Below are 57671 nucleotides of genomic sequence, written 5' to 3'. Positions count from 1 at the left end.
TGCGCGGAATTTACGGATGCGTTCGCGACGTAGTGATTGATCGAAATCACCATGTAACAGCTGAGCAGATATATTCTGTGACTGTAACCAGTCGCAGACTTCTTCGGCACGGATTTTCTTATTACAGAATACCAGCGCACGATGGCAGGCAGGGGCATTTATGAATGCCAGTAACAAAGCTTGTTTATGTTCGCGGTTGTCTGCCAGATAGACTTGCTGTGTGACATTCACTGCAAGCTGATTAGCCGCATTTATATGAATTTCCTGCGGATCATTGAGCAATTCTTCGGCAAAAATCCTGACGCCACTACCTGCTAAGGTTGCTGAGAATAACCCTGCCTGAAATTTGGATTTGATCGCCGCCAGAGCCATCAATACATCCGGGCCCTGTCCCATATCCAGCATGCGATCCGCTTCATCAATTATCACCAGTTCAACGGCAGATAAATCGACTGATTCATCGTTCACCAGACTTAATAAACGACCTGGAGTAGCAATGATAATGTCACATTGGGCACTGGCATGTTGGACCTGCGCCCAAGGCGAAGCACCACCCGTCAGCATGGCTATAGTGGGTTTAAAGGCTTTACCTAACTGGTGAAACACATGTTGAATTTGAAATGCCAGTTCGCGGGTGGGAGCGAGGATAAGGATGCGCGCTTGATCGTGCTTATGTCGTTCATCATTCAGGCGTTGCAAAATTGGCAGAATGAACGCCGCTGTTTTACCGGTGCCGGTAGCAGCACAGGCTAGTACGTCCTGGCCTGCCAACAATGCCGGAATTGCCAGCTGCTGGACTTCAGTAGGTTTTTCAAAACCGCTGTCGCGCACGGCGGCAATCAATTCATCATCAAGGAACAGATCGTCAAATGTCATGGTGTTTATCTTATCAGTCGAAAGGCCTGTGGGATCACAACAGGCGAAGAAGTGGCGGGCAATATACCACAATATGAAGCACTCGCCCGAACGCGGCCGTCTTAAGTTAAGTGGTTAACACCAGCAAACAGCCAGCAATCATCACTCCACAGGCGGCCATGCGGCGAAGAATATGTTTCTCATGAAAAATTCGATAACCGAGAAATACCTGTAGCACCATGCTGAGCTGGAATAACGCCAGCGAATAGGCCACCAATAATTGTGAGAATACCAACATCGTGGTGTATTGCATTAAAAAGATGCATGCCCCCAGCCAGATAAAATGGGTTTGATGCTTTTGCGCCGATTGCCAATCCATACGCCAACGTTTGCCGCCAAATTGGTAATACAGCCCGATAGATAAAGGTAAGCCGAACAAACACCAATACAGTGTGGTGGCTAAAGCGCCACCGCTAACTACGGCTGTTTTGAGGGGCAGGGTGCCAATTGAAAATAACAATATGGATAAAAACCGATACTGCACGCCCCGTTGTTTAAACAATTGCCAAAGCCTATTGGATTGCGTTGTCGTGGCGGGGGGAAATAATAAAAAACTGCCAAGCAAAATAATAATGACACCACTGAAACCTTGCAGGCTGGGTACCTCGCCCAGAAATATCAGGGCAAGCAGCATGGAAAATACCACTTTATAGGCGTTTAGTGGACCAAAAACAGACAAATCCGTTTTCGACAGCGACAACACTAGAAACAGTGTGCCGGCCATATCCAAAAAAGCGGCAAGCAGAATGTTGATCCAGAATTGGTTTTGAATAGCATCATGCTCGACCCATGCCAAAAGTGGCAGGCTCAGCACTGCCAGAACCAGATAGGAAAGCATTACAATAAAAAGTGAATGCAAACCCAGATGAGTAAATTTTTTCTGGAAAACGTTTGCCGCTGCTGAGGCAAATACTCGCCCCAAGACGATCAGTAGCTCCATTACTGAACGGGATTTAACGGCAGATAATTATTTTCATCATTGGTTTGATAAGCATTAAACAGCTGGTACTGGGCATCCTGATCAAAACTGAACACGATAAAATGATCCTTACGTGGCCCCATTTCCATCCCGGGTGTTCCGACTGGCATCTGTGGCACTGAAAGACCTTTTATATGGGCGGGCTGATCAATCAATAACTGTTTTATATCATCAGCAGGCACATGACCCTCAATGACATACTCATCAATCACGGCAGTGTGGCATGAAGCCATATTATCGGGAACACCCAGTTTGTCTTTGATTTGGCTCATGTTATTACTGATGGTATCGATCACGACAAATTGATGCTTTTCAAGATGTTCAATCCATTTGTGACAGCATTGGCAGTGGGCATCACGATAAACGGTAATGGTTTGGGGGGCTTCCAGCTGTAAGCGGGCCTGATCCCATTCGCTGGCATAAAGCGTCGCAGTAAAAGCCAGATTCAGTAGTAAAGTCAGGCCGTATAACAGCCACGATTTAAAGGCACTCAATCATAATCTCCTGATCCTGGCTGTTTTTCTCAACATATTCTAAAGCCCATAAAGTTGACTTATTATTTTCAACATTAATCATCTGTGGCAATTCGATACAGTTAATGCCCTGGCTTTGGAATTGTTCACGTTCCATTTCTGACAATAGCTGTGGGTTAGTCCAGAGGGCCGAGATGTCATCACTGATTTCAGCCTGAAACGCTTCCAGTCCGTCACGGGTAAAAATAATAAGTACCATACTTATGGGATATCCAAATAGGCTTTTTCAGAAATGGTGGCCCAATCTTCATCTTGTTCGCGAAAGTTTTTATACGCTTCATGAACACGTTTGAATTTTGGGTTTTGAGCTGCTTCGTCAGCCAGGGTTTGTTCAGTAATTTCTTTCAGTGTATTCAGCACATCAGAGGGGAAAGGTACAATATGAATATCCTCACGCTGGCGTAATTCTGCCAGAGCAGCCACATTCTTCTGTTCCATTTCGGATGCCATCAGCAGGTTTTCAGCTTTAGCGGCGTTTTCAATAATCGCTTGTAAATCGGGTGGCAATAAATCCCAGGCACGTTTATTAATACTCAGCTCAAGCACGGCACCTGGTTCTTGCCAACCTGGATAGTAGTAATATTTTGCTGCACTATGCAGCCCCAGACGTTGATCATGGTATGGCGCAATCCACTCGGTAGCATCAATGGTATTGCGTTCCAGTGCGGTATAAACTTCACTACCTGCCAATAGAATAGGGTTGCCACCAGCCTTAGCGAATACTTTGCCACCTAAACCGGGAATGCGCATTTTCAGACCCTGTAGATCGGCCGTAGAGGTAATTTTTTTATTAAACCAGCCGCCCATTTGGATGCCGGTATTCCCTAGCGGGAATGGCACGACATTATAGGGTGCGTAAACTTCACGCCACAGATCCAAACCACCGCCATGATATAACCAGGCATTCATGCCGCGTGGGGTCATGCCAAAAGGAACCGTAGAAAAAAACTGCGCTTCAGGGACTTTACCTGCCCAGTAATAAGCACTGCCATGGCCCATTTCTACTGTGCCCTGTGATACTGCGTCAAATGTCTGCAACGCTGGAATTAATTCACCTCCAGCAAATACTTTTACTTTAAGCCGCCCATTGGACATGGCCTCAAGATTCGCGGCAAAGCGTTCAGCGCCTTCCTGTAAAACGGGAAAGCCAGGAGGCCAGGCTGTGACCATTTTCCAACGATAGATTTTACTGGTATCAATTTCTTCGTTGAAGGGGCTCGAGTCGTCCGCACCGCAGGCGGAGAGTAAGCAGATACTTACCAGAATGGCCAAGTGTCGTGTAAAAACAGATAATTGCATTATGGTTTTCCTGAATTACAAGGTTTCAAGGTTGGCGTAGGCCAAAACCAGCCATTTGCTTCCAGCTTGTTTGAAATTCACATGAACCCGAGCGTGGCTACCGTTGCCCTCTGTGTCAATAATGACGCCTTGGCCAAATTTCTGGTGCATCACCTGCTGTCCAGTTCTGAATCCATTATCATCAGCCGATTGGCTGCGACTGGCAAGTGCTGTGAGACCGGAGGCAGCCATATTTTGTTGCGACCGTACCTGGTGAACCCGCTCAACTGGAAGTTCGCTGAGAAAGCGTGATGGCCGGGGATGCATTTCCTGCCCATATAAATAACGTGATTCTGTATACAGCAGGTAAAGGGTTTTACGGGCTCGTGTCATACCGACATAACAAAGCCGCCGCTCTTCAGCGAGTCTGAGAGGATCATCTGATGACTTTTGGCCTGGGAACAATCCTTCCTCCATGCCCACCATAAAGACAATTGGAAATTCGAGGCCTTTAGCTGAGTGCAAAGTCATTAGCTGCACGCAATCCTGCCATTGATCTCCCTGATTTTCACCCGCTTCCAGGGCGGCATGCGCAAGAAACGCATCGAGTAGGGGCATTTCCTCTTCATCATCGGAACGCATAAATTCACGGGTAGCGTTGATCAGTTCATCCATATTTTCAATGCGACCCTGACCCTTTTCGGTTTTATCCTTGGCAAAATGGGCGCGCAGACCACTTTCATCAATGACTAAGCCTGTGAGTTCATGTAATGACATGCTGTCATCTTCTGGCGTTAGTGAATCAATTAATGTCAAAAAAGCCGACAAGGCGTTACTGGCACGCGCGGGTAAAACTTTTTGCTGTAAAAAGTCGATAGCAGATTGCCACATTGACTGATTGGTTTCACGTGCATATTGCCGTAATTGGGTAAGTGTTGCAGCACCGATGCCGCGTGTTGGTGTGTTGACCACACGCTCAAATGCTGCATCATCGCGGCGATTACTGATCAATCTAAGATAAGACAGCACATCCTTTATTTCAGCACGTTCAAAAAAGCGCAGGCCACCATACACTCGATAAGGCACAGCTGATTGCATTAAGGCTTCTTCAATGACCCGTGATTGCGCATTGGATCGATATAACACTGCCACATCGCTGCGTTGTCCGCCCTGATTCATCCAATTGCGTACTTCCTGAACCAGGTAGGCAGCTTCATCACGTTCGTTGTATGCATTGTAGAGCTGAATGGGTTCACCATCAGCATCTTCAGTCCATAATTCCTTGCCCAGACGCTCACTATTATTGGCAATAACAGCATTGGCAGCAGCAAGAATATTACCGGTAGAACGATAATTCTGTTCTAACCGGACGGTGTTCGCGTCAGGGTAATCTTTATGAAATTTCTGAATATTCTCAATTTTGGCACCGCGCCAACCATAAATGGACTGATCATCATCACCGACTATGAATAAGTGTCCGGTCTGGCCGGCCAATACTCTTATCCACGCATATTGAATAGTGTTGGTATCCTGAAACTCATCAACCAGAATTTGAGAAAAACGTTGTTGATAGTGCGCCAGAATATCGGGTCTTCTCAGCCATAACTCGTGACTGCGCAAGAGTAACTCCCCGAAGTCTACTACACCGGCACGCTCGCAGGCTTGCTCATAAGCCAGATAAATCGCCAACATATTTTGCGAATAAGGATCGTCTCCGGCTTGGAGGTGTGCAGCACGCAATCCTTCGTCTTTCTGCCCGTTGATATACCACTGCGCTTGTTTCGGGGGCCACTGCGCCTCATCCAGCGACATACCGCGAATGATACGTTTAATCATCCGTAACTGATCATCACTGTCGAGAATTTGAAAGCCCTGGGGCAATCCCGCCTCTTGCCAATGAGAACGTAATAAGCGATGTGCTAAGCCATGAAAAGTGCCGACCCACATTCCACCAATCGGATAACCCAGCATTTGCTCGATACGACCACGCATTTCGGCCGCGGCTTTATTGGTAAAGGTCACTGCCAGTATATTGGCAGGAGATAAGTTTTCTGCTTGAATCAGCCAGGCAATCCGATGAACCAGAACGCGGGTTTTACCACTGCCGGCTCCAGCAAGAATCCGGGTATGGCCAAGCGGTGCGGCAACGGCTTCACGTTGAGGTTTGTTCAGATCATTTAGTAGTTCAGATACATCCATCAGTTTCGTAACACTTCGGAGTGGTTGACCGGTGCAGCGTATGCTGACAGGAATATGCGAGTTTGAGGTTGGAGCATCTCAGATACAACTATCCCCACACGCGGTGGGGATAGTGCAGCAGGAATATTAAATGTTGCTGTCGAGAAACGCAGCCAATTGAGATTTGGTCAATGCGCCGACTTTTGTTGCTTCGACTTCGCCATCTTTAAACAGCATCAATGTCGGAATACCACGAATGCCATAGCGAGGTGGTGTATCAGGATTTTCATCGATGTTCAATTTGCAGACTTTTAATTTGCCTGCGTATTCTGCGCCAATTTCTTCCAGCACCGGCGCAATCATTTTGCAGGGGCCGCACCATTCCGCCCAGTAATCGACTAATACAGGCATATCAGACTGTAGAACCAGGCTGTCAAAGTCGCCATCGGTCACACTAGTGACGTTTTCGCTCATGTTTTATCTCCAGTGGTATCTAAAGTATTGGACCGCTATACTCGCAAGCCAACATTGAGTAACATTTTTTCTTATCAGTAAAGGTAATGCAAGTATTTATATGAGTGCTCACCTCACCGACACGGCATTTTCATCGCTGCCACTCCATCCTCTCCTGCAGAAAGGCTTGCAGCAAGCCGGCTTTGAATTTTGTACACCGATACAGGCTAAATCTTTACCGCTATTGCTGGCAAACCACGATGTCGCGGGTCAGGCCCAAACCGGTACAGGTAAAACCATTGCCTTTTTATTAGCCACTTTTCAACGTTTACTCGCGACTCAGGATGCGCAAAATATTGTAACAAAGCAACCTCGCGCACTTATTTTGGCACCCACTCGAGAGTTGGCAATTCAGATTGTTAAAGATGCCGAATTATTAAATAGCCATGCCGGATTGCGCATTGTTATCGCGCATGGCGGAAAAGATTATCAACGTCAGCGCGATGCTATCAACGAGGGTTGTGATGTATTAATTGGGACACCGGGACGTTTGCTGGATTTTCATAAACAACGTGTCTTTAACCTCAATAGTGTTGAAGTCGTGGTACTGGATGAGGCCGACAGAATGTTTGATCTTGGCTTTATTAAGGATGTGCGTTTTTTTCTGCGTCGGTTGCCCAGTCCGGAAAAGCGTTTAGGCATGCTGTTTTCTGCCACATTAAGTTACAAAGTAACTGAACTCGCATATGAGCATATGAACAATCCGGAAAAAGTGCAGGTTGAGCCGGAAAAAATGATGGGGGATCGAATTGAAGAGTGGGTGTATTACCCATCTAATGAAGAAAAGATACCGCTTCTGTTAGCCTTGATTAAACGCATCCAGCCCTTACGCAGTATTGTTTTTGTTAATACAAAACAAGTTGCTGAGCGAGTATGGGGTTATCTGGAAGGCAATGGCTACAAAGCGGCATTATTATCCGGGGATGTGCCACAGAAGAAACGTGAAAGTTTATTGAAACATTTTCAGGATGGTGATTTTCCCTATCTGGTGGCTACTGACGTGGCTGCACGTGGCTTGCACATTCCGGAAGTCAGCCACGTCTTTAATTTTGATTTACCGCAAGATGCAGAAGATTATGTGCATCGTACAGGACGAACCGCCCGCGCTGGGGCCAGTGGTATCGCGATTAGTCTGGCCTGTGAGGAATATGCGTTTTCGTTGCCCGATATTGAGCAATATATCAAACATAAATTGCCAGTAGCACAAAGCTCGGATGAGCAACTGGAAACCCCGCAGCCTAGAGTTAAAGCCGAACGGAATCCTGCGCCACGCCATCGTGATAAACCACGTGGCGACAGTAGTAAAGATAAGCGACCTCGCCGCAACAAACGATCCAGCGGGCCAGCTAAACCGGTAAACTCGGATGCAAATCAATAGCAATTTACCGGTACTTTTCACCCCAGCCAGACCAGCGGATGAGTCGTCGGTTCGACTACCGGTGGTGTTTGATAAACAATCCGAATTCAGTCAGGTAAATCGTCAACCGGTTATCAGTCGCCCAGTGATTGAGGTGACTGATAGTAATGATAGTCAACAAGCCAGGTTTATTCGGAATTTTAGCCTGACCAATCGAGAAACCGAACGTGATTTAAATGCACAGACCCGTTTGCCCGCCCCGGTTCAAGCCTACTTACAGATAGAAGCCATCACGGATGTAACAACTCAGGAGAGACTATTTGATGCGATGGTTTAAGCTTGCCTTGATATGCAGTATTGTGTGGTTGATGTCGGCTTGTGTAGCCAATTCGGATGAAGGTTCACCTGCTTTTTCAACTTTCGCCAAAAGCAATATTGACGACATCATTGAGCTACACCAGCAACGGGTGATGCAGGATTTGAAAACGCTGACCATCAAACTGTATCAACGTAATCCTAATCAGCGACATGACCGTCATATGCGGACATTGGAAGATAGTGTGGCCAGGCTCTTTATGTATCCGGCACAGGTCGGTTTCGATAAATGGGATGGCTTTGAACCGACTGAAATTATCCGTCTGGCGCTGACGGAAGATTATGATGGTGACCGGGTGTTGGCTTTTACCGTAGGAATGCGGCGCATGCTCATGGCCTCATATAACAATCAGTCAGAATTTTATTATCTGACGACTATTGACCAGCAAAAGCTCTACAACAGTGCACGTAACATCGAAATTGCGGCGTGGATGCTGGCGGAGAGGCGAGATGTCAACGGGAAACGATTATTACTCAGTGACAGTTTGCAGGATGAGTCCAGAAATTTGAGTTTCCAACGTATTATCGGAGGCATGATTGCCACGCAGGATAATATCTCAGCCATCATCGCGCAGAAAGATGGACGACTGGTCAAAACTGTCGTGGTGCAAGCAGCCTCAATGATGTTTTTGCCGATATAACTGCTTATTTCGCGCCAATTGCCTGCAGCATAATACGGTTTTTCAGCCACTGTGATTTGTTGACTTGTCGCATCCCGGTAGTTCTTAACCAGCTGAGCGGACTGGCAGTCTGGGTAAACAGTCGATGAAAGCCATCCATAGAGAACTGCATGAGTAAATTTTCTGCCAAACGCTGTCGCTGGTATTTTTTTAATGTATGCAAGCTACCAATCTGTCGTTGATTCTGAACGGCCCAGGCAATAGTTTCAGCCAATGCCTTGGCATCCTGCAGTCCAATATTTACGCCTTGCCCGGCCAATGGATGAATGGTATGCGCCGCATCACCCAACAAGGCGAACCCGGGTTTCACGTAATCTCTGGCATGCGCTAATGCCAAAGGAAAACTGGCGCGTTCAGAAATCAGCTCAACTTTACCCAGTTGGTGTTCAAATGCTTCAGCCAGTCTCAATTCAAAACGATTTTTGTCGAGCACTTTGAGGTGTTCAGCCTGTTCTGTCGGTAACGACCAGACGATGGAGCATAAATGTGCATCATTCAAAGGTAAAAAGGCGAGCGGCCCGCCGGGTAAAAAACGTTGCCAGGCAGTCTTCTGGTGCGGGTGTTCAGTTCGAACTGTCGCGACCAGGCCATGTTGCTGGTAAGCCCAGCCTCGGCTGGAGATGCCTGCCTGTTCGCGTAATCTGGAATGTGCCCCATCGGCAGCAATGATTAATTCTGCGGTGAAAACCTTGCCATTTTCAAAAGTAATCTGGCCAGGCTGATAATGCTGCGGTTTTTCGGGGCAAATGAATTCAATTTGCGGATGCTTTCGAGCAACCGTAACGGCCTGTTGTTGAATAAGCTGATTTTCAACAATATGGCCCAGATAATCGATACCGATATCAGCAGCCGAGAATTGCAAATTGCTATGGGGTGTTTCCCATACCTGCATGGTTTCAAAAGGCCCCAGACGTGAAGTAAACAGGTCCTGCCAGACATGGATTTCAGTCAGGATTTGCTGACTGGCGGGATTTATGGCACTGACGCGTTGTAAAGGTGCATCATCGACTGCAACGGTTTCAGGCATGTTGGCTTCAACCAAAGCAATTTTCAAATCTGTTTGTTTTGCCAGCAGCAGAGCAAATGCACTGCCAACCATACCTCCGCCGACAACAATCACATCATAATTTTTTTTCATACCGGCAAACCTCTGGAGAGTCTGGACTGTTTGCCGCTAAGACCCATACTGGTTTTTGCCAAGTGATTTTTTAGCTTGGGAAGTCCATTGAGCAACGCCAGACCAAGTGAGCGGCCATGGCCAACTAAAAAGCTGTTATTACTAAACGTTTTCACCAGAAAATCGGTGGCATTTACGACGTTATCCTGATCCTGTTGTTGCCACTCACGATAGGCATCTAACACGTGAGGATGGCCAATATCTTCAGGATGCGAAGCGATTAATTCTGCCAGAACAGCGGCATCACGCAAGCCAAGATTAAATCCCTGGCCGGCAATAGGATGCAAACTATGCGCCGCATTTCCAATTAACACTACTCGACTTTGTACAGGCTGATGGGTTTGCATTAAGCCTAGCGGATAACTGTTACGTTGGCCGATCTTTTCAAAATGTCCGAGCCGATAGCCGAAGGCTTTTTGTAGTTGTTCCGCAAATTGCTGTTCATTGCTGGATAATAACGCCTTTTCCTCACCTGACTGAACCGTCCACACCAGACTGCAGCGCCCTTCGGACATGGGAAGTAAGGCTAGCGGACCATTTTCGGTAAAGCGTTCGTAAGCCCAATTTTGATGTGCCCGTTCAGCTACTACATTGGCAGTAATAGCTGTCTGCTGGTATTCACGTTGCCAACTGGTTAAACCCAGCAGATCGCGAATAGTGGAAAACTGTCCATCTGCACCAACCAGTAATTTTGTCGTGAAGTGTTGACCGTCAGATAACTGCACATCCACGGAAGTATCAGTTTGTCTAATGGCACGAACCTGAAGTGGTGTCAGAATGGTCAGTGAAGCATGGCGGTGCAAGGCTTGATTGAGTTGAATCCCCAATTGTTTTGCTGTTAACACCTGACCCAATGCAGGCACTTTTTCAGCCTTGGCGCGTAACCGGGTTACACCAAAATGTCCCCGATCTGAAATATGTATTCCATGAATGGCTGTTGCTTTATCGGCTAATTGAGACCAAAGCTGCATGGTTTCAAAAATTCGTTGCGAGCCATATGACAAGGCAATACCGCGATCATCAAAACCCGGCTGGTGATGCTCCAACAGATCCTGCGCTTCCACCAAGGCAATACGTAAGCCACTGTTTTGTAGCGCGAGAGCCAGGCTAGACCCCACCATCCCTGCCCCTATAATCAACAGATCAAAGTCGGTGTTCACGCGCTTCTGCCATCAAAGCTTCGATGTCATCAATTTCTTTGGGTGCGCCAGCGGTTAACACCTCATGTCCATCCTTGGTAACCAACACATCATCTTCAATTCGAATGCCTGTAAAATGCCATTTTTTATCGATATGTTCCGGATCACGGATATATAAACCCGGCTCGACCGTCAGCACCATACCTGGCTCCAACAGCCGCCAGGTTCCGCCGATTTTATAATCACCGACATCATGTACATCCATTCCCAGCCAATGACCGGTGCGGTGCATGTAGAATTCACGATAGGCCTGATCTTCAATTAACTGCTCAACATTACCCTGTAGCAGACCCAGTCTGACCAGACCTTCAGTAAGCACTTGAACGGCGGCTTCATGTGGTTGATTCCAATGATTACCTGGTTTAACCGCATCAATGGCAGCATATTGAGCATCCAGCACGATTTGATATAACTCACGCTGTTCAGAGGTAAATGTGCCATTAACCGGAAAAGTTCGGGTGATATCGGCGGCATAACACTGATATTCGGCACCAGCATCGATCAACAGCAAATCATTATTTTTCAATTTACTGTTATTTTCAATGTAATGCAGAATGCAGCCATTTTCACCGCCGCCGACAATAGAAGGGTAGGCCGGACTACGGCAGCCATTTTTCATAAATTCGTGAATCAGTTCAGCTTCGACTTCATATTCGAACTTACCCGGTTCGGTAAACTGCATCGCGCGGACATGTGCTTTGGCCGACACCTCGGCCGCATAGCGCATGCTCTTGATTTCCTGACTGCTTTTAAACAGACGTAATTCATTAAGGCAATGTTCCAACTCAATAATTTCTGTTGGTGAATGCTTGCCAGAGCGTGAGGCCTGGCGAAGATGATTGAGCCATCCCACCATATGCTGATCAAATGCCGGTTGATTACCCATGGTGTAATAGACTTTTTCCTTATCTTCCATCAGCCCCGGCAAAATATCATCCAAATCGGCAATCGGATAAGAATCGTCAGCATCATAAATGGCAATTGCACCTTCCTGACCAGCACGGTAGCCATCCCAGATTTCTTTATCCAGATCGCGCTCACGGCAGAAAATAATAAATTCTCCATGCTCCCGTCCGGGAATTAACACCAAAACTGATTCAGGTTCATCAAAACCACACAGGTAATGAAAATTGCTGTCACTGCGAAATGGAAAGTCCACATCACGATTACGCGGATGAACCAGCGAGTTGGGCAAAACAGCAATACTGTCGGGACCCATTATTTCCATCAGTTCCTGACGGCGTCTAGCGAATTCTTTTTTAGTCATTAATGTTCAATTATTTTGTCTTCAGGAGCAGCGGGATGGAGCTCGCCATAAAGTAAAAACAGTCCCATTCGGAGATATTCCACTAATTCTTCGTAGTTATTGTCATCATCATCGCTGGGTTGCAACTCAATATCATCAATCTGACTGATTTGAAGCACATCGGTCAGATATTCCTGACAATCTGCTGGCAATTCAGTTTCATTGGTCAGGCCGGAAACCCCTAAGCCAAAGACTAATCCCTGACACCAGTCACTCAAGGCCGCGAGACGTGAACCAATAGGGGCATCATCATCTGGCAGTTCCAATTGAAAATCAAAGTCGAGGCTATTGAGGGATTGAATCGTTTCATCAAACAAACCTAGCAGGTTTTGTTTTTCTTCTTCACCAGGTTGATAGTCTTCAAACAAGTCACTAAACCAGGTGTTGCGGTTGGCCTGAGAATCCATACACAACAAACCGCATAATGCGCCCTGTAATTCGGCTGTGCTGGCCGGGCCGTCGGCTGTCACGTTTTCTGGCGACAGGGATGGAAAATATAATTGAGACATAGAGATACAACCTGAAATTAAAAAACACATCATGCAGTTGTTGACCGGGTCAACGGCGCACGTCTATAGTTAGGCATTATTCTCGCATAGCCAAGACGCATATTAATGGATAAGAACCCGATTCAACAATTGGAACAGCAGCTGGATGAGCTGCTACGGGCCAGCAGACGCTTGCGTGAAGAGAATATGTTACTTCGTTCTCAGCAGGCAGCCTGGCTTAGTGAGCGCGCGCAATTAGTTGAAAAAACTGAAATTGCGCGTACCCGCATCGAGAATATGGTTAACCGTCTGAAGCAGCTGGATGAAGAACTATGACAGTACCCGTTCACGTCACGATACTTGGTAAGGAATATCAAGTTGCCTGCCCGGAAGATCAGCAAGATGCGCTAATTGCTTCCGCACGCATGGTGCATCAGAACATGGAAAAGATCCGCAATAGCGGTAAAGTCGTTGGGGTTGATCGTATCGCGGTCATGGCGGCATTAAATATTGCGCATGAGTTACTGACTTTGCAACAAGACGAAAGCCAGGACATCAAAAAAGTGAATGAAAAGATTTCCCAGTTGAAAGAGCGGGTTAGTGCTTTTATTAACGAAGATAGACAATTGGAATTATAAATTTCTGACGACTTGTTGAACAAATTTGCGTATCATTTAGTTAACCCTGCGGTGAGCGATAGCGACATGTGTTGTCTTGAGCCGATAAGCAAATGCTTTAGGAAACCAAATTTACGGGGTTGAAAAACAAGCCCGCTCCGACGGGAAGTTTGCCATCTCCATGCGGTTTCCCACTTGAACCAACAGGTTCAAGAACCCCGTTCGTAACGCCACTGTGGGGCCTTTCTTAAAGAAGTTTTCTATCATCTTTATCAGCGCATGCCGAGCTGATTTATTTTCATCAATAATTTGTTGAGCATGTCGCGCTCTTCCCGGCTTAGCGCATCGCTAAGTTGTTTTTCGTGCCTTGCCAATACTATCTCCAGCGCTTCCTCAATCAATTTTTTTCCTTTGTCTGTTAATTTGACCAGACGACTACGTTGATCATCCGCACATTGCCGACGACTTATTAAGCCTGATTTTTCAAGACTGTTGAGGACTTTAGTCAAGCCGCCAGAACTCACCAGATTAACCTGGCAAATATTCGACGGTGTCTGTTCATAAGGCGGTCCTTGCAGACGCAAGGAGGCTAATGCATCAAACTCACCAACATTTAGATTAAATTGCTCCATCACAATTTTGGCGTCAGAAAAAAACAACTCACGCGCACGAAACAGCCGTTTGATTGTTTCAGCTACAGCCAGATCTTCTCCATGCCAACAACTGCGCATTTGCTCGAGTGTCTCTTCAATACTTAATATTCGATCTGCCAAGTGATGCCCCTCCTATGTGGCAGAATTATGACAAAAAAATTAACTTGCACGTCAAAGAATCTTGCATTAACCTTTCCAGAAACCTTTCTAGAAAGAATTCTATGCTATTCCACTCGCTTTCACCAGCGAATAACAAAGGATCTGTCATGTCAGACTATTCTTCTCCATTGAAACCCGCATTCCTGCGGAGTTTGGCCATCACTGCTCTGTTTTCCTTCAGCTTGCTCAGTCCCGGCGCCAATGCAGAACAACCATTACCTCGTGTGCAGGTTGTCCAACCTGAAATTCGCGCGTTAACCGAGTGGAAAGAATTTACCGGTCGATTTGAAGCGGTTGAAATGGTTGAGCTGCGAGCCAGAGTAACCGGATATCTGGAAAAAGTTCATTTTAAGGACGGACAAATGGTCGAGAAGGGTGATCTGTTGTTTGAAATAGATCCCCGTCCGTATGAAGCCGCCGTTGCCAGAGCCAAAGCTGAACTGGCTAGAATGGAGAGTCAGCTTAAGTTAGCTGAGCTGGATACAAAACGGGGTGAGCGGCTGTTAACACAAAGTGCTATTTCACAGGAAGAAGTGGATACCCGTCGGGCCCGTTTTCAAGAAGCAAATGCCAATATGGCGTCCGCTGCCGCAGAGTTAAAAACAGCCCAGCTGGATTTGCAATATGCCAAGATTATTGCCCCCGTCAGTGGCCGAATTTCCAATCGACGGGTTGACGTCGGAAATCTGATCGGCAGTGGTGATAGTGGGGAAGCTTTGAGCACCATCGTCTCTTTGGATCCATTGCATTTTGTATTTGATGTCTCCGAAACGGAATATCTTGAATTGATTCGACTGCCAGGTGGGCAGGATCAACTTGCCAATGGCAGAAGCATGCCGGCCGAGCTCAAATTAATTGACGAAAAAGACTGGAGCCGTGAAGGTCGCATTGACTTTGTTGATAATCGATTAGATGAAAACACCGGCACATTGAGAATGCGGGTGGTAGTAGATAATGCCGATGGCGTATTACGTCCTGGTATTTTTGCCCGTTTACGATTGCCGATAAGCCAGAACGAAGAAGCCATGCTTGTTCCTGACAAGGCGATTGTGACCGACCAAACTGCCAAGATTGTCATGAGTGTCGATGCCGAGGGTAAAGTTATTCCCAAGCCAGTTGAGCTGGGCACATTACAAGGAGATATGCGGGTTATTCGCAGTGGCCTGAATGCATCTGATCAAGTTATCGTCGAAGGTTTGCTGAAAGCCCGTCCCGGGGTTGAGGTCAACGCGGTTCCATATCAAGCTGGTGAAGAGGCCACCAACGACGGACAAGACTCATGAAGTTCACACATTACTTTGTCGAAAGACCTATCTTTGCGGCCGTTATCTCCATCCTGATCGTATTGGTTGGCTCAATTGCATACAGTAATCTGCCGGTCGCCCAGTATCCTGAAATTGCGCCACCCAGTATTGCTGTCACCGCCACTTATCCCGGGGCAACAGCAGAAACTGCTGGTAATACCGTAGCAACGGTACTGGAACAGCAAATTAACGGTGTAGAGAACATGCTCTACATGAAATCCGAAAATACTTCAGATGGCCGCACATCACTGAATATTACTTTCAAGCCCGGGACCGATCTGGATACCGCTCAGGTCTTGGTTCAGAACCGGATTGCTATTGCAGAGCCATTGTTGCCAGAGGAAGTGACACGCCAGGGTATTGATATTCGTAAAAACTCTCCTGATTTGATGATGGTTATTCATATTCTGTCATCGGATGGCAGTCGCGATAATCTATATGTATCAAACTACGCCAGAACCCAGGTAGTCGATCGCTTAGCGCGTATTGAGGGTGTCGGTGAAGCGCGGATTGTTGCCGAACGTGCTTATGCCATGCGGATATGGATTGATCCTGAGCGTGCTCAGTCATTTGGTATGACCGCCACTGAAGTGGTGGCTGCACTGCGTGAAAATAATACACAGATAGCAGCCGGTACCATTAACAGAGAACCGATTGAAACCAAAGGCGGTTTTGAGTTGAGTGTGGAAACTCAGGGACGTCTGCTGGAAGAAGAAGAGTTCAGCAATATTATCGTTAAACGTGGTGCCGATGGGCGTACCGTTAGATTGCGTGACTTAGCCAGGGTAGAACTGGCAGCTCAGGACTATAACAATATTGGCTATCTGGATGACAGTCTGGCATTGCCGGTGGTTATTTTTCAGCGGCCGGGTTCCAATGCACTGGAAACAGCTCAGGCGTTACGAGCAGAAATGAAAGATATTGCGCAAAGTATGCCTTATGGCGTCGAATACCAAATCATTTATGATCCCACCGAATTTATTGCTAAATCCATTGAGAAGATTTATCACACCATTTTAGAAGCCATTGTTCTGGTTATATTGGTAGTGATGCTGTTCCTGCAAAGCTGGCGTGCGTCGATTATTCCTATTTTGGCGATACCGGTATCCCTGATTGGTACATTTGCCGTGATGTCTATACTTGGGGTCTCACTAAATAACCTGTCGTTGTTTGGCTTGGTATTGGCAATCGGTATAGTGGTCGACGATGCGATTGTGGTGGTTGAAAACGTAGAGCGTTATATCCGAGAAGGATTAACTCCCCGTGAAGCGGCCCATAAAACCATGGATGAAGTGGGCGGGGCATTAGTGGCGATAGCCATTGTATTGACGGCCGTATTTATCCCTACAGCTTTTATTACGGGAATATCCGGCGCATTTTATCAGCAGTTCGCACTGACTATTGCTACAGCAACGGTTATTTCGTTAATTGTCTCATTAACGCTGTCACCAGCTCTTTCCGCTTTATTGTTAAAGCCTCATGTTGAAGGACATGTACCTGGTGGAGTCTGGGGCAAAATCGGTTATCCATTCCGTGCTTTTGGTAATGGTTTTAACCGTACTTTTGAATGGATGGGTGATCGCTATTCTGCGATGACACGCAAACTGTTACGAATGATGACCATCATGTTGTTAATTTATATCGGTCTGATTGCATGGACTGGATATGAATTTAATAATGTCCCGACAGGCTTCATCCCTGAACAGGACCAAGGTTATCTCATTAACGTATTGCAGTTACCTCCTGGTGCAACTCTGGAAAGAACAGATGCTGCAGCACGCGAGGCATCCCGGCGATTGAGAGATGTTCCAGGTGTTGCACATGCCGTACTATTTGTTGGTCTGGATGGGCCCACCTTTACCAACGCCTCAAACTCTGCAGTTATCTTCACCCCTTTGGATCCGTTTGAAGATCGTATTGCCGCTGGTCTGACGATTGACGATATTGTGGCGAGTTCTCAGCAAGCTCTTTCTCAAGTGGATGCCGCCATGGCATTTGCCATCAAACCCCCACCAGTGCGGGGTATGGGTAACTCAGGTGGTTGGAAGTTGTATGTTCAGGATCGTGGTGGTCTCGGTCTTGAAAGGTTACAGGCGGTCACTAATGAAGTAATAGGTGCTGCTAATCAGAAAGATGGTTTATCTGCTGTGTTTACCTTTTTTAACTCGGGCACACCGCGAATTTATGCCGATATTGATCGGACTCGCGCGGAGATGCTCAATGTACCGGTAGGCAATGTTATCGATACGCTGGAGATCTATCTGGGCTCACGCTATGTTAACGATTTTAACTTTCTGAATCGGACATACCGTGTGGTGGCTCAGGCGGATGGCCCATATCGTGATGAAATTGAAGATATTGGTAAATTACGAACTCGCTCGGATAATGGTGCGATGGTGCCTATTGGAACAGTCGCCACATTTGAAAACATTACTGGGCCAATACGTTTGCCGCATTACAATTTGTATCCGGCAATTGAAGTGCAGGGAAATACCGCTCCAGGCTTTTCGAGTGGTGAATCGCTGGCCATTGTAGAACAGCTGATGGCCGACACCTTGCCCGAGGGAATCAGTTTCGAATGGACCGAACTGGCTTTACAGGAAAAATTGGCCGGTGACACGGCGTTTTTAAGCTTTTCATTAGCGGTAGTGTTTGTGTTTCTGCTCCTGGCAGCTTTATACGAAAGCTGGCTATTGCCATTGGCTGTTGTGCTGATTGTACCGATGTGTCTGTTGGCTGCGATTCTCGGGGTCAGTTTGCGAGGCATGGACAATAATATTCTGGTTCAAATTGGCTTTGTGGTATTGATTGGCTTGGCATCAAAAAATGCGATTCTTATCGTTGAGTTTGCCAAGCAAGCTGAAGATCGAGGGTTAAATCGTCTGGATGCTGCTGTAGAAGCGGCCCGTACCCGTCTTCGTCCCATTCTTATGACATCCTTCGCCTTTATACTTGGCGTGGTACCATTGGTAGTAGCTTCCGGTGCTGGTGCAGAGATGCGTCAGGCATTAGGAACGGCTGTATTTTTTGGTATGTTAGGTGTGACGTTCTTCGGACTTATTTTTACGCCGATATTTTATGTATTTTGCCGTTGGTTAGCCTCATTAAGAAATAAACGGGACGAGGATCAATCCAAGCGCGATGCTTCGATGGTTTCTGATGGTTGAACTCCATGTATCTGGACTAGTCTGATGGGTGTCACATTATTTTAGGAGGAAATATGAAACTATTGACGAGCATGATGATTGCGTTAGCTTCGTCGGCCGCTATCGCTGACACCCAGATTGAGCTTTTTGCGGTGGATAAACAAGGAACAGGTAAAAGTTTAGGAAATGTCTCAGTACATCAATCCGCATTTGGGTTGGTGTTTACACCGGATTTGAAAGAATTGGAACCGGGTCTGCATGGTTTCCATGTGCATCAGAATCCAAGTTGTGATGCGGCAGAAAAAGAGGGTGAAATGGTTCCTGCTTTGGCCGCTGGTGGCCATTACGATCCCTATGAGACCGGTAAGCATGACACGCCATGGGGTAGTGGACATGCTGGCGATTTACCACCGCTTTATGTCGCTGATGATGGAACCGCTACTCATCCCGTTTTGGCTCCGCGATTAACACTGAATGATTTAGATGGTCGGTCTTTGATGATACACGCGGGTGGGGATAACCACTCTGACCACCCTCAGCCATTAGGTGGCGGTGGTGCCAGAGTTGCCTGTGGTGTCATTAACTAATTTTGAATCACGCTCAGCATCAGACAGGAAGGATAATGGATATTTTGCATCCACCTTCCGGTCTGTTCGCTGCAGTGATTTGACCGTCATGAATTTCAATAGCCCGATGGGCAATCGTCAGCCCTAGTCCAATACCATTGTGCTGCTGATTATTGCGACTACGAAAAAAGGGCTGAAATATCTGCTGTAAATCCTGTTCTGCGATACCAGGCCCCTCATCTTCTATAACTATACGAAACTGTTTTGAGAATTTTTCAGCGGTAAGGTGAATCACACCATTGGCCGGGGAATATTTAATGGCGTTACGTAATACGTTTTCAATCGCGCTGTGAATAAGTTCAGCCCGTCCAAACAAACTGATTTGTTCAAAACTATTGTGGGTGATTTGAATATCCTTATTCTGCGCTTCAAAGCGGGCATCCTCAATAATATCCAAGAGTATTTCAGTGACATTGAAAAACTGTCGCTCATCGTTTTCGGTTGTCGGATTTTCTATTCTGGATAGATTAAGCAGATCACCAATTAAGTGATCAATCCGTTCTGACTCACGTTCCACGCGATCCAGCATTTTGGCAGTTTTGTCCGGGTTTTGCTGAGCGAGACCTATAGCAGCCTGCATTCGGGCTAATGGTGAACGCAGCTCGTGAGACACATCATGCAACAATCGTTTCTGGGCATTTAATAATTGACTTATACGGCTGGTCATATAGTCAAAGTTCTGACCGAGATCCGCTAATTCATCACGTCGTTTTCCCATTGCCGGACGAATTCGAGTTTCCAGCTTGCCATCAGCAACATCGTTGAATGCTTTTTTTAGGATGCGAATGGGTTTGGTAAACCACCAGGCCAGTAGGCCACTGAAAAGTAAACCGGATATCATCCACATGGTAAGCAGCATCAGAAATGGCGGTGGCTTGGGCGGTTTAGGCCGATCCATTCTCTGACCCAGTTTTTCGGGGGAGGGGATAAATAATAAAAGGGCTTGGCCATCCTCAGAGATCACTTGACGAACCGACCGCACTTTTTGGTCATCCAGTAATAATTGCCGTGTGGTAGAGAGTAACTTTGGGTCAATTGGACGACCCAGAATATCTTGATTGTCAGCAGTAACGGCAAAAAGCGTAATATTTTTGAGCTGATTCTCCTGTAGGTATTTTTTCAATGGAGCAATGCCGGCAAAACGGGTGATATCGACCGCGCTATCCACCAAATCGGCCGCTTTCCATCCCATTTCTACAGGGATAGCTTCAAAAGACTGGCGCTCGGCATTGTGACGTAACCACATTCCTGTGGCCACACCGATACTGGTGAGCAGTAAGGCCAGCAAAAATGCAAAAAAGAATTTCCAGAATAAGCTTCGCATTATTTAATCAACTGATAGCCTTTGCCACGTACAGTCTGAATATAGGAATGCCCATCTTGCTGTTGTCCTAATTTATGTCGAATACTGCTCATATGCACATCAATACTTCGATCAAAGCGAGCTAATGGTCGGCCCAACGCTGCTTCTGACAGGGCATTTTTACTGACTATCTGGCCAGCATTTCTTGCCAGAGCCTCAAGCAAGCTGAATTCAGTGCTAGTGAGTTCTAATATCGTGTCAAACCAAGCGGCTTTACGTTGGTGTGGCCATAACTGTAAAGGACCAATTTTAATAATGGTATCGTCCTGCTGATGCTGGCGCGTGATTTCACTACGACGTAAAATTGCCTTTATCCGGGCAATCAGTTCTCTGGGAGTGCAAGGTTTGGGTACATAATCGTCTGCGCCTGATTCGAGCCCCATGATGCGATCAACATCATCGCCCTTGGCTGTAAACATTAAAATGGGTACATGGCTTTGCTGACGAATAGATTTTAATACCTCAGTACCACTCATATCCGGCAACATCACATCAAGAATAACGATATCAAAATCACCTTGTAAAGCGAGTTGCAAGCCTTCTGTGGCTGTATCTGCAGTGCGGACTTGAAATTTTTCTTCCTCAAGATAGTCTTGAAATAGACCAGAAAGAATTACATCATCATCGATTATCAATACATTACTCACAGAACTATCCTCATATTGCCTCAACCAATAATACGTACTGCACCATTAATCAGCTAATCAAATAATTGATTTTTACCTGAATTTACATATCAAAACAGTCATTTACAGTTTTTACATCAATACTTTCATTGGTTTGTCTACAGACAGCAAACAATCAAATCTATTTGGAGAACGCTATGCGAAATAAACTTATGATGCTCAGCATGATTCCCACTTTATTTTTAGCCGCACCTGTCATGGCTGATAAACATGAAAGCTGTGAGGATAAGGATAAATATGGCGATATGAAAAACCATAAACAACATGATGGCATACCCCGAATGTTGAAAGGGATTGAATTAACTGAAGAGCAAAAAACGGAAATAAAGAAACTGGTTGAGGTTCAAGAGATCGATAAAAAAGAAGATATGCGGTCTCACTGGGAGTTGTACAAAAAATTAAATCAACTGGCCTTTAATGATCGACTGGATCAAAATAAGCTTGAAAACATTATTAACGAAGCCACTGAAGCTCATGCAGATAAACTAGCCCAAAAAGCCAAATTAAATAATGCTATTTTCAACGTGTTAACCCCTGAACAGCAGCAACAATTGAAACAAAAAATAGCGGAATTTGAGCAAAATAAGCGGGATTAAAAAAAGAAAATTTTTATCAGCAACCTCATCCTGAATGTATCTGCAGGATGAGGTTCTTTTTTAGTTTTTCTTTCGTAACTTGTTTATAACTGGAGTTGTTTGTGGACGGATACCACGCCAAATGTAAAACGCTTCTGCTGCCTGCTCGACCAACATACCCAAACCATCAATGGTTTTTGCTGCCTTCAAGGCCTTAGCCCACTGAATAAACGCCGTATCATTATCACTGTACATCATGTCATAGCAACACACGCCGCTAGCCAAAACTGAGGCAGATAAAGGCGGAACTTCGCCTTGTAAGCTGGCAGCGGTAGCATTGATGATGACGTCGTATGTACCCTCAATTTCACTAAAACCACCACCACGGATGTTGCCTAAATGTGCAAACAATTCTGCAAGATTTCTGGCTTTTTCAGCTGTTCGATTGGCGATGAATAAAGTGTGTGGCTTAAATCCAAGCAGAGGTGCTATGACACCACGCGATGCGCCTCCCGCTCCCAGCAAAAGAATACGTTTACCAGCAAGTTCTACTTGATGATTAATGGTTAAATCCCGACACAGCCCGATGCCATCTGTATTATCACCGAACAAACTGCCATCACGATTAAAGACCACCGTATTGACGGCTCCAGCCAATTCCGCACGGTCAGACTTTTGATCGACAATCTTCCACACCTGTTCTTTAAAAGGCACCGTGACATTTAACCCTTTGAATTTCAGGATGTCTCGTAGCTGCTTCAAACTGTTCTGTAAACCATCCAGCGGGACTTCAATTGCTGTGTACTCAATGTCTTCACCAGTTTGTTTGGCAAACTCGGAATGAATCAACGGTGATTTACTATGCTGGATCGGGTTGCCGATTACGGCGTAATTATCTGTCATGTTCAGCGTGTTAACGTTTGAGCGATATCTTTAGCGAAGTAGGTGAGAATACCGTCAGCACCAGCCCGTTTAAAGGCCAACAGACTTTCCATAATCACTTCTTCACCGAGCCAGCCATTCAGGATGGCCGCCTTGAGCATCGCGTATTCGCCGCTGACCTGATATACAAAAGTGGGTTTTTGAAAGGTCTGTTTTACCCGGTATAAAACATCCAGATAGGGCATGCCCGGTTTAACCATCACCATATCAGCGCCTTCCTGAATATCCAGCGCAACTTCATGTAGCGCTTCATCGGAATTGGCAGGATCCATCTGATAACTGAATTTATTGCCACCGCCTAAATTACCGGCACTGCCGACCGCATCACGAAATGGTCCATAAAAACTCGAGGCATATTTCGCGGAGTACGCCATGATTCGAGTGTGGATATAACCGGCATTTTCCAAAGCATTCCGAATGGCGCCGATTCGGCCGTCCATCATATCGGAGGGAGCAACCACATCTGCTCCTGCCTGAGCATGCGATAAAGCCTGTTTGATTAAGACTTCAACTGTTTCATCATTGATAATGTAGGCATTTTCATCAATCAAGCCATCCTGACCATGAGTGGTGAAAGGATCCAGAGCCACATCGGTCATCACGCCCAAATCGGGAAAGGCTTTTTTTAATGCTCTCACTGCGCGTTGTGCTAATCCATCCGGATTAAAGGCTTCAGCTGCATCAAGTGATTTTTGTTCCAATGGCGTGACCGGAAACAAGGCCATCATCGGAATACCCAACTTATGAATCACTTCTGCTTCCTGCAACAAAAGATCAATACTCAGTCTTTCTACCCCTGGCATGGATGTGACATATTCGCGCTGGTTTTGTCCTTCCAGTACAAAACAAGGATAAATCAAATCATCAACGGTTAGTTGATGTTCCCGGATAAGCCTCCGTGAAAAGTCATCTTTGCGCAAACGACGAGGTCTTTGTTGTGGAAAGCCAGAAAAATTAAAATACTGTTGGGTCATAAGTTATGCCGAGTAAATAAGCTACGCTTCATACTACCGATGGCAGGGTAACTTGTCATCGTTTTTAGCGTGGACGCATAGGCTCTAGATGCGCTAAAATTGCAAAGATTTTGTCTGGGGAGAACGTCAAGCCCCTGTTCCTTTTTTATCTGGTGGAGGTTCCCATTGCGTACAACTGCGCTACTTGCTCTTGAAGATGGCACGGTCTTTCACGGCGAATCAATCGGTGCTGTGGGCCAGTCAGTTGGTGAAGTGGTATTCAACACCGCGATGACAGGTTATCAGGAAATTATTACCGACCCGTCGTATTGCCGCCAAATCGTAACTCTGACTTATCCGCATATCGGTAATGTTGGCGTCAACAAAGACGATGAAGAATCTGACCAGGTATATGCCAGTGGTTTAATCATTCGCGAACTTTCACCCGTCATGTCCAGCTGGCGCGGTGAAGAATCTTTGGATAAATATCTTGAGCGCCAGAATGTAGTGGGGCTTGCCGGTATTGATACCCGTCGTCTGACCCGTCTGTTACGGGAAAAAGGTGCACAAAAAGGCTGCATCGTTGCTGGCGATAATATTGATGTTGATGCGGCAATTGCTGCAGCCAAAGAATTTGCTGGCTTGAAAGGTATGGATCTCGCCAAAGTGGTCAGCACCAAAGAAGTATACGAATGGTCAGATGGTATCTGGCATATTGATAATGAAATCCGTAAGGCCGAACCCCGTTTTCATGTTGTTGCCTATGACTACGGCATCAAGAAAAATACGATTCGTATGCTGGTCGAACGTGGTTGTAAAGTTACGGTAGTGCCAGCGCAAATGTCAGCTGAAGAGGTTATGAAACTGAATCCGGATGGCATTTATTTATCCAATGGTCCTGGCGATCCTGAACCATGTGATTACGCAATCAAGGCGATCCAGTATTTCCTTGAAAAAGACATGCCGATTTTTGGTATCTGTCTGGGACATCAGTTACTGGCACTGGCCTGCGGCGCCAAAACCGAAAAAATGAAATTCGGCCATCATGGGGCAAATCATCCTGTTCAGGAACTGCTTGCAGGGTTGGTGATGATTACCAGTCAGAACCACAGTTTTGCAGTGGATGAATCCACATTGCCGGATACCGTTGAAACCACCCATCGTTCTTTATTTGATGGCACATTGCAGGGCATTCATCATAAAACCAAGCCGGCTTTCAGCTTTCAGGGACATCCGGAAGCCAGTCCCGGTCCGCAGGATGCTGCACCTCTATTCGATCACTTTATCGACCTACTCGAACAAGCGACAGGTAAATAACACATAATGGCTAAACGTACTGATATTCAAAGCATTCTGATTCTGGGTGCTGGTCCGATTGTTATCGGTCAGGCCTGCGAATTTGATTATTCTGGCGCACAGGCTTGTAAAGCTCTGCGGGAAGAAGGTTATCGCGTCATTCTGGTCAACTCCAACCCGGCCACCATCATGACTGATCCTAATATGGCCGATGCGACTTATATTGAGCCTGTTACCTGGGAAGCAGTCAGCAAGGTGATTGAAGTTGAGCGTCCCGATGCCATTCTGCCGACCATGGGCGGGCAAACCGCGTTGAACTGTGCGTTGGCCCTGGAAAAACATGGCGTACTGGAAAAATATGGTGTCGAGATGATCGGTGCTGACAGCGAAGCCATCAATAAGGCTGAAGACCGTGACCTGTTCCGTGCGGCAATGCGCAAAATTGGTCTCGATATGCCGCAATCAGATATCGCTCACTCGCTTGAAGAAGCTCTGGAAGTCCAACAGAAATTCGGCTTCCCGGTCATTATTCGTCCTTCCTTTACCATGGGCGGCAGTGGCGGTGGTATCGCCTATAATCGTGAAGATTTTGTCGACATTTGCCAACGCGGCTTGTATCTGAGCCCAACATCCGAGTTATTGATTGAAGAGTCGATCATTGGCTGGAAAGAGTATGAAATGGAAGTGGTACGCGATAAAAAAGATAACGCGATCATTATCTGTTCCATTGAAAACTTTGATGCGATGGGGGTGCATACCGGCGATTCCATTACTGTGGCGCCAGCTCAGACACTGACCGATAAAGAATATCAAATCATGCGTAACGCTTCATTGGCGGTATTACGTGAGATTGGTGTCGAAACAGGTGGTTCAAACGTACAGTTTGCGGTCAACCCTGAAACCGGCCGTTTGATTATTATCGAAATGAATCCACGGGTTTCCCGTTCATCTGCATTAGCTTCCAAAGCCACCGGTTTTCCGATTGCCAAAGTGGCTGCCAAACTGGCAGTAGGTTACACGCTGGATGAATTGCAAAATGAAATCACGGGTGGAGCCACACCGGCGTCATTTGAGCCGAGTATTGATTATGTGGTTACGAAAGTGCCCCGTTTTACTTTTGAAAAATTTCCATTGGCCGATAATCGCCTGAGCACTCAGATGAAATCTGTCGGCGAAGTGATGGCTATTGGCCGCAATTTTCAGGAGTCTTTGCAAAAAGCTCTGCGCGGTCTGGAAATCGATCGTGATGGTTTTAACGAAATTCTCGATCTCAAAGCGGAAAATACTGCTGAAGTATTACGTCGCGAGTTGAGTTTACCAGGATCTGACCGTCTATGGTACGTGGGTGATGCCTTCCGGTTTGGCATGAGTTTCGAAGAAGTTCAGCAGCTGACGCATATTGATCCATGGTTTCTGATACAGATTCAGGAGCTGGTTGAGATCGAAAATCAGCTTAAAGAGCGTTCACTGAACGATATCGACGAAGCTGAAATGCGATCATTGAAACGTAAAGGTTTTGCGGATTCAAGACTGGCAAAACTGCTACATAAAACCGAAAAGCAATTCCGTAGCCATCGCCAGGCGATGGGTGTACGTCCGGTATATAAACGCGTAGATACCTGTGCTGCAGAGTTCTCAACATCTACCGCGTATATGTATTCCACTTACGATGAAGAGTGCGAAGCCAACCCGACCGACCGAGACAAGATCATGATTTTAGGTGGTGGTCCAAACCGTATTGGTCAGGGTATTGAATTTGATTACTGTTGTGTTCATGCGGCACTGGCATTGCGCGATGATGGTTATGAAACCATCATGGTCAACTGTAATCCGGAAACTGTTTCCACCGATTACGATACTTCTGATCGTCTTTATTTTGAGTCATTGACGCTGGAAGATGTTCTGGAAATTGTTGCCCTCGAAAAACCTAAAGGCGTAATTGTTCAATTTGGTGGGCAGACACCGCTGAAACTGGCCCGAGCTCTTGAAGCTGCCGGTGTGCCGATTATTGGTACTTCTCCGGATGCGATCGATCATGCGGAAGATCGCGAACGGTTCCAGCAGATGGTTGAAAAACTGGGTTTATTGCAACCACCTAATCGTTTGGCTCATTCGGTTGATACAGCTGTTTCCCTGGCCGCCGAGATCGGTTATCCATTAGTAGTTCGTCCTTCTTATGTGTTGGGCGGCCGGGCGATGGAAATTGTCTATAACGAAGAAGAACTACAACGCTATATGTTGACCGCCGTGTCGGTTTCCAATGATTCTCCGGTGTTGCTGGATCGTTTCCTGGATGATGCTATTGAAGTCGATGTGGATGCCATCTGTGATGGTAAGGAAGTATTGATTGGCGGCATCATGGAGCACATTGAACAAGCTGGTGTTCATTCAGGTGACTCAGCCTGTGCTTTACCGCCTTACAGCCTTAGCCAGGAAGTCATGGATCAGTTACGGATCCAGGTGAAACAGATGGCGATTGAGCTGGGTGTTGTCGGACTGATGAATACACAGTTTGCCATTCAGGGTGATCGCATCTTTATTCTGGAAGTTAATCCTCGTGCTTCTCGTACTGTACCTTATGTTTCAAAAGCCATCGGTGTGCCGTTAGCAAAAGTTGCAGCGCGTTGCATGGCTGGTATGAGCTTGGCAGAGCAGGGTGTCACTAAAGAAGTCATCCCATCTTATTACTCTGTAAAAGAAGCTGTGTTCCCATTCATCAAGTTCCAGGGTGTCGATCCTATTCTGGGACCTGAAATGAAATCGACTGGGGAAGTGATGGGCGTTGGCCGTACGTTTGGTGAAGCCTTTGCCAAATCACAGCTGGCCGCTTCAGTCAGCTTGCCTGTTGGAGGCAAGGCATTTATCTCGGTGCGCGATGCAGATAAGCAAGCGGTTATCAAGATTGCTCAAGATTTGTTAGGCTTAGGCTTTTCGTTGCTGGCCACTCGTGGCACTCAACAAACGCTGATTGATGCCGATGTTCCTTGTGAGCGAGTCAAGAAAGTCGCAGAAGGCCAGCCGCATATTGTTGATATGATTAAAAACGATGAAATTGCGCTGATTGTGAATACAACAGAGGGTCGTCAGGCTGTTGCGGATTCCAGAGAGATACGCCGCGCAGCATTGCAGCATCAGGTCAATTACACCACCACACTTGCTGCTGCCCGTGCCACGATTTTGGCCTTGAACTGTGAAGACAGCGTATCGGTGAATCGTTTACAGTCATTACATGGAGAATTGAATTAATGGCCGTACCTATTACAGAACGCGGTGCTCAGGCACTGAAAACCGAATTACATGATCTGAAAACGGTTAAGCGTCCAGCCGTAGTGAATGCGATTTCTGAAGCACGTGCACATGGTGATTTAAAAGAAAATGCCGAATACCATGCTGCCCGCGAACAGCAAAGTTTTATTGAGGGCCGCATTCAGGAACTTGAATCGACTTTGGCGGATTGTCAGGTCATTGATCCCACTGCTTTACCAAAAGATGGTCGAGTAGTGTTTGGTGTGACCGTTGATTTGCTGAATATTGATACGGATGATGAAGTGCGCTATCAGATCGTCGGTGATTATGAATCGGATATTAAACAAAACCGGATTTCTATCTCTTCTCCTATTGCTCGTGCACTTATCGGTAAGGAAATAGATGATATCGCCACGGTACAGGCACCTGGCGGTGCTATTGAATATGAAATCACTGGCATCCACTATCTGGGTTAACTGTTGAACCGTTCAGAAACCATTGGCGAGCGCCTGCTGTTAACACTTTGGGTAGGCGCTTTGTGGTCAATTGGTTATATGGCTGTTCCTTTAGCCTTTGTCAGCCTGGAAACTCTGGTGGCCGCTGAATATGCGGCCAAATTGTTTTTTGCCGTCAATGTGATTGGTCTCATCAGTGGCACACTGATTTTATTAGGCAAGCTGATTATTCAACGTGGCAAGACTATCCATTCCTGGCGTTTCTGGGTGTTGATTGCCATGTTGGTCATTACGTTGCTTTTCAGTATGTATGTTCAGCCGGAGATGGCCAGTGTCAAAGCTATTGAAAACTGGCGGCTGGACAGTGATTTAGCTCAACGGTTTGAACGTTTACATTTATTAAGCCAAAATCTTTACCTGATGCTAAGTCTCGCTGGCTTATTATTAGTGCTTAGTAGCGATAAGCATCACGTCATCCAAAAGGCCTGATATGGCACGAAGTAAATCAAGCAATAATTGGCTGAGAGAACATTTTGACGATCCCTATGTCAAAAAGGCTCAACAGAAAGGATATCGCTCCCGAGCTACTTTCAAACTGGAAGAAATTGATCAGAAAGATAAGTTGATCCGCCACGGCATGTCGATTGTGGACTTGGGAGCCGCGCCGGGGGGGTGGTCAGATTATGCTTTGCATCGTGTCGGCGACAAAGGTAAAGTCATTGCATTGGACATTTTGCCAATGACGCCATTGACCGGCGTACATTTCATCGAAGGTGATTTTCGTGAGGATCACGTCCTTGAACAATTAAATGAAGTATTGGCCGGACAATCGATAGACCTTGTATTATCGGATATGGCCCCCAATATGACTGGTGTGGATGCAATCGATCAGCCTGGCAGTATGCATCTGGTTGAACTGGCCTTGGATTTTGCTATTACTAACTTGAGTAAACAGGGTGATTTTCTGGTCAAAGTTTTCCAGGGTGAAGGCTTTGATGAATTTTTGAAGTCCATGCGAAGTCATTTTAATAAAGTGATAACTCGTAAACCGGATGCTTCCCGGGCACGCAGCCGTGAAGTTTATTTGCTTGGTCGCGGACGGAAATGACAGCAAAACAAACTAACGTTACTAGGGGTAACATACATTGAGTGACATGATGAAAAATATTGTTTTATGGGTCGTCATCGCGATGGTATTGATGTCGGTATTTAACAATTTTGGTCCACAGCAAAGTAAGCAGAGCGAGATGGATTATTCGACCTTTATCAGCAACGTGAAAAGCGGTGCGGTATCCAGTGTTGATATCCAGGGACGAACTATTACCGGTAAATTATCGGATGGAAGTCAATTTACTACCTTCAGTCCTGAATATGATCCTGGTCTAATTGGTGATTTGCTGGATAACGGTGTAGCTATCAAAGCCGAGCCCGTTGAAAAAACTGGTCTGTTGATGCAGATCTTTATTTCCTGGTTCCCGATGTTACTGCTGATTGCTGTCTGGATTTTCTTTATGCGACAGATGCAAGGCGGTGGTGGCAAAAACCCGATGTCATTCGGTAAAAGCAAAGCCCGAATGTTAAATGAAGATCAGGTAAAAGTGACTTTCAAAGATGTCGCTGGTGTTGAGGAAGCTAAAGAAGAAGTACATGAATTAGTGGATTTCTTACGCGATCCTGGCAAGTTCCAGAAACTTGGTGGACGTATTCCACGCGGTATCCTGATGGTCGGGTCGCCGGGTACTGGTAAAACATTGCTGGCTAAAGCCATTGCCGGTGAGGCAAAAGTACCTTTCTTTACTATCTCAGGTTCTGATTTCGTTGAGATGTTTGTCGGCGTAGGTGCATCACGTGTACGTGACATGTTCGAACAGGCAAAAAAACACGCACCATGCATTATCTTTATAGATGAGATCGATGCGGTGGGTCGTCACCGTGGTGCCGGTTTAGGCGGTGGTAATGACGAACGTGAGCAAACACTGAACCAGTTACTGGTTGAGATGGATGGTTTTGAAGGTAATGAAGGTGTCATTATTATTGCTGCCACCAACCGTCCTGACGTACTTGATCCAGCTTTACTGCGTCCGGGACGTTTCGACAGGCAGGTTGTAGTGCCATTACCGGATATTCGTGGCCGTGAACAGATCCTTAAAGTGCATTTGGGTAAAGTACCGGCTGATGAAGATGTTGATCCAAGTGTTATAGCACGTGGAACACCAGGCTTTTCAGGTGCTGATCTGGCCAATCTGGTTAACGAGGCAGCCTTATTTGCGGCACGTACCAATAAACGACTGGTATCGATGGTGGACTTGGAGTTAGCCAAAGATAAAATCATGATGGGTGCTGAACGTCGTTCTATGGTCATGAGTGATAAAGAAAAAGAACTGACGGCGTATCACGAAGCCGGCCATGCGATTGTTGGCCGTAGTGTGCCAGGTCATGATCCTGTCTATAAAGTCAGTATTATTCCCCGTGGTCGTGCTTTAGGTGTGACGATGTTTTTACCGATCGAAGACAGATACAGTTACACCAAACAGCAATTGGAAAGTCAGATTTCCAGTTTGTATGGTGGGAGACTGGCTGAAGAAATGATCTTTGGAGCTGAAGCGGTGACTACGGGTGCGTCGAACGATATTCAGCGGGCAACCGAGCTGGCACACAATATGGTCACTAAATGGGGCTTGTCCGACAATATGGGACCATTGTCTTATGGTGAAGATGAGGGAGAAGTTTTCCTTGGTCGCAGTGTCACCCAGCATAAGTCTGTATCTGATTTGACAGCAAAACAGATTGATGAAGACGTTCGCGCATTGATTACCAGAAACTATGACCGTGCCAAAAAGATCCTGACTGAAAACTCTGATAAATTGCACACCATGGCAAAATTGCTGATCAAATATGAAACTATCGACAGTGATCAGATTGATGCCATTATGGAAGGCCGTGAACCTGGTGCACCGAAAGGCTGGGATGATAAATCATCGACGCCACCACCTTCTGCAAAAGCAGATGAAAGTGGCCCAGAACCAACGGGTAAGCCTGCTGATCAATTAAACTGAGATAGTTAAATCATGATGATGGATTTCGCGGGCAAATCATTAGATTTGTCCGCTCCTCACGTCATGGGCATCGTCAATGTCACGCCCGACTCCTTTTCGGATGGCGGGCGTTTTTTTTCTGCTGACAAAGCCCTTGAACAAGCTCGAAAACTGGTTGAAGATGGCGCTACTATTATTGATATTGGTGGTGAATCGACTCGTCCCGGGTCAGATCCGGTTAGATTAGAAGAAGAAATTCGCCGTGTGGTACCTGCAATAGAAGCTATACACAGTGAGCTGGATGTGGTTATTTCAATCGATACCATGAAGGCGGATGTTATGCGGGCAGCAGTATCTGCGGGTGCCAGCCTGATAAACGATGTGAATGCATTGCGTGGAGAAGGTGCATTACAAGCGGCGGCTGATCTGGCTGTGCCGGTTTGCCTGATGCACATGCAAGGTACTCCCCAGAACATGCAGCAACAGCCTCATTATCAGGATGTGGTGAGTGAGGTCAGGACTTTTTTATTTGAAAGGGTCGCTGTTTGTGAAGCGGCAGGAATTGCCCGGTCGCAGATTATTCTTGATCCAGGATTTGGTTTCGGAAAAAATGCTCGTCACAATCTTCGCTTGATGAAACATTTACTGAGCTTAACCGAATCGGATTTACCCGTTCTGGTTGGAGTATCACGGAAATCCATCATTGGGGCCATGTTAAACGTTTCAGTTGAGGAACGTTTGGCGGGTAGCCTGGCTTTGGCTTCAATAGCCGTTTGGCAGGGAGCGAAAATTATTCGCAGTCATGATGTGCGTGAGACGGTACAAGCGATCCGGTTGTGTGAACATGTAATGCAGGTTAACGATTTTGATTGAAAAAAAACGACGCTATTTTGGTACTGATGGTATTCGCGGACGGGTAGGTGATGGTGCTATTACTCCGGATTTTGTATTAAAACTCGGTTGGGCTGTTGGACGAGTTCTGGCTAAGGAGCGTAATAGTAAAGTCTTAATCGGCAAAGATACGCGAATATCCGGCTATATGTTCGAATCAGCACTACAGGCAGGACTTTCAGCTGCAGGTGTAGACGTGTATCTGATGGGGCCGATGCCGACACCTGCAGTGGCTTACTTAACACGAACGTTTCATGCACAAGCAGGTATTGTGATCAGTGCTTCGCATAATCCTTACCATGATAATGGGATTAAATTCTTCTCAGACCAAGGTACTAAACTGCCAGACTCAGTTGAGCTTGCCATTGAGGCGATGCTGGACCAACCTATTAAAACCGTCGACTCCGATCACTTGGGTAAGGCACACCGTATATCTGATGCGGCAGGACGTTATATTGAGTTTTGTAAAAGTACCATTTCAACCGGTGTTGATTTATCCAATCTAAAAATCGTGGTGGATTGTGCTCATGGAGCGACCTATCACATAGCGCCTAATGTCTTTCGGGAGCTGGGGGCAGAAGTTATTCTGATGGGTGCCGAGCCGGATGGACTTAATATCAATCAAAACTGTGGCTCAACGGAACCCCGGTTGTTACAAGCCGGTGTGTTAGAGCACAAAGCCGATTTGGGTATTGCACTGGATGGTGATGGTGATCGTCTGATCATGGTTGACCATCAAGGTGAACTGGTTGATGGCGATGATATTTTGTTTATCATTGCCCGAGGCAGGCAGCGTGTAGGACTGGGAAGAGGACATGTGGTCGGCACGCAAATGTCTAATCTGGGATTACAGCATGCCCTTGAAAAACATGACATTATCCTGCATAGAGCGAATGTCGGCGATCGCTATGTGATGGAGAAATTACAACAGGTTGACGGGTTAATTGGTGGCGAAGCCTCAGGTCATATTATCTGTCTCGATAAAACCAGTACTGGCGATGGTATCGTCGCAGCATTACAGGTACTGGCTGAAATACAACAAACTGGCAGTAGTCTGCATGAACTGTGTTCAGCAGTGATCAAATACCCTCAGCGACTTATCAATGTACGAATTGATAAGCTGGTCAATATGCAGGACTACCCAGAGATTCAAGCTGCAGTTGAAAGCATTGAGGCCAAGCTGGGTAATGAAGGTCGCGTATTATTGCGCGCTTCTGGCACCGAGCCGGTTATCCGCGTCATGGTGGAAGGTCATGATGCAACGCGTACCAACCAGTTAGCCAAAAGCCTGGCAGAACAAATTGAGAGCATTCTACAGAACCAATCCTGAGATGATTTTGAGTAACAATATAAGTCCTAATGACATTGCTTTATCAACTGTCAGTCGGTAACCTTTATGATTCATTCTTATATAAGAGTAGGTGTCTGTGCGCAAACCGCTGGTCGCTGGTAACTGGAAAATGAACGGCTCTAGCGCAAGCAATAAATTATTGCTTGATGCAATACTGGCGCAAAGAGACTCCTTTGCTTCGGTTGATGTTGCCTTATTTCCACCCGCACTTTATATCCAACAAGTTCAGTCCGCTTTAACCGATTCAGGAATGTTCTGGGGTACACAAAACGTATCCCAGTTTGACTCCGGAGCCTACACCGGTGAAATTTCGGCAGCTATGCTGCGAGACTTTGGCTGCCAATATGTTTTGATTGGTCATTCTGAACGTCGTTGTTTGTATGCTGAGCTGAATCTGGACCAGATCTTTCTGGACCATATCATCGCTGAAAAATATGAGATGGCCATTCGTCACGGAATTACACCGATTATTTGTATTGGTGAAAGCCCCGAAGAACATTCAATGGGGCGCACAGAAGAAATGGTCGCGCGATTGATGGATATTGTAATTGCGCAACAGGGTGTCGAAATGCTGTCAAAATCTGTATTGGCATATGAGCCAGTTTGGGCAATTGGCACTGGCAAGACAGCCAGCCCTGAATGGGCGCAGGATGTACATTCTTTCATGCGACAACGGGTCGCAAAACATGATGCAAAAATTGCTGCATCACTCAGAATACTTTACGGCGGCAGCGTAAAAGGTAATAATGCTGCTCCATTATTTGCCAAGCCAGATATTGATGGTGGATTAATCGGTGGCGGTTCACGTGATGCCGATGAATTTATCAAAATCTGTCAGGCTGCTGCTCAAAATTAGGAAGTTAAATGGATGCGTTGATTTTGGTGATTCACGTTGTGATTTCACTATTGTTAGTAGGTTTGATTTTAATCCAGCATGGTAAAGGTGCGGATGCTGGCGCTGCTTTTGGTGGCGGTGGTGGTGGCGGAGCATCTGCTAGCCTGTTTGGTAGTCAAGGTTCAGCTTCATTCTTGAGCCGGAGCAGTGCCATTCTGGCAACAGTATTTTTCATCACGAGTTTGACACTGGCTTATCTCGCAGGTAATACCGAGCGGGTTCAAAGCGTTACTGATTCCGTAGTGATCGAACAACCTGTTGAAGAAACTCCAGCGGATCTTCCCGAGTTTCCGTAAAATATCCCTCAGTTAATTGCCGTCGTGGTGAAATTGGTAGACACGCTATCTTGAGGGGGTAGTGCCTTAGGGTGTGCCGGTTCGACTCCGGCCGACGGCACCAATTATAAACCCGCCAGTGGTAAACACTGAGCGGGTTTTTTACATTCTGTTCTTGCTATTTCTGTCCATATCTCTAAGATTTAAACAGGCTTTGTTCATCTTGATGTTCTATCAGTTAAGCCTTCAATTCCATTTTTACATGTTTAAAAAGGTCTCTCTTTATGGCTCTACGCGCATATTGGAAAGGACATATCCGTCTCTCACTGGTTTCGTTCCCGGTCAGATTGCATGCGGCTATAACCAGTAGCGAAAAGATTTCACTGCATCAGTATGATAAAGAAACGGGTGATCGTATCCGCTATCAGAAAGTCGATGAAAGCGGTGATGAGGTGGTTGGAGAAGACATTATCCGAGGTTACGAGTACGAGAAGGGGAGTTATGTTCCAATCGAGGATGAGGATCTGGACAAGCTGAAGCTGGAAAGTAAGCACACTATTGAACTGGTGCAGTTCACGGATATTGATGATGTCGATCCGATATATTTTGAAAAATCCTACTATGTGGTACCAGAAGGCGAGATAGCTGAAGAGGCTTTCCTTACCGTCCGCGAAGCGCTTAAGTCCTCTAAAAAAGCTGCAATTGGGCAGGTGGTGTTGAACAAAAAAGAGCGCATTGTCTGTTTACGCCCATGCTGCAATGGCATGATTATGGATACGCTGAGATACGATTATGAAGTACGCGAATCACAGCGTTACTTTGAAGACATCCCTAAAAAAGCCAAGATTAATAAAGAGCAGCTTGAACTCGCTAAACAATTAATTGAACAGAAAACCCAACCTTTTGATCCAAAGGCTTTTAAAGATAATTATCAGCAAGGGTTGCTGGATATTATTGAAGCCAAATTGAAGGGTAAAAAAGTCACCACCTCAGGTAAAAAACCACAAGCCGATAATGTCGTGAATATTGTGGATGCCCTGAAAAAAAGCCTTGAACAAAGTCAAAAAAGTAAAAAACCGAGAAAGAAATCGACTTCAAAATCTAAAGCCTCGTAATATTCTTTGAGGCAAAGGAAGTATCTTTTTATGGTCCACAATGCTTTAAAAAAATACAACGACAAACGAAATTTCGGAATTACCGAAGAGCCACCGGGAAAACTCAGTAAAAAGCGTAAATCCGGACTAATCTTTACGGTGCAGAAACATGATGCAACGCGTCAGCATTATGATTTCCGGCTTGAATGGCAAGGCGTACTGCTCAGTTGGGCGGTTCCCAAAGGTCCCAGTTATTGTCCCAAAGATAAAAGGCTTGCTGTTCGTACTGAAGACCATCCGCTTTCGTATCATGATTTCGAGGGAGTGATACCCGCCAAGCAATATGGTGCTGGACCTGTGATGCTTTGGGATACTGGAGTATGGGAACCACTTGATAAGGATCCGGAAAAAGCGTTGTCACAAGGGAAAATCACCTTTCGTTTAACAGGTAAGAAATTAAACGGTGAATGGACGCTGGCACGGATGAATGACAAACAGAAGGGGCGGGAAAACTGGCTGCTGATCAAGCGTAATGATGACACTGCGATAGCTCAGCCAGATACGAAATTTTTAGAAAAAACAGATTTTAGTGTTAAGTCAGGGCGTGATTTTGCAGAAATTGCGGCCAATATATCCACTCCTGTTTCTGCTCCGGTAACCAACACGCCGAATTTAGCAACTTTACAAAAAAAATATCATTCACCCCAGTTGGCCACTCTGGTAGACAATCCTCCTACTGGAGATAACTGGGTTCATGAAGTGAAATACGATGGCTATCGTATTCTGGTGTTTTTCCGAAACGGAGAGGTTCGCATCCTGACCCGTAATGGTCATGATTGGACAGATAAGTTTCCACTGATCGCGCAGGCTTTTCAAAAACTTGAAACCGGTACATTTGTTCTGGACGGGGAAGTGGTGGTACTTAATGAAAAAGGGGTGAGTGATTTTAAAGCATTGCAGGAAGCACTGACGACCAAAGATGTTCCGATGCAAGGATATTTTTTTGATTTGCTCTATTGGAGTGGCGAGGATTACAGCAAAAAAATATTATCCCAGCGTCGCAAGGCTCTGGAGCAGTTGTTTAAGGAATTCCCGGCAGGTCCTTTGTATCTAAGTGAGATAATTGAGGGCGATGCTAAAGAGATCATCAGTAAAGCCTGTGATTTGAATCTGGAAGGTATTATTTCCAAAAAAGCTGATGCCAAATACAGTCAAACGCGAAATAAATATTGGCTGAAAAGTAAATGTCAGCAGCGACAGGAGTTTATTATCTGTGGCTTTGAACCAGCCAGTTCCAGTGATAAAGCTATTGGTTCGCTGCACCTGGGTTTCTACCAACAAAAAAAACTGCTTTATGCCGGAAAAGTAGGCACCGGTTTCAGTCATCAAATGGCTTTTGATTTATATCAAAAGTTACAGCCATTACAAATAAACAAACCGGCATTTGATCAACGACCAGGTGGCAGTTTCAAATCTACTCATTGGGTAAAACCAGAATTATTATGTGAAGTGGAATTTGCTACCTGGACCAGAAGCGGTAAGGTGCGCCATGCGTCATTTCAGGGATTACGTGCAGATAAGCAGCCTAAGCAAATTATTAAAGAACAAGCTATCAGCACAGCTGAACGATCCAGGAAAGATCAGGCTGATAAAGTTGCCGGAGTCGTTATCAGTAATGCTGACAGACAGATCTTTCCTCAGGCTCAAATCAGTAAAGGTGAATTAGCGTCATTTTATGAGGCGCTTAGTGATGAGATTATGCCATGGTTGAAAAACCGGCCTTTAAGTGTGGTGCGTTGCCCGGGAGGTATTGATCATCAATGCTTTTTCCAGCGTTCCAAAGGCAAGGGCATGCCAAAGCATATCCATACCATAACCATCAGCCATAATGACAAATCGCACGAGTATATTTATTTGAAACAACTGATGGGTTTGATTGAGCTGGTGCAGATGGGCAGCATTGAGATGCATCCATGGGGCGCTAAAATCGATAACATCGAAAAGCCGGATAAGATTGTGTTTGATCTGGATCCCGATGAGGACATTCCCTTTGAAGCAGTAAAATTAGCTGCACAGGATGTTAGGCATCGTCTCGATGATTTGGGGCTTGAATCCTTTGTTAAATGTACTGGCGGTAAAGGCCTGCACGTTACTGTGCCCATTCAACGTCGACAAGAATGGGATACGGTTAAGACGTTTGCCCGGAATTTCGCCCAGCAAATGGTTAAGGCGGTCCCCCTGGCTTATACGATTAATATGGCAAAAAAACAGCGTAAGGGAAAAATCTTTATTGATTATTTACGCAATGATTTTGCTTCAACAGCCGTAATGGATTATTGCGTCCGTGCACGACCGGGGGCGCCAGTTGCGGTACCGCTTCATTGGGAAGAGCTGGATTCGCTGGATTCTGCCCACCAGTTTTCAATAGAGGATGTTCTGCAGCGGCAAGCAGCCAGTAAGCTGTTTGTTTATCCTGCTATTCGTCAGGGTCTTACACAGCAAATGTTAATGGAAGTGGAATGATGGCTAAGGTCCTTATCGGAACGTCGGGATGGAGTTATTCTCAATGGAAAGACAATTTTTATCCTGCAGAAATCAAAAGTCAGGATTATCTGAAACATTATGCCAGTGTGTTTGATACCACAGAAATCAATAACAGTTTCTACCATCTGCCAAGTGAGAAGAGCCTGAAAAAATGGATGGAAGTTACGCCGTCTGATTTTGTCTTTGCTATTAAAGCCAGCCGGTATATTACTCACAACAAAAAACTCAAGGATCCAGAAGAAAGTATTGATAATTTTTTTGAAGCAATAAAACCCATCAAGAAAAAATCCGGACCGATCCTGTTTCAGTTGCCACCAAACTGGCATGCCAATCCAAAGCGACTGGAATTGTTTTTGAAAACTTTACCCGATGGTTATCAATATACCTTCGAATTTCGTGACAAAGATTGGCTTAACGATGAGATTTATCAGCTATTGAAACAACATAACGCTGCGTTATGTTTTTACGATTTTAAAGGTTTTCAATCACCGGAGGTGATCACTGCTGACTTTATCTACATCAGATTGCATGGGCCTGAAAAAGCTTATCAGGGCTCTTATAACGGTCATCGTCTCAATGCCTATGCCGAAAAAATCCGACAATGGCAACAGCAAGGGTTTGATGTGTATTGCTATTTTGATAATGATCAAAAAGGCTGTGCCCCACAGGATGCCCGCCAGTTATCAGACGCCTTAAAAAACTAAAGCCGCTGACGCTGCTGATGTTTTTTCCACATACCTGCGATAAAAAATATTAGGGCAATCCAGATTATTCCAAAAGTTATCAGCCTTTCCGGTGGATAAGCTTCTTTAAGTACAAATACACCAATCACAAATTGAATGGTTGGATTAATGTACATGATGAAACCTACCACGGATAAGTCGACGCGGCTGGCCGCCATGGCAAATAATACCAGTGGCAAAGCGGTGAGCAGACCGGAACCAATCAGTAACAGACTCAATTGGATAGAGTCTCCAAATGCCAGATTGTAATCAGAGTTTGACGCTTGCCAGAGAATCCAGACGAATGCGACTGGCGCTAACCATAGGGTTTCTATTGTCAGACCATTAACGCCATCCACCGGATGTTTTTTACGGATCAGTCCATATAAAGCAAAAGCCAGAGCCAGTGATAACCCAACCCAGGGCAGCCTTCCCAGGCTGAACCATTCCCATAGAACTGCAACAGTGGCCAGAACTCCAGCCCATGCCTGTAATGGATGCAATTGTTCTTTTAGTAACCATCTGGCCAATAGCAGGCTCATGACGGGGGTAATGAAATATCCCAGGCTGGCTTCAAGAACGCGATGTTGTGATACCGCCCAGATAAAGATCAGCCAATTTATGGCGATAAGTAGTGATGATAGCGCCAGCCACAACAGTAATTTTTTATCGGCAAAGGTTTTAATTAATTTACGACCGCGCCCCAGTAATAGTCCTACCAGCATGGTTGCTAATAAAGACCAGAGTATTCGATGCGATAAAACTTCAACAGCTGATACGCTATTCAAATAGCTGAAATAAAGTGGAAAGCTGCCCCAGATAACATACGCAGCAATGGCAAAAATTAGACCATACATAAGGATTCAGCCTTGAAAAACAAGTGGCAGCGATGACATGCCTGTTTAGTTGTACCCGAACATTTTAATAAAGTGGCTATCTAAGAAGCTAAGTTTAAGTAATTAATTTCTTTAAGTGCTATTTTAACGCGCTACAGTGTCACAGGTTTAAACCTCAGTCAGAAATTGTGGAATTAAACAGGGAGTTCATGTGATCAGGACTAAACTGAACCGGCTTCAAAAACGGTTAACAGAATTGCGAAAGCTCGGCTTTTTTGTACCATTAAGAATTGCACTGAGTTACGGTCTTTTTGCTTCACTCTGGATAATCTTTTCTGATCAACTGATGCAGCAATTGACCAATGATGCTCAATTGTTATCTCGTCTACAGACTTATAAGGGATTACTTTTTGTCACCATAACCACTATCCTGATCTGGCTGTTGGTACAACGCTTCTGGCTTTCCCAAACCAAACTGTTCATGGCTTTAGAAGACAGTAAAACTCGTCTAAAAGTGATTTTTGATAATGTGCCGTGTGGAATTCAGGAATGTGATTTACAAGGACGCATCACCTTCAGCAACCTTGCTCAACATGAGATTATCGGTCTTCAACCCAATGAGCTGATTGGGCTTTATATTTGGGATTACCAGCCCGACGAGAGTAGCAGACAGCAATTCAAAAACTTTTTTAATGACTTGGTCACCAACCAGCCTCAACCTGAACGTTTGGTCACGAGTAATCAGGCCAGTAATGGTCAGCAAAAGATTCTGGAATATAACTGGGATTATATTTATGACGATAATAAAGCCCTATCTGGGCTTATCATGGTCATTTCTGATATCACCATGCGTCAGCAACAGGAAGAGCGGATACTCCATTTAGCGCATTACGATACTTTGACCGGTTTGCCTAATCGGTTCTTATCAATGGAACGCTTATCTCAGTTACTTGAACAAGCACGACATAATGACATGTTGATAGCTGTATTGTGTCTGGATTTGGATGATTTCAAAAAAATCAATGAGTCTATGGGGCATGATACGGGAGACCAGTTATTGATTCAGGTTGCTGAGCGTATTCAGGCGCATTTAAGGCCTAGCGATACACTTGGTCGCCTTGGTGGCGATGAATTTCTTGTGTTATTGACCGAAATATCGACGAGTGATCGGATAACCCCTGTGCTTGAAAACCTGATTCAACAATTTCGGCGGCCCTTCATCATTGATGAGCAAACGATAACACTCACCTTGAGTCTCGGTGTGGCCATTTTTCCCCAGGATGGAACGAATGCCTCACAATTACTTCGACAGGCTGATACGGCGATGTTTTATGCAAAACATAATGGTCGCAATACATTTGTTTACTACACCGAGTCGATGAATCGTGAAGCTGATCGTCGATTAAAGATAGAACAACAGATGTATGGTGCATTGGAGAGGGGCGAATTTTATTTGCTTTATCAGCCACAGATTGAATTGGAAACAGGAAACATTATCGGTGCTGAAGCTTTGTTGCGTTGGCAAAATGAACAGTTGGGGCCGATTGGACCGGATGAATTTATTCCTGTCGCAGAGCAAACCGGCTTAATTGTCACGATTGGCGAGTTTGTGATGCATTGCGCCATCAAGATGCTCTCCACCTGGCAGACAACTCAACCTGATTTTCGTATGGCAATCAACCTTTCACCTTGTCAATTTCGCGATCCAGGACTACTGGGATTTGTTGAGCAGCAATTAAGCCACTATCCAGTTCAAGCCAAGACATTGGAACTGGAAATAACAGAAGGTGTGTTATTAAGTGGCTACTTGATGACAGATGACTTATTTAAATCCTTTAATGATATGGGCATCGAGATGGCAATGGATGATTTTGGTACCGGCTATTCATCGCTCAGCTATCTGCGTCGTTATCCTTTTGCAATACTCAAAATTGATCGCAGTTTCATTAATGATATGACCACTGATTCAGCAGATCACGAACTGGTGAATGCCAGCATTGCGATGGCACATAGTCTTGGTTTGAAAGTAGTAGCAGAAGGTGTGGAAACACTTCAGCAAGCAAGTTCACTTAAAACCATGCGATGCGATTACGTGCAGGGATATTTTTACAGCAAACCTATCACAGCGGAGACACTGGAGAAAATGTTACCGAGAGGGGCATTCAATTCTGACGTAATGTGAGCTTCAAATACAGCACGTTAAAGTGTAGTATCGTGAGCTGATCAAATTTACTTTGATTTTTCAAAAACAATAATAATTATCAGGTGTCACAAAGACACTGGAAAGAGAGATTGGAAGGGCGACATGTTAGAGGGATATCTCCCCATTTTGTTGTTTATCATTATTGGCATCGGCTTTGGTGTTATGCCATTGATCGCGGGATTTATTATCGGGCCGCAGCGTCCTGACGCCGAAAAACGTTCCAGCTATGAATGTGGTTTTGAACCGTTTGAAGATACCCACGGCAAATTTGATGTGCGTTATTACCTGGTTGCCATTCTGTTTATCATTTTTGATCTGGAAATAGCATTTTTATTCCCATGGGCCATAGTACTTGATGAAATCGGTGTATTTGGCTTGCTGGCCATGTTTTTGTTTCTTGGTATTCTGGTGGTGGGATTCATCTATGAATGGAAAAAAGGAGCCTTGGAATGGGAATAGAAGGTGTTCTCCACGAAGGCATTGTCACCACTTCAGCAGATAAATTAATCAACTGGGCCAGAACCGGATCGTTGTGGCCGATGACCTTTGGTCTTGCCTGTTGTGCTGTCGAAATGATGCATGCCGGCGCCTCGCGTTATGATCTCGACCGTTTCGGTGTTGTATTTCGACCCAGTCCCAGGCAATCCGATGTAATGATTGTTGCCGGCACTCTGGTCAATAAAATGGCACCTGCATTGCGTAAAGTCTATGACCAGATGTCAGAGCCACGCTGGGTGATTTCAATGGGATCCTGTGCCAATGGTGGTGGTTACTACCATTATTCCTATTCAGTCGTGCGTGGCTGTGATCGAATAGTGCCAGTAGATATATACGTGCCAGGCTGTCCACCCACGGCTGAAGCTTTGCTTTACGGCATTATTCAGTTGCAGAAAAAAATTCAGCGTACCAATACCATCGCTAAAAGCACACAAGCATAAGGTTGTTGCATGGAATCGCTTAAACATAAACTGGAACAACATTTTGCCAATCAACTGGTGGAATGCGAGTTTAATCGTGGCGAAGTCACCATTTATATTGAAGCAGAGCAGATTATCCCGGTCTGTAAAGTATTACGCGATGAGTTTGCCTTTAACCAATTAATCGATTTATGTGGTGTCGATTACTCTGCTTATGGTAATAGTGGATGGGAAACCAAGCAGGCAACGGAACATGGTTTCAGTCGCGCACGTGAACCCTTTTCACAAATCGATCAGGTGGACGAAGGCTTTCGCTATGCCGTGGTTTATCATCTGTTATCAGTGCAGCATAACAATCGACTGCGTCTGAAGGTAGATTTAATCGCAGAAACTCCTGTAATTGACTCGGTGACCAGTATCTGGCACTCCGCAGAATGGTATGAACGTGAGGCCTTTGATTTATTCGGCATTCTGTTCAAAGGCCATCAGGACTTACGGCGTATTCTGACTGATTACGGTTTTGTTGGTCATCCGTTTCGTAAAGATTTTCCATTAATTGGTAATGTGGAAATGCGTTATGACCCGGATCAGAAACGGGTGATTTATGAACCTGTCAGCATTGAACCCCGCACCCTGGTACCCCGTGTGATTCGTGATGATAATCGATATCTGCAGCCGCATACCGAGGTCAAGAAATAATGGCTGAGATCAAAAACTACACATTGAATTTTGGTCCGCAACATCCTGCAGCGCATGGTGTGTTAAGGCTTATTCTGGAAATGGACGGTGAAGTGATTGTGCATGCTGATCCGCATATCGGCCTGTTACACCGCGGTACGGAAAAACTGGCAGAATCGAAACCGTATAATCAGAGCATCGGCTACATGGATCGGCTGGATTATGTGTCGATGATGTGTAACGAGCATGCCTACGTCATGGCAATTGAAAAACTGTTGGGAATTGAACCACCGATTCGGGCGCAATACATCCGGGTATTGTTTGATGAAATGACCCGGGTTCTGAATCACCTGATGTGGCTCGGTGCGCATGGCCTGGATATTGGTGCGATGACCGTATTTTTGTATTGCTTCCGTGAGCGTGAAGACCTGATGGACTGCTACGAAGCCGTTTCCGGTGCACGTTTACATGCCACCTATTACCGCCCAGGTGGGGTGTACCGTGATTTACCTGACAGCATGCCACAATATCAAAAATCCAAATGGCATTCTGAAGCTGAAGTCAAAAAATTAAATCAAAATCGTGAAGGCAGTCTGCTCGATTTTATTGAAGATTTTTGTCAGCGTTTTCCCAAATGTGTCGATGAATACGAAACTCTGCTGACTGATAACCGTATCTGGAAACAGCGAACAGTTGGAATTGGCGTCGTCTCGCCGGAACGAGCCTTACAATTGGGCTTTAGCGGTCCGATGCTGCGGGGTAGTGGGGTGGAATGGGATCTGCGACGCAAGCAGCCTTATGAAGTTTATGACCGCTTGGATTTTGATATTCCAGTTGGCAAAGAAGGCGATTGTTATGATCGTTATCTGGTACGAGTTGAAGAGATGCGCCAATCGAACAAAATCATGCAGCAATGTATCGACTGGTTACGAGCCAACCCTGGTCCGGTCATTGTTGATAACGTCAAAATCGCACCGCCCAGTCGAGCGGATATGAAAGATGACATGGAAGCCTTGATTCATCATTTCAAACTGTTTACCGAAGGTTATTGTGTGCCTGAAGGCGAAGTTTATAGCGCGGTTGAGCATCCAAAGGGTGAGTTTGGCATTTATATGGTTTCCGATGGTGCCAATAAACCGTATCGGGTCAAAATACGTGCTCCAGGGTTTCCCCATCTGGCGGCGATGAACGAAATGGCCAAAGGTCATTTGCTGGCGGATGTGGTAGCCATTATTGGCACCATGGATATCGTTTTCGGGGAGATTGACCGATGACAGCAAACTTACAACTCACCGGACATCGTGATCAGCTGTTCAATGAAACAGTGCGTCAGAAACTGGATAGCTGGATCAGTAAATATCCCCCCGGTCAGGCTCAATCAGCTGTTATTCCCGCCTTACATATTCTGCAGGACGCTCATCAAGGATGGTTGAGTGAGGGCTTGATGCGTGCATTAGCCGAATATCTGGATATTCCGGCCATCAGTGTATTTGAGGTCGCGACGTTTTATACGATGTTTGAACTCAACCCGGTGGGTCAGCATAAAATCAGCGTATGCACCAATATATCCTGTCAATTGTGTGGCTCGGAGGAAATTGCCAGTTATCTGCAGAAAAAGCTGGGTATTGGTTTTGGACAAACCACGGCTGACGGCAAATTCACATTAAAAGAAGTAGAGTGTCTGGGCGCTTGCGTAGGGGCCCCCATGCTATTGTTGGACCGTGACTATCACGAGCACCTGACGCCGGAAAAAATCGATACGTTATTGGGCGGGGTGAAATGATGCAACAAAACCAGGTTTGTTTTCGCACCATGCATCTTGATCAGCCCTGGTCAATGGAGGCTTATCGCAGTGTTGGTGGGTATGAGGTGCTGGAGAAAATCCTGCACGAAAAGACGCGCCAGGAAAGCATTATCGAGACCATTAAAAATTCAGCATTACGCGGACGCGGAGGGGCAGGGTTCCCGACCGGATTGAAATGGAGCTTTATGCCTCGTCGCATGCCTGGTGATAAATACATTGTTTGCAATTCGGATGAGGGTGAGCCCGGAACCTGTAAGGATCGGGATATTCTGCGTTATAACCCGCACCAGTTGATTGAAGGAATGATTATCGCCGGCTATACCATCGGTGCCCAACGTGGCTATAACTATATTCGTGGTGAGTTTTTTGAACCGATTGAACGGTTTGAGCAAGCATTAACCGAAGCACGCGAAGCGGGGTATTTAGGCAAAAATATTCTGGGGAGTGGATTTAATTTTGAACTCCACACGCATCCTGGTGCCGGAGCCTATATATGCGGCGAAGAAACGGCTTTACTGGAGTCTCTTGAGGGGAAAAAAGGACAACCCCGTTATAAACCGCCATTCCCGGCAGGCTATGGTCTATATGGTCGACCAACCACTATAAACAATACGGAAACGTTAGCCTCGGTGCCGGTCATATTACAGCATGGCGCCGACTGGTTTCATGAGCTGGGAACACCAAATAATGGTGGGCAGAAAATTTTCTGTATGACCGGCCATGTGAATAAACCCGGAAATTATGAAGTGCCGCTTGGAATGCCATTTGCTGAATTACTGGAACTTGCTGGTGGCGTGCGTCATGGTCATAAACTTAAAGCTGTCATTCCGGGAGGAAGTTCAACACCAGTGGTGCCTGCTGATGTCATGATGCAAACCGCGATGAGTTATGACGGTATTGGTAAGGCGGGTTCAATGCTGGGAGCAGGATCAGTTATCGTGATGGACGAAACTACCTGTATGGTCAAAGCACTTGAACGTATTGCCTATTTTTATTACGAAGAATCCTGTGGTCAGTGTACACCGTGTCGTGAAGGCACCGGCTGGTTATATCGGGTGATAAAACGCATTGAAAATGGTGAGGGCCGTCAGGAAGATCTGGATCGTCTGGTGGATGTAGCAAACAACATTAATGGCAATACGATCTGTGCGTTGGGAGACGCGGCTGCCGCGCCAGTCATTAGCTTTATCAAACATTTCCGCGAGGAATTTCAGTATCACATTGATCACCAACGCTGCCTGGTCGCTGAACCGGAATTGAAGTTGAACTATGGTTAATATCGAAATTGATGGCATACCACTTAAGGTGGATTCAGCCAAAATGATTATTCAGGCAGCGGATGAGGCTGGTATTGATATTCCACGTTTTTGTTATCACAAAAACCTGTCGATAGTCGCCAACTGCCGGATGTGTCTGGTCGAGGTGGATAAGGCACGTAAAGCTTTACCCGCCTGTGCCACCCCGGTAGCGGAAGGCATGAAAGTGTTTACCCAGTCTGAAATCGCTCTGGCAGCTCAGCGCGGCGTCATGGAATTTCTACTGATTAATCATCCATTGGATTGCCCGATTTGTGATCAGGGTGGTGAATGTGAGCTACAGGACTTATCGCTGGGCTATGGTAGCGGTATCAGCCGTTTTAGCGAGAAAAAACGGGTAGTGAAAGATAAAGATATCGGCCCGCTGGTGCAAACCGATATGACACGCTGTATTCATTGCACCCGCTGTGTGCGGTTTGGCCAGGAGATTGCCGGGATAAAGGAACTGGGTGCTACTGGGCGCGGTGAACATATGGAAATCGGTACCTATGTTGAACATAGTCTGGCATCTGAATTGTCAGGCAATATCATTGATATATGTCCGGTAGGTGCGCTGACCTCCAAACCGTTTCGCTATAAAGCACGGGCCTGGGAAATGACTTCCCATCCTTCCATCGCCATGCATGATGCTGTAGGTTCCAGCGTTGAGATTCATACCCGGCAAAATGAAGTGATGCGGGTTGTGGCCAGAGACAATGAGTCGGTCAACCAAAGCTGGATTTCGGATCGAGATCGCTTCAGCTACCTCGGACTAAAACATCCACAACGTTTGCTGCAACCTATGATCAAACAAAATGGTGAATGGCAGACTACCGATTGGCAAACTGCATTGGAGTTTGCTGTTGACGGGCTCAAGCATGTTAAAGCCAAAAATGGTGGAGATCAGATTGCCGGTCTGATTTCACCTACCGCTACATTGGAAGAAGCCTTTCTTTTCCAAAAATGGCTACGAAATTTTGGCAGCCAGAATATTGATCATCGCCTACGCCAACAGGATTTCAGTGATGAAGGGCATGAGCAGTTCAGTCCTATTGCTCTGGCAGAGGTTGAAGATTGTGATGCGATTGTATTGCTGGGGTGTAATGTTCGCAGTGAAGCGCCTTTGTTGGCCCACCGGATTCGTCAATCTGCCTGTTCTGGTGGGTTGATCAGCGATATTAATTTTTTTAAAACCGATTTGTTGATGCCAGTCGAACGGCAGGTAGTCGTCAATTCCACCCAGTTGTTGTCCTTATTAAGCGGAATCGCCAAAGCCTTGTTACATCTTGATAGTGAGGCAGCAAAAGCGTGGCAACATCTGATGCGGGAAAAAGCGGCATCGGCAACCGAACAGAATATTGCGATGCAACTGACGAATGCCAATCAGTCATTAATCGTTGTTGGTGCATTAGCGAATCACCATCCTCAGGCAGCCGTGATTCGTGCCCTCGCTGCTCTTATCAGTCAATTGACTGGCGCCCGATTGCTGATCCTGCCTGAGGCCAACAGCCAGGCTTTGCATTTGGCAAGTGCTCTGCCGCATGCCGTAACAGGAAAAGATCAAAAACCGGGATTGAACGCCTGCGAAATTTGGCAAAAACAACTTCGTGCTTACGTATTATTCAATGTAGAACCAGAGTTTGATTGTGCTGATCCAGCAGCAGCAAAGTTAGCGCTGCAAAGAGCGGGTTTTGTAGTGGCTATCAACAGTTTTGAATGTGACAGTCTGCGGGATTATGCCGATGTGCTATTGCCATTGGCGGCATTCGCTGAAACATCAGGTACTTTTGTGGGACTGGACCATCAATGGCAATCCTTTACGGGTGCCGTTGTCCCCCCAGGAGACAGTCGTCCAGGCTGGAAAATTCTGCGGGTACTGGGCAACATTTCAAAATTTTCCGGATTTGATTATGTTTCTTCAGAAGGCGTACGTCAGGATTTACAGGATCAATTGAATCGACAAGCTTCTGCCAAAAGCTCCTTATATATTCCTAATGAAATCGCCTCAGCCAAAGGCATTCAACTGATTTCAGAAGTGCCGATTTATCGGACTGATAGTCTGGTCAGACATAGCAAATCACTGCAATTAACCCCGGAAAATCAATTTTTGGATGTTGTGCGTATCCATCCCGCGCTGGCGAAAAAGTCAGGTTTACTCCAGGGTGATTCTGTATTGATTCAACAGGGGGATTTAGCCGTATCAACGACCGTGCTCATTGATGAGCAGGTTGCCGAAGATATGGTTTATCTTTCTGCTGCTTCGCCTCTGGCAGCAAAACTGGGTTCTGCTTTTGGTCAGTTGCAATTATCGGCAATAACGGAGATGGCAAATGCTTGATTTGCTCACCCAGCACCTGCTACCAAATATTGGCAAGATTCTGTTGATTGTTGCGGTTTTGATGCTGGCGGTGGCTTATCTGACGTTGGCCGAGCGAAAAGTGATTGGTTATATCCAGATGCGTATCGGGCCCAATCGGGTTGGACCACGTGGCTTATTGCAACCGATTGCCGATGGTTTGAAGTTATTGCTCAAAGAAGTAATCGTGCCGACGCGATCCAACCTGTATCTGTTTGTATTGGCACCGGTTTTGGCAATTGGACCGGCATTAGCTGCCTGGGCCGTTATCCCGTTTGATGCTGGCATGGTGTTGGCCGATATTAATGCCGGTCTATTATATGTGTTGGCTATTACTTCGATGAGTGTTTACGGGATAGTCATCGCGGGTTGGGCCTCCAATTCACGTTATGCTTTTTTAGGTGCAATGCGTAGCGCCGCTCAGGTGGTTTCTTATGAGATTGCCATGGGCTTTGCCTTGGTCGGAGTATTGATCGCAGCAGGCAGCCTAAACCTGAGTGAGATTGTTATGGCCCAGCAAGGCGGTATTTTGTACTGGTACTGGCTACCACTATTACCGCTGTTTGTCGTGTATTTTATTTCCGGGGTTGCGGAAACCAACCGGGCACCGTTTGATATAGCCGAGGGTGAATCGGAGATTGTTGCCGGCTTCCATGTCGAATATTCGGGTATGGCGTTTGCCATATTCTTCCTTGCCGAATACGCCGATATGATTCTGATTTCGATTTTGGCGGCGACCTTGTTTATGGGCGGCTGGTTATCACCTTTTGAGGGTATACCATTGCTGGAGACCATGTTTTCCTGGGTGCCCGGACTGGTCTGGTTACTGCTGAAAACCAGCCTGTTTTTGTTTATTTATCTGTGGATCCGTGCCACTTTCCCACGTTATCGCTATGACCAGGTAATGCGTCTGGGCTGGAAGGTATTTATCCCGGTTACGCTGGTTTGGCTGGTAATTATTTCGACTATGCAGGTGTTCGATATTGGACCCTGGTTTAACAACATCGTCGAGGTGACAAATCCATGAATGAGTCAATCCGTCACTTTTTTAAAAGCTTTTTCTTATGGGAATTGGTTCAGGGATTGCGTCTGACCGGCCGGCACCTGTTTTCCCGCAAGGTTACGGTGCAATATCCTGAAGAACAGACGCCACAATCACCACGCTTCCGTGGTTTGCATGCCTTACGCCGCTACCCCAATGGGGAAGAGCGTTGTATCGGCTGCAAATTATGTGAAGCGGTTTGCCCGGCATTGGCGATTACCATTGATACCGAGCCCCGCGAAGACGGTACACGTCGGACCACCCGTTATGACATTGATTTATTTAAATGTATTTATTGTGGATTTTGTGAAGAATCCTGCCCCGTTGATTCGATAGTGGAAACCCGGGTATTCGCTTATCACTTTGAAAACCGGGGTGAAAATATCATGGATAAACAGCAGTTGCTGGCGATCGGAGATAAATATGAAGCAGAAATTGCTGCGGACCGGGAGGCTGATGCGCCTTATCGCTAGATCCTAGCCTGGGCCAGATGATTATGGAAAAAATACTGTTTTATTGTTTTGCTGGCATTTTATTGTTTGCCGCGACCATGGTGATCACGGTACGAAATCCGGTGCGTGCAGCATTGTTTCTGGTATTGGCCTTTTTTACCAGTGCCGCAATCTGGTTGATGCTGGAGGCCGAGTTCCTGGCGATCAGTCTGGTCTTGGTCTATGTTGGCGCGGTACTGGTGCTATTCCTGTTTGTGGTAATGATGTTGGACATAGATACCAGCGCACTTAAAGAAGGCTTCACCCGTTACCTGCCACTAGGTTTGCTGGTTGCCGTATTGATTGTGCTGGAACTCATTGCTGTATTGGGTGCCGCCAATTTTGGCTTGGATCAGGTGCCAGCGCCTGTAGCTTCAGATGAAAGCAATACCAAAATGCTGGGTCGGTTGTTGTATACGGTCTATGTCTATCCATTCGAGATTGCCTCGGTCATTCTTACAGTGGCTATTGTCGCAGCAATCACGCTGACCTTACGACCCCATAAACGCAAGACGCAGGATCCAGCCCAGCAGGTTAAAGTGCGTAGTAAAGACAGGGTACGTCTGATCAAAATGGCCTCTGAGAAACGCCAGGACGGGAAAGGAAAACCATGATTGCTTTATCTGACTTTCTGATTGTTGCTGCCATTTTATTCAGCCTGTCGGTCGCCGGTATATTTCTCAATCGTAAAAACATCATTATTTTGCTGATGTGTATTGAACTGATGTTGTTGGCGGTGAATCTTAACTTTATTGCCTTTTCGTATTTTGCAGGTGATGCAGCTGGCCAGGTGTTTGTCTTTTTTATATTAACCGTGGCTGCCGCTGAGGCAGCGATTGGCCTGGCCATTCTGGTGGTGTTATTCCGCAATCTCAGCACCATCAATGTCGATGCTCTCAATCGGTTAAAGGGTTGAAGGTATGACACAATCCTTATTACTGACCATTGTTTTAGCACCATTACTAGGCAGTATTATTGCCGGACTGTTTGGACAAAAAATAGGCCGAAACTGGTCTCATCGCGTAGCAATCGCCGGTGTCACTATTGCGTTTTTGTTGTCACTCTGGGTATTGAAGCTGGTGGTGATGGATGGCGCCACCTATAACCAGGCGGTATATGAATGGTTGCAGGCTGGCAGTTTGAGTATTGAAGTTGGCTTTATGGTCGACTCCTTGACTGCGGTGATGATGACCGTTGTGACTTTTGTTTCGCTAATGGTGCATATCTATACCATTGGTTATATGCATGACGATGATGGTTACAGCCGTTTTTTCAGTTATATCTCGCTGTTTACCTTCTCAATGCTGATGCTGGTGATGGCCAATAACTTTATGCAGCTGTTTTTTGGCTGGGAAGCAGTCGGCGTGGTGTCTTATCTGCTCATCGGCTTCTGGTATAAAAAGCCCACAGCTATTTATGCCAATCTCAAGGCTTTTCTGGTCAATCGGGTGGGTGATTTTGGCTTTCTGTTGGGAATTGCTGCTGTATTGATGTATTCCGGCAGTCTGGATTATCTGGAAGTATTTAATCAGGCGCCAGTGATGGCGGGGCAGACCATCTCAATATTTGATAACTATGCCTGGTCGTTAATGACGGTGATTGGCATCCTGCTGTTCATCGGTGCCATGGGGAAATCGGCTCAGGTCCCCTTACATGTCTGGTTACCGGATTCGATGGAAGGCCCAACACCGATATCGGCATTAATCCATGCCGCAACGATGGTCACGGCAGGTATTTTTATGGTGGCGAGAATGTCACCTTTATATGAATATTCCGAAACGGCACTGTCATTTATTTTGGTGATTGGGGCAATTACCGCTTTGTTTATGGGCTTTTTGGGCTTGATTCAGAACGATATCAAACGGGTAATCGCGTATTCGACACTATCACAGCTTGGCTATATGACAGTGGCACTCGGCGTATCAGCTTATTCCGCGGCAATTTTCCACTTATTTACCCATGCTTTCTTTAAGGCCCTATTGTTTCTGGCTGCTGGCTCAGTGATTTTAGCTCTGCATCATCAGCAGGATATTCGGCAGATGGGCGGGCTGAAAAAATACCTGCCCATTACGTATTGGACCAGTCTGATCGGCACCCTGGCATTAATTGGTTTTCCAGGGTTGGCGGGCTTTTTCTCCAAAGATGCCATTATCATGGCCGTGCATGAATCCTCCATAGCCGGTAGCGAATTCGCTTTATGGGCAGTGATGATAGGGGTATTTGTCACCAGTCTGTACAGCTTCCGGCTTTTGTTTCTGGTGTTCCACGGCAAGGAACGCTTTGATGCCCATGACCATCCGCCTCATGAATCCCCCGGTGTGGTTACCTGGCCATTGATTCTGCTGGCGATTCCTTCGGTACTGGCGGGCTATTTGATTGGTACTTTGGTGTATGACAATTTCTTCAGCGATGCGATAACCGTAATGCCACAGCATGATGTGCTGGCGGCAGCAAAATATCATGGTTTGACTGGATTTATCTCTCATGGGTTGACGACTGCACCGTTCTGGCTGGCAATGGCCGGTTTGGTGACAGCCTGGTTTCTCTATCTCAAACGTCCGGATCTACCCGCCAAAATTCAGCATCGACTGATGTGGCTATGGCAAATTTTGGAAAATAAATACGGCTTTGATGCATTTAACGACAGAGTTTTTGCCGGTGGTTCACGAGGTCTGGGTTGGCTGTTCTCTCGCGTAGGTGACCGAATGTTAATTGATGGTTTAGTGGTTAACGGTACAGCACGGACAGTGGGCTTAATCTCGAGAGTCGGACGCAAACTGCAGAGCGGTTATTTGTACCATTACGCCTTTGTAATGATTATCGGGGTGTGGCTGTTGCTCACCTGGTTTGTAGTTTAGGAGCAAACTGATTAGATGATGGACTTCCCGCTGCTCAGTGTATTGATTTTGCTGCCAATTATCGGCGGCGGCTTGCTGTTGTTGTGTAAACAGAATCATGTTTTGGCCCGTCAACTGTCTCTGGTTATCAGTGTAACGACCATGCTGCTGTCGTTTTTGCTGTATTCCGGCTTTGATGCCAGCAGCCATCAAATGCAGTTTGTTGAACGCTTGTCATGGATTGCCACATTTAATATCGAGTATTACCTTGGCATTGATGGCTTTTCGATGCCGTTGATGATCCTGACCACGATTTCCACGGTATTGGTGGTGATTGCGGGCTGGCAGGTGATTCAGGATCGAGCGGCTCAATATCTGGCAGCCTTCCTGATCATGGAAGGATTGATGCTGGGCGTATTTGCCGCGCTGGATGCCATTCTGTTTTATCTGTTTTTTGAAGCAATGCTGATTCCACTGTTTCTGGTAATTGGTATCTGGGGTGGGCCGAATCGGGTCTATGCCACCATCAAGTTTTTCCTCTATACCTTTTTCGGATCCGTATTTTTGCTGATTGCACTGCTGTATCTGCAATTTCAGGCTGGCAGCTTTTCCATTCTGGACTTCCACAATGTGAGCTTGAGCTTGACGCAACAGATATGGATTTTCCTCGCTTTTTTAATTGCTTTTGCGGTAAAAATTCCGATGTGGCCAGTTCATACCTGGTTGCCTGATGCCCACGTTGAAGCGCCTACAGGTGGCTCGGTGATTCTCGCGGCGATCACGCTGAAAATCGGTGGCTACGGTCTGCTACGTTTTGCGCTGCCGATTACTCCAGATGCCAGTATGACGTTGGACTGGCTGGTGATTACGCTGTCGTTGATTGCCATTGTCTATATTGGTTTTGTTGCCTTGGCGCAATCTGACCTGAAAAAACTGATTGCCTATTCAAGTATTGCCCATATGGGCTTTGTGACGCTGGGACTGTTTATTGTCTTTCGTATTATTGCCAATGATGCAATTAGTCTTGGTATCGGCAATGGTGAGGTATTGGCGATAGAAGGGGCGATGGTACAAATGATTTCGCATGGCTTTATTGCCGCGGCGATGTTTCTCAGTGTCGGCGTTTTATATGACAGGATGCATACCCGTGAAATCAGCGCTTATGGTGGTGTTGCCAACGCGATGCCGAAATTTACCGCACTGGCCGTATTCTTTGCGATGGCGAATGCAGGTTTACCCGGTACATCGGGTTTTGTAGGCGAGTTTATGGTGATCCTGGCAGCATTTCAGGCCAGTTTCTGGTATGCCTTTTTGGCCGCAACAACCCTGATTCTGGGAGCTGCCTATACCTTGTGGATGGTGAAAAGAGTCTTTTTTGGCGAGATCGCCAATGATGAAGTTGCCAAGTTACAGGATATTAATTCACGCGAGATGCTGCTACTGGGTAGCCTGGCGGCTATTGTGTTGCTGATAGGGCTTTGGCCCGATCCGTTACTGAACGTGATGCATGCTTCAGTGGAACACCTGCTGCTGCAAATCACTCAATCAAAGCTTTAAAGGAAACACCGGATGGCGTTTGAGGTTCCTAATATGCTGTTTGCTTTGCCAGAAATGCTCATGCTGGCGCTGTGCTGCATGGTGTTATTGGTCGTAGCTTTCACCGGTAATCGTCAAATCAATCTGGTGCATGCGTTAAGCCAGCTCAGTCTGCTGCTGACCTTTTTGACTGTATTCTGGATGATGGGTGAGGGGGGATTGACCTTCTCTGAGACCTATATCAAAGATCCGTTGAGTGATGTGCTCAAGCTGGCAATATGTCTGGTGAACATGCTGGTATTGAGCTACTCGTATAGCTATCTGCAAGCACGGAAATTATTGCAAGGTGAATTTTATGTGCTGGCCTTGTTTGCAACATTAGGCATGCTGGTCATGGTATCAGCACATCATTTCTTGACCTTGTATTTAGGACTGGAACTGATGTCACTCTGCTTGTACGCCATGGTCGCGATGCAGCGTGATTCTTTTGCCGCAACCGAAGCCGGCATGAAATATTTTATTCTGGGTGCATTGGCATCCGGTATGTTGTTGTATGGCATGTCGATTATCTACGGTGTGACCGGAGAGCTGGGTATTCAGGCGATTGCCGCAGCCATAGCTAATGAAGAACTGAATCAGACAGTGCTCAGTCTGGGTATTGTATTTCTGGTGATTGGTCTTGGTTTTAAGTTCGGTGCGGTACCGTTTCATATGTGGTTGCCGGATGTCTATCAAGGAGCGCCAACAGCCATTACTTTGTTTGTCGCCAGTGCGCCCAAAATTGCTGCATTTGCCATGTTGATCCGTATTCTGACGGAGGGCATGGGCGATATGCTCGGTGTGTGGAGGGATATGCTGATTATGCTGGCGATATTGTCGATTATGCTGGGCAATATCTTGGCAATTGCCCAAACGAACCTCAAACGTATGTTGGCCTATTCCACCATTTCCCATGTGGGCTTCTTGTTATTAGGTGTTTTAGCGGGTTCACAGAACGGCTATGCCGCTGCTTTATTTTATACATTGGTTTACGCGCTGATGACGCTGGGCGGTTTCGGTATGATTCTGCTGCTTAGCCGCGAAGGCTTTGAAGCTGAAGAAATCGAAGATTTTAAAGGTTTGGGGCAACGTCATCCGTGGCATGCACTGATGATGTTGCTGCTGATGTTTTCGATGGCAGGTATTCCGCCGCTGGCAGGATTTTATGCAAAATTAGCCGTGATTAAATCAGTCGTCGATGTTAACTTACTCGCCATTGCAATCGTTGCTGTAGTCATGTCCGTCATTGGGGCTTATTATTATTTACGGGTAGTCAAAGTGATGTTTTTTGATACAGCGAGCGAACGTCCCCAAATTGCAGCCACAACGTCCATGCAATATCTTTTAAGTGGTAATGTATTAGCAGTATTGCTGCTTGGATTGTTTCCAGGCGGGCTGTTTGCGCTTTGCGCCAGAATTTTTAGTTAGGTTTAACGATGTCGATTTGGTTACTGCTGTTGATTATGTTTGTGCTGGCGAATTTGCCTTGGGTGAATTCACGCCTGTTTCTATTGATACCCTTAAAAAACGGTAAAAATGCCTGGTTAAGACTGTTTGAGGTAATGGTGTATTATTTCATCGCCTTATTGGTATCGATTGCCTTTGAACAGCAATTTGCGGGCAATATCTATCCGCAACAGTGGGAATTCTTCGTCACGACGTTAAGCCTGTTTCTGGTGTTTGCGACACCGGGAGTGGTTTACCGGCATCAATGGTTACCTCTTAAAAACAAAGGGTAAGCGGATTAAATGGTTGATCTTACCTTTGCATGAGAGTGAGACAGACCGGCATCTCATCGGATTATCTGGTTGATGCTTCACCTACTGCTGGT

The 57671-nt window shown here is 46.0% G+C and carries 55 protein-coding genes, 1 tRNA gene and 1 other RNA gene (1 of these 57 running past the window's edge); 40 read left to right on the top strand and 17 right to left on the bottom strand.

Annotated features, from left to right (window positions below; all coding sequences use genetic code 11):
* The 7 genes from LGT40_RS09865 to trxA form a co-directional block, all read right to left on the bottom strand.
* Positions 1–876, bottom strand: partial view of a DEAD/DEAH box helicase gene (locus LGT40_RS09865; RefSeq protein ID WP_226075388.1) — the 5' portion only. Its footprint begins 345 nt before the window's first position; only the first 876 of its 1221 coding nucleotides appear in the window; it begins with the start codon at positions 874–876; its stop codon lies beyond the left edge, outside the window.
* A 106-nt stretch (positions 877–982) separates the two neighbouring features.
* A complete protein-coding gene (locus tag LGT40_RS09860; protein ID WP_226075390.1) occupies positions 983–1855 on the bottom strand; it encodes a DMT family transporter in 873 nt (290 codons plus the stop codon).
* Positions 1855–2388 (bottom strand): DUF411 domain-containing protein, encoded by a 534-nt coding sequence (locus LGT40_RS09855; protein ID WP_226075392.1) that lies wholly within the window; start codon positions 2386–2388, stop codon positions 1855–1857. The genes LGT40_RS09860 and LGT40_RS09855 overlap by 1 nt, the downstream gene beginning before the upstream one ends.
* Positions 2375–2626: a hypothetical protein gene (locus LGT40_RS09850; RefSeq protein WP_226075394.1), complete on the bottom strand. Its 252-nt coding sequence runs from the start codon at positions 2624–2626 to the stop codon at positions 2375–2377. Before LGT40_RS09850 ends, LGT40_RS09855 begins: the two co-directional genes overlap by 14 nt.
* A gap of 2 nt (positions 2627–2628) precedes the next feature.
* Entirely contained in the window at positions 2629–3726 is a 1098-nt protein-coding gene (locus tag LGT40_RS09845; RefSeq protein WP_226075396.1) for a TRAP transporter substrate-binding protein, read from the bottom strand.
* A 15-nt stretch (positions 3727–3741) separates the two neighbouring features.
* The gene (gene uvrD, locus LGT40_RS09840) at positions 3742–5904 is read right to left on the bottom strand and encodes a DNA helicase II (RefSeq protein WP_226075399.1); all 2163 of its coding nucleotides are present in this window, start codon (positions 5902–5904) and stop codon (positions 3742–3744) included.
* 126 nt (positions 5905–6030) lie between these two features.
* Complete coding sequence (gene trxA / locus LGT40_RS09835; protein WP_226075402.1) at positions 6031–6357, bottom strand: thioredoxin TrxA; 327 nt, start codon at positions 6355–6357, stop codon at positions 6031–6033.
* 100 nt (positions 6358–6457) lie between these two features.
* Between trxA and rhlB the strand changes: the two genes are divergently transcribed.
* From rhlB to LGT40_RS09820, 3 genes are read left to right on the top strand one after another with little or no spacing between them, the layout of a single operon-like run.
* On the top strand, positions 6458–7774 hold the full coding sequence (gene rhlB, locus LGT40_RS09830; protein WP_226075405.1) for an ATP-dependent RNA helicase RhlB: 1317 nt from the start codon (positions 6458–6460) through the stop codon (positions 7772–7774).
* The gene (locus LGT40_RS09825; protein ID WP_226075408.1) at positions 7761–8090 is read left to right on the top strand and encodes a hypothetical protein; all 330 of its coding nucleotides are present in this window, start codon (positions 7761–7763) and stop codon (positions 8088–8090) included. The genes rhlB and LGT40_RS09825 overlap by 14 nt, the downstream gene beginning before the upstream one ends.
* Positions 8077–8769, top strand: a complete 693-nt coding sequence (locus LGT40_RS09820) for a hypothetical protein (protein ID WP_226075412.1) — start codon at positions 8077–8079, stop codon at positions 8767–8769. Before LGT40_RS09825 ends, LGT40_RS09820 begins: the two co-directional genes overlap by 14 nt.
* Positions 8770–8773: 4 nt before the next feature.
* Here the strand turns inward: LGT40_RS09820 and LGT40_RS09815 are convergent, their stop codons facing one another.
* The 4 genes from LGT40_RS09815 to LGT40_RS09800 are packed head-to-tail and all read right to left on the bottom strand — an operon-like array spanning position 8774 to position 12999.
* Positions 8774–9946: a UbiH/UbiF/VisC/COQ6 family ubiquinone biosynthesis hydroxylase gene (locus LGT40_RS09815; protein ID WP_226075414.1), complete on the bottom strand. Its 1173-nt coding sequence runs from the start codon at positions 9944–9946 to the stop codon at positions 8774–8776.
* Entirely contained in the window at positions 9943–11145 is a 1203-nt protein-coding gene (gene ubiH, locus LGT40_RS09810; protein WP_226075416.1) for a 2-octaprenyl-6-methoxyphenyl hydroxylase, read from the bottom strand. Before ubiH ends, LGT40_RS09815 begins: the two co-directional genes overlap by 4 nt.
* Positions 11129–12451, bottom strand: a complete 1323-nt coding sequence (gene pepP, locus LGT40_RS09805) for a Xaa-Pro aminopeptidase (RefSeq protein WP_226075418.1) — start codon at positions 12449–12451, stop codon at positions 11129–11131. Before pepP ends, ubiH begins: the two co-directional genes overlap by 17 nt.
* Complete coding sequence (locus LGT40_RS09800; protein ID WP_226075420.1) at positions 12451–12999, bottom strand: UPF0149 family protein; 549 nt, start codon at positions 12997–12999, stop codon at positions 12451–12453. The genes pepP and LGT40_RS09800 overlap by 1 nt, the downstream gene beginning before the upstream one ends.
* 105 nt (positions 13000–13104) lie before the next feature.
* Between LGT40_RS09800 and LGT40_RS09795 the strand changes: the two genes are divergently transcribed.
* The 3 genes from LGT40_RS09795 (at position 13105) to ssrS (ending at position 13841) form a co-directional block, all read left to right on the top strand.
* Complete coding sequence (locus tag LGT40_RS09795) at positions 13105–13314, top strand: TIGR02449 family protein (protein WP_014708051.1); 210 nt, start codon at positions 13105–13107, stop codon at positions 13312–13314.
* Positions 13311–13616, top strand: coding sequence for a cell division protein ZapA (locus tag LGT40_RS09790; protein WP_226075422.1), 306 nt, complete (start codon positions 13311–13313; stop codon positions 13614–13616). The genes LGT40_RS09795 and LGT40_RS09790 overlap by 4 nt, the downstream gene beginning before the upstream one ends.
* 40 nt (positions 13617–13656) lie before the next feature.
* A non-coding RNA gene (gene ssrS, locus LGT40_RS09785) (6S RNA) lies at positions 13657–13841 on the top strand.
* A gap of 26 nt (positions 13842–13867) precedes the next feature.
* On the opposite strand, the gene LGT40_RS09780 is transcribed toward ssrS, so the two are convergent.
* Positions 13868–14368, bottom strand: a complete 501-nt coding sequence (locus tag LGT40_RS09780; RefSeq protein WP_226075424.1) for a MarR family winged helix-turn-helix transcriptional regulator — start codon at positions 14366–14368, stop codon at positions 13868–13870.
* 146 nt (positions 14369–14514) lie between these two features.
* Here LGT40_RS09780 and LGT40_RS09775 point away from each other — a divergent pair, with 146 nt between their 5' ends.
* Genes LGT40_RS09775 through sodC form a run of 3 tightly spaced genes read left to right on the top strand, consistent with a single transcriptional unit; the run spans position 14515 to position 19444 of the window.
* Complete coding sequence (locus LGT40_RS09775) at positions 14515–15690, top strand: efflux RND transporter periplasmic adaptor subunit (protein WP_226075427.1); 1176 nt, start codon at positions 14515–14517, stop codon at positions 15688–15690.
* The gene (locus LGT40_RS09770) at positions 15687–18878 is read left to right on the top strand and encodes an efflux RND transporter permease subunit (RefSeq protein ID WP_226075430.1); all 3192 of its coding nucleotides are present in this window, start codon (positions 15687–15689) and stop codon (positions 18876–18878) included. The genes LGT40_RS09775 and LGT40_RS09770 overlap by 4 nt, the downstream gene beginning before the upstream one ends.
* 53 nt (positions 18879–18931) lie before the next feature.
* Positions 18932–19444 carry a superoxide dismutase family protein gene (sodC, locus tag LGT40_RS09765; protein ID WP_226075433.1) on the top strand — a complete coding sequence of 171 codons (513 nt, stop codon included), beginning with the start codon at positions 18932–18934 and terminating at the stop codon, positions 19442–19444.
* A gap of 19 nt (positions 19445–19463) precedes the next feature.
* Here sodC and LGT40_RS09760 read toward each other — a convergent pair whose 3' ends face one another.
* Both LGT40_RS09760 and LGT40_RS09755 read right to left on the bottom strand, forming a co-directional pair.
* Positions 19464–20807 carry an ATP-binding protein gene (locus LGT40_RS09760; RefSeq protein WP_226075436.1) on the bottom strand — a complete coding sequence of 448 codons (1344 nt, stop codon included), beginning with the start codon at positions 20805–20807 and terminating at the stop codon, positions 19464–19466.
* Entirely contained in the window at positions 20807–21493 is a 687-nt protein-coding gene (locus LGT40_RS09755) for a response regulator transcription factor (RefSeq protein WP_226075439.1), read from the bottom strand. Before LGT40_RS09755 ends, LGT40_RS09760 begins: the two co-directional genes overlap by 1 nt.
* Positions 21494–21669: 176 nt before the next feature.
* On the opposite strand from LGT40_RS09755, the gene LGT40_RS09750 reads away from it, so the two are divergent.
* Entirely contained in the window at positions 21670–22128 is a 459-nt protein-coding gene (locus LGT40_RS09750) for a Spy/CpxP family protein refolding chaperone (RefSeq protein ID WP_226075442.1), read from the top strand.
* A 60-nt stretch (positions 22129–22188) separates the two neighbouring features.
* Here LGT40_RS09750 and aroE read toward each other — a convergent pair whose 3' ends face one another.
* Together aroE and hemB are read right to left on the bottom strand one after the other, a co-directional pair.
* Positions 22189–23010, bottom strand: a complete 822-nt coding sequence (aroE, locus tag LGT40_RS09745; RefSeq protein WP_226075444.1) for a shikimate dehydrogenase — start codon at positions 23008–23010, stop codon at positions 22189–22191.
* A gap of 2 nt (positions 23011–23012) precedes the next feature.
* Positions 23013–24023, bottom strand: a complete 1011-nt coding sequence (gene hemB, locus LGT40_RS09740) for a porphobilinogen synthase (protein ID WP_226075447.1) — start codon at positions 24021–24023, stop codon at positions 23013–23015.
* Positions 24024–24188: 165 nt separating this feature from the next.
* Here hemB and carA point away from each other — a divergent pair, with 165 nt between their 5' ends.
* The 14 genes from carA (at position 24189) to LGT40_RS09670 (ending at position 39788) form a co-directional block, all read left to right on the top strand.
* A complete protein-coding gene (gene carA / locus LGT40_RS09735) occupies positions 24189–25319 on the top strand; it encodes a glutamine-hydrolyzing carbamoyl-phosphate synthase small subunit (RefSeq protein ID WP_226075450.1) in 1131 nt (376 codons plus the stop codon).
* 6 nt (positions 25320–25325) lie between these two features.
* Positions 25326–28544, top strand: a complete 3219-nt coding sequence (carB, locus tag LGT40_RS09730; RefSeq protein ID WP_226075453.1) for a carbamoyl-phosphate synthase large subunit — start codon at positions 25326–25328, stop codon at positions 28542–28544.
* Positions 28544–29020, top strand: a complete 477-nt coding sequence (greA, locus tag LGT40_RS09725; protein ID WP_226075456.1) for a transcription elongation factor GreA — start codon at positions 28544–28546, stop codon at positions 29018–29020. Before carB ends, greA begins: the two co-directional genes overlap by 1 nt.
* A 3-nt stretch (positions 29021–29023) precedes the next feature.
* Complete coding sequence (locus tag LGT40_RS09720; protein WP_226075458.1) at positions 29024–29488, top strand: DUF4149 domain-containing protein; 465 nt, start codon at positions 29024–29026, stop codon at positions 29486–29488.
* 1 nt (position 29489) lies between these two features.
* Positions 29490–30107, top strand: coding sequence for a 23S rRNA (uridine(2552)-2'-O)-methyltransferase RlmE (rlmE, locus tag LGT40_RS09715; protein ID WP_226075460.1), 618 nt, complete (start codon positions 29490–29492; stop codon positions 30105–30107).
* 46 nt (positions 30108–30153) lie between these two features.
* Positions 30154–32055 (top strand): ATP-dependent zinc metalloprotease FtsH, encoded by a 1902-nt coding sequence (ftsH, locus tag LGT40_RS09710; protein WP_226075462.1) that lies wholly within the window; start codon positions 30154–30156, stop codon positions 32053–32055.
* A gap of 12 nt (positions 32056–32067) precedes the next feature.
* Positions 32068–32907: a dihydropteroate synthase gene (folP, locus tag LGT40_RS09705; RefSeq protein WP_226075464.1), complete on the top strand. Its 840-nt coding sequence runs from the start codon at positions 32068–32070 to the stop codon at positions 32905–32907.
* Complete coding sequence (glmM, locus tag LGT40_RS09700) at positions 32900–34255, top strand: phosphoglucosamine mutase (RefSeq protein WP_264177866.1); 1356 nt, start codon at positions 32900–32902, stop codon at positions 34253–34255. Before folP ends, glmM begins: the two co-directional genes overlap by 8 nt.
* A 97-nt stretch (positions 34256–34352) precedes the next feature.
* The gene (gene tpiA / locus LGT40_RS09695; RefSeq protein WP_226075466.1) at positions 34353–35132 is read left to right on the top strand and encodes a triose-phosphate isomerase; all 780 of its coding nucleotides are present in this window, start codon (positions 34353–34355) and stop codon (positions 35130–35132) included.
* Positions 35133–35140: 8 nt separating this feature from the next.
* On the top strand, positions 35141–35467 hold the full coding sequence (gene secG / locus LGT40_RS09690) for a preprotein translocase subunit SecG (RefSeq protein WP_226075468.1): 327 nt from the start codon (positions 35141–35143) through the stop codon (positions 35465–35467).
* Between the two features lie 18 nt (positions 35468–35485).
* A tRNA-Leu gene (locus tag LGT40_RS09685) sits at positions 35486–35570 on the top strand.
* Between the two features lie 160 nt (positions 35571–35730).
* Entirely contained in the window at positions 35731–36561 is an 831-nt protein-coding gene (gene ku, locus LGT40_RS09680) for a non-homologous end joining protein Ku (RefSeq protein ID WP_226075470.1), read from the top strand.
* Positions 36562–36591: 30 nt separating this feature from the next.
* Positions 36592–39063, top strand: coding sequence for a DNA ligase D (gene ligD, locus LGT40_RS09675; protein ID WP_226075471.1), 2472 nt, complete (start codon positions 36592–36594; stop codon positions 39061–39063).
* On the top strand, positions 39060–39788 hold the full coding sequence (locus LGT40_RS09670; RefSeq protein WP_226075473.1) for a DUF72 domain-containing protein: 729 nt from the start codon (positions 39060–39062) through the stop codon (positions 39786–39788). The genes ligD and LGT40_RS09670 overlap by 4 nt, the downstream gene beginning before the upstream one ends.
* On the opposite strand, the gene rarD is transcribed toward LGT40_RS09670, so the two are convergent.
* Positions 39785–40663, bottom strand: coding sequence for an EamA family transporter RarD (rarD, locus tag LGT40_RS09665; protein ID WP_226075475.1), 879 nt, complete (start codon positions 40661–40663; stop codon positions 39785–39787). The two genes, LGT40_RS09670 and rarD, sit on opposite strands and share 4 nt — an antisense overlap.
* Before the next feature lie 190 nt (positions 40664–40853).
* Here rarD and LGT40_RS09660 point away from each other — a divergent pair, with 190 nt between their 5' ends.
* The 16 genes from LGT40_RS09660 to LGT40_RS09585 all read left to right on the top strand — a co-directional run bounded on the left by LGT40_RS09660 (position 40854) and on the right by LGT40_RS09585 (position 57579).
* Positions 40854–42824 (top strand): sensor domain-containing protein, encoded by a 1971-nt coding sequence (locus tag LGT40_RS09660; protein ID WP_226075477.1) that lies wholly within the window; start codon positions 40854–40856, stop codon positions 42822–42824.
* 123 nt (positions 42825–42947) lie between these two features.
* On the top strand, positions 42948–43304 hold the full coding sequence (ndhC, locus tag LGT40_RS09655; protein WP_041354701.1) for an NADH-quinone oxidoreductase subunit A: 357 nt from the start codon (positions 42948–42950) through the stop codon (positions 43302–43304).
* Positions 43295–43783: a NuoB/complex I 20 kDa subunit family protein gene (locus LGT40_RS09650; RefSeq protein WP_226075479.1), complete on the top strand. Its 489-nt coding sequence runs from the start codon at positions 43295–43297 to the stop codon at positions 43781–43783. The genes ndhC and LGT40_RS09650 overlap by 10 nt, the downstream gene beginning before the upstream one ends.
* A gap of 9 nt (positions 43784–43792) precedes the next feature.
* The gene (locus tag LGT40_RS09645; protein WP_226075481.1) at positions 43793–44461 is read left to right on the top strand and encodes an NADH-quinone oxidoreductase subunit C; all 669 of its coding nucleotides are present in this window, start codon (positions 43793–43795) and stop codon (positions 44459–44461) included.
* Positions 44461–45714 (top strand): NADH-quinone oxidoreductase subunit D, encoded by a 1254-nt coding sequence (locus LGT40_RS09640; protein ID WP_226075482.1) that lies wholly within the window; start codon positions 44461–44463, stop codon positions 45712–45714. Before LGT40_RS09645 ends, LGT40_RS09640 begins: the two co-directional genes overlap by 1 nt.
* Entirely contained in the window at positions 45711–46223 is a 513-nt protein-coding gene (gene nuoE / locus LGT40_RS09635) for an NADH-quinone oxidoreductase subunit NuoE (protein WP_226075484.1), read from the top strand. The genes LGT40_RS09640 and nuoE overlap by 4 nt, the downstream gene beginning before the upstream one ends.
* Positions 46223–47521, top strand: a complete 1299-nt coding sequence (gene nuoF / locus LGT40_RS09630) for an NADH-quinone oxidoreductase subunit NuoF (protein WP_226075540.1) — start codon at positions 46223–46225, stop codon at positions 47519–47521. Before nuoE ends, nuoF begins: the two co-directional genes overlap by 1 nt.
* A complete protein-coding gene (gene nuoG, locus LGT40_RS09625; RefSeq protein ID WP_226075494.1) occupies positions 47514–49877 on the top strand; it encodes an NADH-quinone oxidoreductase subunit NuoG in 2364 nt (787 codons plus the stop codon). Before nuoF ends, nuoG begins: the two co-directional genes overlap by 8 nt.
* Positions 49870–50922: an NADH-quinone oxidoreductase subunit NuoH gene (gene nuoH / locus LGT40_RS09620; RefSeq protein ID WP_226075497.1), complete on the top strand. Its 1053-nt coding sequence runs from the start codon at positions 49870–49872 to the stop codon at positions 50920–50922. Before nuoG ends, nuoH begins: the two co-directional genes overlap by 8 nt.
* Positions 50919–51410, top strand: a complete 492-nt coding sequence (gene nuoI, locus LGT40_RS09615) for an NADH-quinone oxidoreductase subunit NuoI (protein ID WP_226075499.1) — start codon at positions 50919–50921, stop codon at positions 51408–51410. Before nuoH ends, nuoI begins: the two co-directional genes overlap by 4 nt.
* Before the next feature lie 23 nt (positions 51411–51433).
* Positions 51434–52042: an NADH-quinone oxidoreductase subunit J gene (locus LGT40_RS09610; protein ID WP_226075501.1), complete on the top strand. Its 609-nt coding sequence runs from the start codon at positions 51434–51436 to the stop codon at positions 52040–52042.
* Positions 52039–52344 carry an NADH-quinone oxidoreductase subunit NuoK gene (gene nuoK, locus LGT40_RS09605; RefSeq protein ID WP_226075503.1) on the top strand — a complete coding sequence of 102 codons (306 nt, stop codon included), beginning with the start codon at positions 52039–52041 and terminating at the stop codon, positions 52342–52344. Before LGT40_RS09610 ends, nuoK begins: the two co-directional genes overlap by 4 nt.
* Before the next feature lie 4 nt (positions 52345–52348).
* Positions 52349–54286 (top strand): NADH-quinone oxidoreductase subunit L, encoded by a 1938-nt coding sequence (gene nuoL / locus LGT40_RS09600; protein ID WP_226075505.1) that lies wholly within the window; start codon positions 52349–52351, stop codon positions 54284–54286.
* A gap of 15 nt (positions 54287–54301) precedes the next feature.
* Positions 54302–55822 carry an NADH-quinone oxidoreductase subunit M gene (locus LGT40_RS09595; protein ID WP_226075507.1) on the top strand — a complete coding sequence of 507 codons (1521 nt, stop codon included), beginning with the start codon at positions 54302–54304 and terminating at the stop codon, positions 55820–55822.
* A 12-nt stretch (positions 55823–55834) separates the two neighbouring features.
* Positions 55835–57268, top strand: coding sequence for an NADH-quinone oxidoreductase subunit NuoN (gene nuoN, locus LGT40_RS09590; RefSeq protein WP_226075509.1), 1434 nt, complete (start codon positions 55835–55837; stop codon positions 57266–57268).
* A gap of 8 nt (positions 57269–57276) precedes the next feature.
* Positions 57277–57579 (top strand): DUF2818 family protein, encoded by a 303-nt coding sequence (locus LGT40_RS09585; protein WP_226075511.1) that lies wholly within the window; start codon positions 57277–57279, stop codon positions 57577–57579.
* The last annotated feature ends 92 nt before the right edge of the window (positions 57580–57671 follow it).

This window comes from Methylophaga pinxianii, assembly GCF_020447225.1.
Classification (GTDB): Bacteria; Pseudomonadota; Gammaproteobacteria; order Nitrosococcales; family Methylophagaceae; genus Methylophaga; species Methylophaga pinxianii.
Note: the sequence above shows the minus strand (reverse complement) of the source record. Positions and strands in the feature narration are given on the sequence as shown.

Coding starts and splice junctions, on each gene's coding strand:
- nuoH (WP_226075497.1), top strand. CDS start 49,870: ATGCTTGATTTGCTCACCCAGCACCTGCTACCAAATATTGGCAAGATT.
- LGT40_RS09750 (WP_226075442.1), top strand. CDS start 21,670: ATGCGAAATAAACTTATGATGCTCAGCATGATTCCCACTTTATTTTTA.
- nuoL (WP_226075505.1), top strand. CDS start 52,349: ATGACACAATCCTTATTACTGACCATTGTTTTAGCACCATTACTAGGC.
- nuoK (WP_226075503.1), top strand. CDS start 52,039: ATGATTGCTTTATCTGACTTTCTGATTGTTGCTGCCATTTTATTCAGC.
- ligD (WP_226075471.1), top strand. CDS start 36,592: ATGGTCCACAATGCTTTAAAAAAATACAACGACAAACGAAATTTCGGA.
- uvrD (WP_226075399.1), bottom strand. CDS start 5,904: ATGGATGTATCTGAACTACTAAATGATCTGAACAAACCTCAACGTGAA.
- carB (WP_226075453.1), top strand. CDS start 25,326: ATGGCTAAACGTACTGATATTCAAAGCATTCTGATTCTGGGTGCTGGT.
- LGT40_RS09770 (WP_226075430.1), top strand. CDS start 15,687: ATGAAGTTCACACATTACTTTGTCGAAAGACCTATCTTTGCGGCCGTT.
- nuoN (WP_226075509.1), top strand. CDS start 55,835: ATGGCGTTTGAGGTTCCTAATATGCTGTTTGCTTTGCCAGAAATGCTC.
- LGT40_RS09645 (WP_226075481.1), top strand. CDS start 43,793: ATGGAATCGCTTAAACATAAACTGGAACAACATTTTGCCAATCAACTG.
- LGT40_RS09790 (WP_226075422.1), top strand. CDS start 13,311: ATGACAGTACCCGTTCACGTCACGATACTTGGTAAGGAATATCAAGTT.
- LGT40_RS09860 (WP_226075390.1), bottom strand. CDS start 1,855: ATGGAGCTACTGATCGTCTTGGGGCGAGTATTTGCCTCAGCAGCGGCA.
- LGT40_RS09585 (WP_226075511.1), top strand. CDS start 57,277: ATGTCGATTTGGTTACTGCTGTTGATTATGTTTGTGCTGGCGAATTTG.
- LGT40_RS09775 (WP_226075427.1), top strand. CDS start 14,515: ATGTCAGACTATTCTTCTCCATTGAAACCCGCATTCCTGCGGAGTTTG.
- LGT40_RS09795 (WP_014708051.1), top strand. CDS start 13,105: ATGGATAAGAACCCGATTCAACAATTGGAACAGCAGCTGGATGAGCTG.
- folP (WP_226075464.1), top strand. CDS start 32,068: ATGATGATGGATTTCGCGGGCAAATCATTAGATTTGTCCGCTCCTCAC.
- LGT40_RS09670 (WP_226075473.1), top strand. CDS start 39,060: ATGATGGCTAAGGTCCTTATCGGAACGTCGGGATGGAGTTATTCTCAA.
- trxA (WP_226075402.1), bottom strand. CDS start 6,357: ATGAGCGAAAACGTCACTAGTGTGACCGATGGCGACTTTGACAGCCTG.
- ndhC (WP_041354701.1), top strand. CDS start 42,948: ATGTTAGAGGGATATCTCCCCATTTTGTTGTTTATCATTATTGGCATC.
- LGT40_RS09800 (WP_226075420.1), bottom strand. CDS start 12,999: ATGTCTCAATTATATTTTCCATCCCTGTCGCCAGAAAACGTGACAGCC.
- nuoG (WP_226075494.1), top strand. CDS start 47,514: ATGGTTAATATCGAAATTGATGGCATACCACTTAAGGTGGATTCAGCC.
- LGT40_RS09640 (WP_226075482.1), top strand. CDS start 44,461: ATGGCTGAGATCAAAAACTACACATTGAATTTTGGTCCGCAACATCCT.
- hemB (WP_226075447.1), bottom strand. CDS start 24,023: ATGACCCAACAGTATTTTAATTTTTCTGGCTTTCCACAACAAAGACCT.
- LGT40_RS09760 (WP_226075436.1), bottom strand. CDS start 20,807: ATGCGAAGCTTATTCTGGAAATTCTTTTTTGCATTTTTGCTGGCCTTA.
- rarD (WP_226075475.1), bottom strand. CDS start 40,663: ATGTATGGTCTAATTTTTGCCATTGCTGCGTATGTTATCTGGGGCAGC.
- ftsH (WP_226075462.1), top strand. CDS start 30,154: ATGATGAAAAATATTGTTTTATGGGTCGTCATCGCGATGGTATTGATG.
- nuoF (WP_226075540.1), top strand. CDS start 46,223: ATGCAACAAAACCAGGTTTGTTTTCGCACCATGCATCTTGATCAGCCC.
- LGT40_RS09845 (WP_226075396.1), bottom strand. CDS start 3,726: ATGCAATTATCTGTTTTTACACGACACTTGGCCATTCTGGTAAGTATC.
- LGT40_RS09820 (WP_226075412.1), top strand. CDS start 8,077: ATGCGATGGTTTAAGCTTGCCTTGATATGCAGTATTGTGTGGTTGATG.
- greA (WP_226075456.1), top strand. CDS start 28,544: ATGGCCGTACCTATTACAGAACGCGGTGCTCAGGCACTGAAAACCGAA.
- ku (WP_226075470.1), top strand. CDS start 35,731: ATGGCTCTACGCGCATATTGGAAAGGACATATCCGTCTCTCACTGGTT.
- LGT40_RS09610 (WP_226075501.1), top strand. CDS start 51,434: ATGGAAAAAATACTGTTTTATTGTTTTGCTGGCATTTTATTGTTTGCC.
- LGT40_RS09850 (WP_226075394.1), bottom strand. CDS start 2,626: ATGGTACTTATTATTTTTACCCGTGACGGACTGGAAGCGTTTCAGGCT.
- rlmE (WP_226075460.1), top strand. CDS start 29,490: ATGGCACGAAGTAAATCAAGCAATAATTGGCTGAGAGAACATTTTGAC.
- LGT40_RS09595 (WP_226075507.1), top strand. CDS start 54,302: ATGATGGACTTCCCGCTGCTCAGTGTATTGATTTTGCTGCCAATTATC.
- pepP (WP_226075418.1), bottom strand. CDS start 12,451: ATGACTAAAAAAGAATTCGCTAGACGCCGTCAGGAACTGATGGAAATA.
- aroE (WP_226075444.1), bottom strand. CDS start 23,010: ATGACAGATAATTACGCCGTAATCGGCAACCCGATCCAGCATAGTAAA.
- LGT40_RS09815 (WP_226075414.1), bottom strand. CDS start 9,946: ATGAAAAAAAATTATGATGTGATTGTTGTCGGCGGAGGTATGGTTGGC.
- nuoE (WP_226075484.1), top strand. CDS start 45,711: ATGACAGCAAACTTACAACTCACCGGACATCGTGATCAGCTGTTCAAT.
- nuoI (WP_226075499.1), top strand. CDS start 50,919: ATGAATGAGTCAATCCGTCACTTTTTTAAAAGCTTTTTCTTATGGGAA.
- LGT40_RS09650 (WP_226075479.1), top strand. CDS start 43,295: ATGGGAATAGAAGGTGTTCTCCACGAAGGCATTGTCACCACTTCAGCA.
- sodC (WP_226075433.1), top strand. CDS start 18,932: ATGAAACTATTGACGAGCATGATGATTGCGTTAGCTTCGTCGGCCGCT.
- LGT40_RS09825 (WP_226075408.1), top strand. CDS start 7,761: ATGCAAATCAATAGCAATTTACCGGTACTTTTCACCCCAGCCAGACCA.
- secG (WP_226075468.1), top strand. CDS start 35,141: ATGGATGCGTTGATTTTGGTGATTCACGTTGTGATTTCACTATTGTTA.
- rhlB (WP_226075405.1), top strand. CDS start 6,458: ATGAGTGCTCACCTCACCGACACGGCATTTTCATCGCTGCCACTCCAT.